Raw genomic sequence first — 56,942 nt, 5'->3', positions numbered from 1 at the left:
CGCGACGTGTCCGGCGTCGCCGTCGAGGATGAGGGTGCGGGCCCGGTCGACGGAGCCGGAGTCCTCGGCGACGAACGCGGGGACCTGGACGGCGGCGCGGCGCTCCAGCGGCCCGGCCGCGCCGGTGATCATCCAGCCGGCCGCCGCGTACAGCGGGGCGATCAGCGCGGACAGTGCGATCAGCACGGCGACCGGCTGCTTCCAGCCGAAGCCGAGGGTCTCCATACGGGCGCGGACGCCCTCGGCGCCGACGGCGGCGGCGCACAGCAGCGCCAGCCCGTAGACGAGGACGCCGGGTCCGGCCCACGCGGAGCGGTTGGCGAGGACGGCCAGGAGCAGGCCGGTCACGGCGACGGCCCAGGCCGTACGGACCGCGAACTGCCGGTCGGCGCGCAGGGTGGCGGCCAGCGCGGCCAGCACGATGCCCAGGAGCAGCACCCCGCCGGCGGCCTTCGGCCCGCCGGGGCTGATGCCGACCAGGTCCAGGACGGAGGCCGGTCCGGCGCCCAGGTCCAGTCCGGCTTCGCGGAAGAAGCCGGCGGGGTGGGTGAGCAGGGACAGCGACCAGGGCGCGAGGACGATCAGCGGGGTGACGGCGACGGCGAGGAAGCGCAGCGCGTACGGCAGGAGCAGGCCGCGGTTGCCGTCGAAGGCGCGCAGCACCAGCAGGCCGAGGCCCAGGGCCACGGCGGCGGGCCAGACGACCGGGGTGAAGGCAGTGGTGAAGGTGAGCAGCAGCGCGTACGCCCAGGCGGCGCGCCAGCTCGGCCGGGTGCCGGGGGTCAGCCGCAGGCCGCCTGCGGCGACGGCGGCGCGGGCCATCGGCGGCAGCAGGACCGCCAGGACGGCGGTGCCGATGCGGCCGCCGGCGAGGGCGCCGGTGACGGCGGGCAGGAAGGCGTAGACGACGCTGCCCCAGGCGCGCAGCAGGCGGGAGGTGACCAGCGGCCGGGAGGCGAAGTAGGCGCTCAGTCCGGCGAGCGGTACGGAGCACACCAGCAGCACGGTCATGGCCAGGCCGGTGTTGCCGAGGAAGAAGGTGGCCGCCAGGGCGAGGATGGCGAGATAGGGGGGTGCGGCGGCGGTGCTGCCGGTGCCGGTGGCGTGCCAGCCGTCGAGGTAGCTCGACCAGAGTTCGCCGAGGCTGTCCGGGACCGGCAGCAGGGCGCCGCCGGTGAGGGCGCCGGAGCCGAGCAGGGAGCGGCAGGCGACGAGGGAGACGACGAGCAGGACGAGGAAGAGCACCGGGGCGGGCTGGCGGGCGATCCGCTTGAGCCGGGCGAACTGCTCGATCTCCAGGTAGTCGGCGTCGTCGCCGCCCGGCCCGGATTCGACGGCGCCGTGCCGTCCCGCGGAGGCCGCTTCGGGCGCCGAGCGGCCGGCGAGGTTGCCGGCGACCTGTTCGACGGTGGCCCGTACGGTCGCGCCGGGCGGTGGGAAGAGGGGCCGCAGTTCGCTCGCTTCGACGGCGGGCCTGCCGCGTTTCCTGCGCGCGGCGAGGATCGTGCCGGGGCGCAGCAGGGTGCCGAAGAGTCCGGCGAGTTCGTCGAGGGCCTGGCCGGGGACCTTGCCGACGAGGTAGGCGAGGACGCGCAGCAGGGTGCCGAGGACGATGCGCAGGGCGACGTACGGCAGCAGGACGCCGCGGGTGTTGGCGAGGAGGGTGTAGACGGCGCCCGCCTTGTCGACCCGGTGGGGGCCGGCGACGGAGCGGCCGACGCAGTCGATGGGGCGGCGTTCGCGGGCGGCCGCCTCGGCGTGCCGCAGGACCGCGTCGGGGGCGACGAGGACCTGGTGTCCGGCGGCCTGGGCGCGCCAGCACAGGTCGACGTCGTCACGCATCAGGGGCAGTCGGCGGTCGAAGCCGCCCAACTGCTCGTACACGTCGCGCCGGATGAGCATGCCCGCGGTGGAGACGGACAGCACCGGGCGGACCTGGTCGTGCTGGCCCTGGTCCTGTTCGCGGCGGTCCAGGCCGGTCCAACGGCGGCCGCTGCGGGCGATGCTGACGCCTGCTTCGAGGAGCTGGCGGCGGTCGTACCAGCTGCGCAGCTTGGGGCCGACGATCGCGGTGGAGGGGCTGGCGTCGGCGACCCGCAGCAGTTCGGTGAGGGCGCCTGGTTCGGGCGCGCAGTCGTCGTGCAGCAGCCACAGCCACTGGACGGGCTCGCCGTGCGGCAGTTCCGGCAGGTCGTAGGCGTCGTCGCGCCAGGTGCGGCCGACCGGGTCCCAGCCGCTGGGGCGTTGCAGGTACGGGAGGTCGTCGGGGCCGAGGACGGGGGCGGCGCGTACGGCCTCGTCGACGGCGGTGCCGAAGCCGGAGCGGCGGGCGAGGTGGAGCACCCGGTCGTCGCCGAGGGCTTCGCCGAGCAGCCGGGCGGAGCCGTCCGCGCTGCCGGTGTCGGCGCCGACGATCTGCTGTGGCGGGCGTTCCTGGCCGAGCAGCCCGGCCAGCGCGTCGGGCAGCCAGCGTTCGCCGTCGTGCGAGACGAGCACGGCGGTGACGACGTGCCGGGGGAACTCTGGGGTGCCGTCGTGGTACTGGGCGGCGGCTTGCGCGGCCTGGGCGGCCGGCTGACTGTGCAGGGACATCGAGGTAGGGGCCCTCCCCGGGGGTCTCGGGGTCCTCCCCCGGCATAGCGCTCGCTGTGGACTGCGACGGACGGCGACGCGGTGCGGGCGACGGCACGTCCCGTGGCCGGGTTGCCCGTCTGGGCGTCGGTGCGCCTCGGACGCGGCCCCACACTAATGGTTCCGGGCGGCGGGTCCGTCGGCCGCGTACACAGGCGTCCGCCTCCGGCGGGTGGGAGCCGGAGGCGGATCGTTGTCTATGGAGAGATTTGGGGGAGTTGGGGAGGTGCTGTGGCCCGTCGGCCGGGCCGTGCGGCCGGACGTCAGACCGCTGCCTTCTTGAGCCGGCGCCGCTCGCGCTCGGACAGTCCGCCCCAGATACCGAAGCGTTCGTCGTTGGCGAGGGCATATTCGAGGCATTCGGAGCGGACCTCACACGCGAGGCAGACCTTCTTGGCCTCGCGGGTGGAGCCACCCTTCTCCGGGAAGAAGGATTCGGGGTCGGTCTGGGCGCACAGCGCGCGCTCCTGCCAGCCGAGCTCCTCGTCCGCCTCTTCGACCAGCAATTCCTGGAACAGCTCGGTCATGTGCGCCCCTCGTCTGTCTTTGCGTCCCCGTGATGCAGCCGTTACCGATGACGGCTGAACGACACGAGTGAAATTACAAGTGTGCCGATCCGGGCCAGTCAAGCCGAGATCTGCTATTGGGCCCCTTATTCACTCTGCGGAACCAAGCCTATGCAGAAAGTGTTCAAATCGGCAAAAAACAGGACACTTCCTCAGCCGTATCACCCGTAACTTCCTTCTCACTCCCAAGGACGCGACGGGCGCCGCAGCCGTTGCACCTCGCGCACCGAAGCGGGCCGGATCACATTCAGGTCACGAGAGCGCAACGGCGCGCAGGGGCGCGCGGATGTCGGCCGTCTGCTCCGAACCTCGTTTGCACAAACCTTTCGCCGGGCGCAGCAACCGGATGAGGTGAAACATCTCGCCCAAACCCGGCATCCGGTTGACACGGCGCCGAGTACCCGGTCTCCTTACATGCATGCCAGCGATTCCTGCGCTCCGCCTGACCCGTGCCTACGGGTCCCGCTGCGCTGCCCAGGCCCGCTGTCGCTGTTCCAGCTGTTGACGCCACCGAGCTCCAGCTTTCTTCCCCGCAGCACCCCGCCGCACGGCTCCCGTGCCCGCCGCCCGCATCCCGCGCGGCCGAGCACCGCTTTCGCGACATCCGATCCGCGCCACCCGAGCACCTTGCCGAGGAATCCCCGTTCATGAACAGCGACGTCCAGATCGCCGGCGACCCGCTCGCCATTGCGCATCTGCTCCCGCCCGTCCCCGCCCACCCGGCCACCGTCGCCGGCTTCGCCGGGCTCGCCCGCGACATCGCCGCCGACCGCGCCGCCTGGGCCCCGCTGGTGCGCTACGACGCCACCACCCGCTGGTACCACCGGCTCCGCGTAGGGCCGGGCTACGAGGTCTGGCTGCTGTCCTGGCTGCCCGGCCAGGGCAGCGGGCGCCACGACCACGGCCCCTCCTCCGGCGTACTGACCGTGCTGGAGGGCGAATTGAGCGAGCACACCACGTCCGGGCACCGCACGCTGGCGGCGGGCGCGCAGCGCGTCTTCGCCCCCGGCTACGTCCACGAGGTCGTCAACGACACCCTGGCACCGGCGGTCAGCCTCCACGTCTACTTCCCCGGACTGACCGAGATGCCCATGCACAGCGCACGCTGCGCGGCGGGCGCCTCCCACGAGCAGGTCGCGCCCTGACATGCTGGCCCCATGCGCATTGTGGTTCTCGCCGGCGGCATCGGCGGCGCCCGCTTCCTGCGGGGTCTGAAAGCAGCGGCGCCGGACGCCGACATCACGGTCATCGGCAACACCGGTGACGACATCCACCTGTTCGGGCTGAAGGTCTGCCCGGACCTCGACACCGTGATGTACACGCTCGGCGGCGGCATCAACGAGGAACAGGGCTGGGGCCGGGCCGACGAGACGTTCCGGGTGAAGGAGGAGCTGGCGGCCTACGGGGTCGGGCCCGAGTGGTTCGGGCTCGGCGACCGGGACTTCGCCACCCACATCGTCCGTACGCAGATGCTCGGCGCCGGCTACCCGCTCAGCGCGGTGACCGAGGCGCTGTGCGCGCGCTGGAAGCCCGGGGTGCGGCTGCTGCCGATGTCGGACGACCGGATCGAGACCCATGTGGCCGTGGACATCGACGGCGAGCGCAAGGCCGTCCACTTCCAGGAGTACTGGGTACGGCTGCGCGCCTCGGTCGACGCGCAGGCGGTGGTACCGGTCGGCGCCGAGCAGGCCAAGCCCGCGCCGGGCGTGCTGGAGGCCATCGCCGAGGCGGACGTGGTGCTCTTCCCGCCGTCCAACCCGGTGGTGAGCGTCGGCACGATCCTGGCGGTGCCGGGTGTGCGCGAGGCGATCGCGGACGCCGGGGTGCCGGTGGTCGGCCTGTCGCCGATCGTCGGCGACGCGCCGGTGCGCGGCATGGCGGACAAGGTGCTGGCGGCGGTCGGCGTCGAGTCGACGGCCGCGGCGGTGGCCGAGCACTACGGCTCCGGGCTGCTGGACGGCTGGCTCGTGGACACGGTGGACGCCGCAGCGGTGCCCCGGGTCGAGGAGGCGGGCATCCGCTGCAAGGCCGTACCGCTGATGATGACGGACCTGGACGCGACGGCCGCGATGGCCCGCGAGGCGCTGGCGCTGGCCGAGGAGGTCCGCGGATGAGCGACCCCGGTGCCGCCGCCCCCGCGTACCGGGTGTGGGCGCTGCCCGGCATCCCCGAGGTGCGGCCCGGCGACGACCTGGCCAAGATCATCGCGGCCGCGGCGGCCGGTGCCGGGCTGCCCGGTCTGGCCGACGGCGACGTGCTGCTGGTGACCTCGAAGATCGTCAGCAAGGCGGAGGGCCGGATCATGGAGGCCGCCGACCGCGAGGCGGCCATCGACCAGGAGACGGTACGGGTCGTGGCGCGCCGCGGCACGCTGCGCATCGTGGAGAACCGGCAGGGCCTGGTCATGGCGGCGGCGGGCGTGGACGCCTCCAACACCGCGGCCGGAACCGTGCTGTTGCTGCCCGAGGACCCGGACGCCTCGGCCCGCGCGATCCGCGACGGGCTGCTGGCCGCGCTGGGCGTGCGCGTCGGCGTCGTCGTCACCGACACCTTCGGGCGGCCGTGGCGCAGCGGGCTGACGGATGTCGCGATCGGCGCTGCCGGGGTACGGGTGCTGGACGACCTGCGCGGCGGCGTGGACGCGTACGGCAATCCGCTCAGCGCGACGGTGGTCGCCACCGCCGACGAACTGGCCGCGGCGGGCGACCTGGTGAAGGGCAAGGCCGAGGGGCTGCCGGTCGCGGTGGTCCGCGGCCTGCCCCACGTGGTGCGCGACGGCGGTACGGACGAGGCCGGCGACGGGGACGACGCCGGGGCCCGGGACCTGGTGCGCACCGCCGAGAACGACATGTTCCGGCTGGGCACCTCCGAGGCCGTACGGGAAGCGGTGACCCTGCGGCGTACGGTCCGCGAGTTCACCGACGACCCGGTGGACCCGGGCGCGGTCCGGCGCGCGGTCGCCGCCGCGGTCACCGCGCCCGCACCGCACCACACCACGCCCTGGCGCTTCGTCCTCCTGGAGTCCGAGCGCTCGCGTACGGAACTGCTGGACGCGATGCGGGAGGCGTGGATCGCCGACCTGCGCGGAGACGGCTTCAGCGAGGAGTCGATCGCCAAGCGGGTGCGCCGCGGGGATGTGCTGCGCAATGCGCCGTACCTGGTCGTGCCGTGCCTGGTGATGGACGGCTCCCACACGTATCCGGACGCGCGGCGCAACGCCGCCGAGCGGGAGATGTTCGTCGTCGCCAACGGCGCGGGCATCCAGAACTTCCTGGTCGCGCTGGCCGGGGAGCGGCTGGGCTCGGCGTGGGTGTCCTCGACGATGTTCTGCCGCGATGTCGTACGGGACGTGCTGGGCCTGCCGGCCGGCTGGGACCCGATGGGCGCGGTGGCCGTGGGCCGCCCCGCGGCACCGCCCCGGCCGCGCCCGGCGCGCGCGGGCGACGACTTCGTCGTGGTGCGCTGAGCGTTCGTACGCCCGCTACAGCGGCGCGATGTTCCCGACGGGAAAGCGCGGCGCGCGGCGCGGCAGGGTGCGGCCCGACAGCAGGATGAAGCGGGTGGCGCGGTGGCGCTGGCCCTCGTAGGGGGCGAGCAGTTCGAGCATCTGCTCGTCGGTGCCGTCGCGCCGCCCGGTCAGCGCGTAGCCGACGATGCGCGGCAGGTGCAGGTCGCCGACGGTGATCGCGTCGGGCGCGCCGTTGGAGCGCTGGAGCGCCTCGGCGGCCGTCCACGGGCCGATGCCCTGGACCAGCTGGAGCCGGTGCAGGGCGTCCGGCAGGTCCATGGCCGCGGCCTCTTCCAGGCGGCGGGCGACGCGTACGGCCCGCAGGATCGTGGCCGACCGTTTGTCGTCGACGCCCGCGCGGTGCCATTCCCAGGACGGGATCAGCGCCCAGCCGCGCGGATCGGGCATCACGCGCAGCCGGTCCCAGGGGCCGGGCGCGGGCTCGCCGTGCCGCTGGAGGAGGAGGCGCCAGGCGCGGTACGCCTCGTCGGAGGTGACCTTCTGCTCCAGGATCGAGGGGATCAGCGACTCCAGGACCAGGCCGGTACGGGCCAGTCGTACGCCGGGGTGGCGGCGGCGCGCCTCATGGACGAGGCGGTGCCGCGGGGTGAAGGCCGCCGGATCGTCCCCCTCGCCCAGCAGGGCGGGCAGTCCGTCCAGCATCCATGCGGCGCCCGGCCCCCATGCCTCGGCCTCGATCTCCCCTGCGCCGGGCCGCGCCCGTACGCACAGGGTGGCCGGGCCCAGCGGTGTACGGCTGGCCCGCCGGACGGCGCCGTCCGCCACCCGGAACGCCGGGTCGCCGGGCCCGCGCCCGAGCACACCGAGGGTCCGGTGCAGGTCGTACGGGCCGGGCGGGACCCAGGTGCGGCGGAGGGGGGCGGGCATCCGGCCAGGGTAAGTGATGCGGGTGCGCGGTGACGGGGCGCGAGGTCCCGGAGTGGCAGGGGTCTCCCCCGTCCTGCCTGCCCGAAGAGGAGCGGCCTACTGGTCCGAGGAGAACCGCACCGACGCCTCCGGTATCTGCGCGCCGCACCACACCCGTATGCCGTCGAGCAGCTCGTTGTCGGCGCCGATCACCGCGCCGTCGCCGATGACCGCGCCTTCCAGGACCGTACGGGCGCCGATGCGGGCCCCGACGCCGATCAGCGAGTCGTGGACGCGGGCGCCGGGCTCGACGACGGCGCCCTCCAGGACCGTGCTGCCGTCGATACGCGCGCCCGCGCCGACCCGGGCCCGGGGGCCGATGGCCGTGCCGCCGGTGAGCTTGGCGTCCGGGGCGACGTCGGCGGTGTCCAGCACCAGCCGGTCGCCGCAGCGGCCGGGGACGGCCGGGGACGGGGCGCGGCCCAGCACCAGGTCGGCGGAGCCGCGGACGAAGGCGTGCGGGGTGCCCAGGTCGAGCCAGTAGGTGGAGTCGACCATGCCCTGGAGGTGGGCGCCGTCCGCCAGCAGGCCAGGGAAGGTCTCGCGCTCGACGGAGACCGGGCGGCCGGTGGGGATGGTGTCGATGACCGAGCGGTTGAAGACGTAGGCGCCCGCGTTGATCTGGTCGGTGACGATCTCCTCGGGCGTCTGCGGCTTCTCCAGGAAGGCGGTGACCCGGCCGGTTTCGTCGGTGGGCACCAGGCCGAAGGCGCGCGGGTCGGCGACCTTGGTCAGGTGCAGCGAGACATCGGCGCCCGCGGTGCGGTGGGTGTCGACCAGGGCTTCGATGTCCAGCCCGGTGAGGATGTCCCCGTTGAAGATCAGGACCGGGTCGTCGGGTGCCGAGTGGAGGCGGGAGGCGACGTTGCGGATGGCGCCGCCGGTGCCCAGCGGCTCCTCCTCGGTGACGTACTCCAGGTGCAGACCGAGCGCGGACCCGTCGCCGAAGTACGGCTCGAAGACCTCGGCGAGGTAGGAGGTGGCCAGCACGATGTGCTCCACGCCCGCCGCGCGGGCGCGCGCCAGCTGGTGGGTGAGGAAGGGGACACCGGCGGCCGGGACCATGGGCTTGGGCGTGTGCACCGTCAGCGGGCGCAGTCGGGTGCCCTTGCCGCCGACCAGGAGGATCGCTTCTGTCACCTTGTCTTCTCTGCTTCCTGCTGGGGTCGGCCGGTCGGCGGACCAGTGTAGGCAGATGCTTTCGAACGGACTTTCAGCGCCCCTGAAGGCGCGCCGCGGAACTGCGTACGCTGCCGAGTTTCCCGTAGAGGCGGTCACCGGGGCACTCGGTGGAGAAGCCGTCCCGGTGGCCCGAGATGACGTGCAGCCTAGCCCGGGTGCCCTTCTTGTACCGGTTGCCTCCGCCGGAAACTAGGGATGTTGTGGTGCGCGGGTCCATTCCGTACAGCCCGAGTTTCCACGCCGCCAGCCGCGCCACCGCGGAAACGGCGGAGGTTGGCGGGTTTGCATTCTCGAACGTCCCGAGAACGGCGATGCCCATGGTGTTCTCGTTGAAGCCGCGGGTGTGCGCGCCCTTGACCGGCTTGGTGACGCCGCCCGCGCGGCCTTCGTAGACGGTGCCGCACTTGTCGATGAGGAAGTTGTAGCCCATGTCCCGCCAGCCGCTGCTCTTGACGTGGTAGCGGTAGATGCTGCGCAGGACGGAAGGGGCCTGCCCGCACGTGTAGTTGTTGCCGGTGGCGCTGTGGTGGAGGAAGGCCGCCTTGACGGTCCTGGTGTAGGCGAAGTCCCGCTCGCGCAGCCTCTCGTCGGCGCCCCAGCCGGCCCGGGTGACGATGGCCGGGCGCGGGCCGACGTGCGAGCGGGACTCGGCGGGCGGCCGGGAGGTGCCGGGCCGGGGGGTGCTGGGGCGGCTCGTGGACGGGTCGTCGCCGTCGTCGCGGGGGCGGGTGGGTGCGTTGACCGCCGGGATGCGGAAGACGCCGAGCAGGGAGCCGAGGGCGGAGCCGACGCTTCCGAGGGTCCCGGTGCCGTCCGGCGGCTTCGGGCGGCTCTCGCCGGTCCGCGCCGCGCGCACCTGGGTGGAGTCCTCGCCGGGGTCGACGAGTTCCAGGTGCATTCCGGCGGGCAGTGCCCGGCGTTCCGGTGCGCGGCCGGTGCCGTCGTGCTCCGGGACGACGCGCAGTTCCACGGCGTCGGAGGGGCCGACCCACAGGGGTGCGGTGCTGCCCCGTACGGAATCGCCGTGCCCCTCGGAGGAGCGCGGGTCGGGCGCGTCGTCGTCGTGTGCCTGGATGTCCTGCCAGCCGGACCAGCCGGTGCCGCCGGCGGGCCGGGTACGGACCTGGGCGCGGCCGTCGAGCACGGCGGCCGGGTCGTCCCAGACGACGCCGACCAGCGAGAACGGGGCGACGCCGTAGGCGGCCAGGCCCTGGCCGCCGGTTGCCGCGCCGCGGTCGGACGGCCGCAGGGGGCGCAGCGGGAGGGAGCGGGTGCTGCCGGGGATGCCGTCGGGGGCGGCCTGTGCGGAGGGCGCGCGGGCCGCGCGGGTGGTGGAGGTGGCGGTGTGTTCCGGGCCGGTCGCTCCGGCGGGCAGGGCGAGCGGGAGGGTGAGGGCGGCGGTGCACGTCACGGCGATCGAGGTAGCAAGAATGGCACGCATGGAGAAATCGTGAACGAATAGGGCATAACATGCCATTCGTAATCTGACGGCGCGTCGGCCCGCACGCCCCGTGCCCGCCCGCCGTCCGGCTGACCCCCGGTCACTGCCGCGCGTACCCTGGCGCCGATGAACACCACCGATCGCACCCCCGCCGACCTGCTGCGTTCCGCGCTCGCCGCGGACCCGTCCCGGCCGCTGGTGACCTTCTACGACGATGCCACCGGCGAGCGCGTGGAACTGTCCGTGGCCACCTTCGCCAATTGGGTGGCGAAGACCGCCAACTACCTCCAGGACGACCTGGCCGCCGAACCCGGCGACCGGCTGGCGCTGCTGCTGCCCGCCCACTGGCAGACCGCCGTATGGCTGCTGGCCTGCTCCTCGGTCGGCGTGGTCGCCGACATCGGCGGCGACCCGGCGGCGGCCGATCTCGTCGTGAGCGGCCCGGACACGCTGGAGGAGGCGCGTGCCTGCTCCGGCGAGCGGGTGGCGCTGGCCCTGCGCCCGCTGGGCGGCCGTTTCCCGCAGCCGCCGGAAGGCTTCGCGGACTACGCGGCCGAGGTGCCCGGCCAGGGCGACCGGTTCGCGCCGTACGCGCCGGTGGCCCCCGGGGACCCGGCGCTCGCGGTGGACGGCCGGGAGCTGACCGGCACCGAGGCCGTGGCGGCGGCGCTGGCCGACGCCGCCGAGCGCGGCCTGTCCGCGGGCTCCCGGCTGCTGTCCGGCTTGCCGTACGACACCTGGGCGGGCCTGTCCGCCGGGCTGCTGGCCCCGCTCGCCGCGGGCGGCTCGGTCGTACTGTGCCGCAACCTGGACCGGCTGGACGCGGACGGCCTGGCCAAGCGCGAGGAGAGCGAGCGGGTCACCCACCGGGCGCTCTGAGCTTCCTCTCCCCCGTCCGGCGGACGCCCGGCGCTCCGTGAGGGGCCGGGCGGCGCCGCGCGGGCCATGATCTTGGGGTACGGGCGCCGTCGCGCGGGTCCGCACGTCCGGTCTCCGGAGTCGGCCCGCGCGGGCGCGACGCCGACTCCGGAGGGATGGGGACGCACTCGTGACCGACAGCCCGGAGAACCCGTCCGGCCGGCCCGGCCCGCAGGGCCCCGCCGGCGAGACCGGTGCGCAGGACGCCCCGCTCGCCGCGCCGCCGCTGGACCTCACGGCGGAGAGCGGCGCGACGTCCACGGGGCCGGGGCCGAGGCGGCGGTGGCTGCGCTGGACCGCCGTCGGGCTCTCCGCACTGGTGCTGGCCCTGGCCGGCCTCGGCTGGCTGGTCTACACCAAACTGGACGGCAATATCCGTACCGACTCCGACACCCGCAACGAGCTGGAGAAGTACGAGGCGGAGCGGCCGAAATCGGAGCCGGGCGGCGCGGAGAACGTTCTGCTGATCGGCACCGACCGGCGCTCCGGGGAGAACAGCGGCAAGTACGGCCCGGACAACGGCACCCAGCGCTCGGACACCACGATCCTGCTGCACGCGTCGGCGGACCGGCGGAGCGCGACGGCGGTGAGCATCCCACGGGATCTGATGGTGCAGATTCCCGAATGCAAGCGTTCCGACGGAAAGCAATCGGCGCCGCAATTCAACCAGTTCAACTGGGCGTTCGAGTTCGCGGGCGCGGCCTGCTCGATCCGTACCGTCGAGAAGATGACGGGCATTCGCATCGATCACCACATGATCGTGGACTTCACCGGGTTCAAGAAAATGGTGGACGCGGTGGACGGGGTGGACGTGTGCCTGGAACGGCCCGTCAAGGACGACGAGGCGCATCTGCGGCTGCCGGCGGGATGGCAGACACTGCGCGGCGAGGACGCGCTCGGTTACGTACGGGCCCGCAAGAGCCTGGGCGACGGCAGCGACACCCAGCGCATGGAACGTCAGCAGCAGTTCCTCGCGGCGCTGGTGAACAAGGTCCAGAGCAATGGCGTGCTGCTCAATCCCCGCCGGCTCTATCCGCTGCTGGACGCCGCGACGAGTTCTCTGATCACCGATGAGGACCTGGCGTCGCTGCGTGGTCTGTACGAATGGGTACGCGGCCTGCGCAGCATTCCGACCGAGAAGGTGCAGTTCCTGACCGTTCCGCGCCAGGAGTACCGCTACAACGCTGATCGCGACGAACTCGCCCAGCCGGCCGCGGAACGCCTCTTCCGGCAGCTGGGCAAGGACCACCCGGTGTCCGTCCGGCCCACCTCCACACCGCCCTCACCCGCTCCCCCGGGGCCGGGCCCGGCGTCAGGGCCGCGTGAAGATTCCGCGAATGGCTCCGCGGGCTCTTCACCTTCGCCGTCCGAGCCGACGTTCCAGGGAACCACCGCAGAGCGCGGGATCTGCCGATAAAAGCTCTGCAAAGGTACAGTCGGCTGATCGAAAGCTGTCGAAAGGTTGGGGTGAATTGCCCAGTTGTAGGGAAGTGGAATGTGTCACGGGCGTCGCTCGACGCTGAACTGGGCGGATAGTGTGAGCGATCCGGTCCGCACGATCAGGCTGACCGCGCATTGCACAACCGACCGACCGAGCGCCTTGAGGGGGAGGCGCCGCGTGGCACCGACGGAGGACACAAGGCACCGTGGACGCGCAAGGCCGTGGGCGAGCGGACGACTTCGATCCCGCTGATCAGTGGGTGTTCGATCCCAACACCGGCAACTACGAGTTGCGGCTGGACCCTGCCGACGCTCCGGCACCGCAGCCGGCCGACCGCGGGACTCCGGCGCCCAGACGCGGCAGCCGAGCGGCCGGACCCGAAGAGGGCCGCGGCCCCCGGGGGCCGGGCAGCGGCACGGGGCAAAACGGTTCTGGACGCGGCGGGCCACGGCAGAACGGCGACACGCGCGAGCTGCCGGCCCAGCGCGACCGGAGGGCCGGGAGCCGCTCGGCGAGCGGCGGCGGTGGCACCAGCGGTGGCGGCACCCCGCCCAGCCGCCGTAAGCCCAAGCCGAAGAAGTCCGCCAAGAAGAAGGCGCTCTACTGGACGTCCGGCGCGCTCGGCTTCGTCCTCGTCGCGGGCTGCGGCGGCGCGTTCTACCTCTACCAGCAGCTGAACGGGAACATCTCCAAGGTCGACGTCGGCAAGGAGAACCCGGCGGTCAAGGACGGCCCGGTCAACATTCTGATCATCGGGACGGACGCCCGCTCCGGCAAGGGCAACCAGGGCTACGGCGACGCGGGCAGCGTGGGCCACGCGGACACCACGATCCTGATGCACATCTCCAAGGACCGGTCCAACGCGACGGCCCTGAGCATCCCCCGCGACATGATCACCGACATTCCGGACTGCCCGACCAAGAAGAACGGCACCACGAAGACCATCCCCGGCCAGCGCAACGTCCGCTTCAACACCAGCCTGGGCCAGGAGGACCGCGACCCCGGCTGCACCTGGCGCACCGTGGAGAAGATGACCGGCCTGTCCATAGATCACTTCATGATGGCCGACTTCAACGCGGTCAAGGAGCTCTCCGAGGCGGTGGACGGCGTGGAGGTGTGCGCCGCGAAGCCGATAAACGACCCCAAGTCCCATCTGCACCTGCCGGCGGGCAAGAGCGTCGTCAAGGGCGAGCAGGCGCTGGCGTTCGTCCGTACCCGGCACTCCGTCGGCACCGGCAGCGACCTGAGCCGCATCAAGCTCCAGCAGCAGTTCATCGGCTCGATGATCCGCAAGATGAAGTCCGGCGACACCCTGACCAGCGTGCCCAAGCTCTACGACCTGGCCCAGGCCGCCACCAAGGCGCTGACCGTGGACACCGGCATCGGCAGCGCGGGCAAGCTCGTGGACCTGGCCAAGGACCTCAGCCGGGTCGACATCAAGAACATCACTTTCGCCACAGTGCCCGTCCTGGACAACCCCAGGGACCGTGCGACCGTCGTACTGGACGAGGCGAAGGCCGTGCCGCTGTTCCAGATGATCCGCGCCGACCATTCGCTGTCCAAGACCGACGAGAAGAAGGGCAAGGGCACCTCGGACGACAAGCAGGTTCCCAAGGCGCCGGCCGACAAGGTCCGGGTCGATGTCAGCAACGGCGGCGGGCCGATCGGCGCCGCGCAGGAGACGGTGGACTGGCTGCAGAACAGCAAGGCCGCGAAGCTCTCGACGAACGCCGGCAACGCGCCGACGAAGCTGGCCGCGACCCGCCTGGAGTACGCGCCCAACCAGGCCGACCAGGCCGCCACCCTGGCCGCCTGGATGGGCCTGCCCAAGAGCGCGCTGAAGAAGACCACCGCGGACGCGGGGCCGAAGGTCCCGATGAAGCTGATCCTCGGCAAGGACTTCCAGGGAGCGGGCAAGTCGATCGAGGCGCCGACGAAGACGCCGGACGGCGTGCAGAACGTGAACGCCGACGACAAGAACGTCTGCGCCAAGTAGCAGGACACCGGCCGGGCTCCCCGGCCGGGCCACGGCTGCACGGGGCAGCCGAACCACCAAGCGAGCCCCGGCCGCCGTGACCGGCGCCGATTGACGGGGGAGAACCCAATGCGGCAGAGCAGTGTGCGCGGAAACGGACCGCGCCGGCGCCGGCCGGACGCCAAGGATCTGGGCTGGGACGACAGCCTGTACGAGGAGGACGAGGAGAACGGGGCGGCGGACCGTACGGGGAACGCGCGGAACCCGCAGGGCGCGCCGAACCCGCGGAACGCCGCCGCTCCCGCCGCCCCGGGTATCACCGGCACACCGGTGGCCGGTGGCGGCCGGGCAGCGACGCCTCCGGTGATCACCGGGGGTGTCCAAGGTCCGGCCGCCGCCGCGCAGGACACCAAGGTCACGAAGGAAGCGGCGGCGGAACCCGCCGCGTCCCCGGCGGACGGCTCCACTCCCCCGGCCGGTGCCGCCGCGCCCGGGCCCGTCACCGGTGCCGGACCCGTCACCGGTGCCGCCGCTTCCGGTGCCGCCGCCCCCGACGCCCCCGCTCCCGAGGACTCCGCGGACACCGATCCCGCCGCCAAGGGCACCCGCCACGCCGGCAAGCCGCGCAGCAAGGCCAAACGCGTGCTGCGCTGGAGCGCGATATCCCTGGCCGTGCTGCTGGTCGGCACGGCCGGAGCCGGTTACTGGTACTACGAGCACCTCAACAGCAACCTCCGCAAGGACGCCCTGGACCTGGGCTCCGGCGGCCTGGAGAAGCCCCAGCCGAACGCCTTCGGGCAGACTCCGCTGAACATCCTGCTGCTCGGCTCGGACGGCCGGAACAGCGAGAAGAACATCGAGCTCGGCGGCGCCCGCCAGGACGCGGACCGCAAGCCGCTGGCCGATGTGCAGATGCTGCTGCACGTCTCCGCCGACCGCAGCAGCATGTCGGTCATCTCGATCCCGCGCGACACCCGCGTGACGATCCCGAAGTGCACCGACCCGGACGACGGCAAGGTCTATCCGCAGACCACCGCGGCCATCAACACCTCGCTCCAGCACGGCGGCCCCGGCTGCACGGTCGCCACCTGGAAGGAGCTGACCGGCATCTACATCGACCACTTCATGATGGTCGACTTCGCCGGCGTGGTGGACATGGCGGACGCGATCGGCGGGGTCCCCGTGTGTGTGGACAAAAACGTTTACTCACATGACAAGAAGGGCCACGGCAGCGGTCTGAAGCTGACCGCGGGCACCCACTCGGTCAAGGGCGTACAGGCCCTCCAGTGGCTGCGCACCCGCTACGGCTTCGAGGACAACACCGACATCGGCCGGGCCAAGGCCCAGCACATGTACATGAACTCGATGGTCCGCGAGCTCAAGGCGGGCACCAAGCTCACCGACCCGATGAAGCTGCGCGACCTGGCCGAGGCCGCCACCAAGGCGCTGACGGTGGACGAGGGCCTGGGCAGCGTCAAGAAGCTGTACGACCTGGGCGGCGACCTCCAGCGGGTGCCGACCGAGCGGATCACGATGGTCACCATGCCGTGGCAGTACGCGGCGGGCGGCGAGTACGTCGTCCCCAAGCCCGGGGACGCCGAACAGACCTTCTCCCTCCTGCGCAACGACACCGCGCTGGACGGCAAGGACACGAAGAAAAAGAAGCCGGCGCCCGAGCCGAAACCGACGACCGCCAAGGACAAGCTGGACGTCATCGTGCAGAACGGCACCAACAGCACGGTCCGCGGCCCTGTTTCCGGCCGCGCGAACGTGATCTACAGCCGTCTGGTGTCCCTCGGCTACTCGGGCGCCTCCACGGACTCCCGCCTCACCACCCAGGCCGACACCACGATCACCTACCCGGCCAAGGGGGGCAGCGGCGACGCCCTGGCCCTGGCCAGGGCCCTCGGCCTGCCCAAGTCCGCCGTCAAGGAATCCAGTACGGCCACCCAGCTGCGGCTGGTGATCGGCAACGACTGGCGCAAGGGCACCTCGTTCCCGAAGCCGCCGGAGGACAAGAAGGAGGCCGACAAGGCCCCGGAGAGCGCCGACGCCCTCAACGGCGAGGACAAGAAGGCGTGCATGAAGGTGAACCCGGCCTACACCTTCTGACCGGACCGGTCCCGGGCGCGGCCCGCCGGAACCGCCGGGCCCGGGGGCAGCGTGCAGTGCGTCCCGGGCGGCCCCGCCGGGGCGACGGCGTACGCGGTGGTCCGTACCTCGTCGTCCACGCGCCGGTGCAGACAGGCGGTGAACGGCGAGTCGGGGGCGAGGGTGTCCAGCAGGGCGTGGGCGCGCTGGTGGACGTCCGCGAGACAGCGCTGGTACGGGGCCAGCACGTCCGGCGCGAACATCATGGCGGCCAGTTCCCGGCGGTCGGCGGCCGACTCGGCGGCCCGGCCGAGGAGTTCCAGGGCGCGTTCCCGGTCCGTGTCGGTGGCCGCGTGCAGCAGCTGGACCAGCAGGTAGGTGGCGGTCCGGTTGCCGAGGTCCTCGTGGTGGCCGGAGCGCAGATCGTCCTCGTCGTTGCGGAACTGCGCGAGCAGGCCGACGGCCTGGCCGAACTCGCCCCAGGCCGCGACGCGCGGGTCGTCGGCGCGGTGCGCGCCGAGCGCGAGACGGGCCGCCAGGGTGGCGGCCATGCCGTAGACCGCGCCGCTCTTGTGCCGGTAGACGGTCAGCACCTCCTCGGGGCTGGTCCCGGCCGGCGATCCGAGGAGGTCGCCCACCTGCCCGTCGCAGGCGGCGGTCCAGCCGTCGAGGAAGTCCGCGGCCAGCCGCTCGCGCAGCGCCCCGGGCAGCGGCAGAGCGGTCAGGGCACGCAGCGGCAGGGCGTAACCGCACTCCAGGGCCGCGATCAGTACGGCGCCCGGGTCGCCCCCGTACAGCCGGGTGCCCGTACCGCCGTCCGACACGTCGTCGAAGGTGTTGGCGGCCCGCCACCACAGGACGTGCGCCCCGGCCAGCGGCACGGCCGGCTCCAGGCCACCGTCGAGGGCGCCGTGGACGAGGAGCGGCAGCGCGCATTCGAGCGGGGTGCGCCGGCCGTCGGCGACGAGCCGTTCAAGGGCGGGCCGCAGGTACGCGTACCGGGGCCGGTAGCCGTCGAGGAGCCCGGCCAGGTACTGCCGTACCCGCGGCACGGCCTCGGCGAGCCGGTCTTCGGCGCTCGGCCGCGCGGTGGCGGGCCGGGGGTGAGGGGACAAGCGGGTCTCCGTACGGTCGGGAGGGGCTGAGGACCTTCCGGGGGTCACATCGGGAGGTCGCGCGGCGCCGGGGAACCGGGGACGTCCTCGCGGAGGCCGGCGGGCGCGGCGGCCCGGGGCAGGTCGCGGGCGAGGACACCGGCGGCGGCCGACGTCGTGGTCAGGGCGGCGGTGGTGACCGCGAAGGCGCCGACGACATCGGCCGTGGCGCGGACCTGGGCGAAGAAGAGGAAGCCGAAGACGCACACGCCGAGCGCGGCGCCGAGCTGCTGGGCCGTGGAGACCACGCCGGACGCCGCGCCCGCGACGGCGTCCGGCACGGTCCGCAGGGTCACGGACAGGGCCGGGGTGACGCACAGGCCGAGCGCGGCGCCGACGGCGCAGACCGCGCCGATCAGCAGGCGCGGGTCGGTGCCGAGGGCGGTCGCGGCGCAGCCCGCGTAGCCCGCGGTGGCGGCGAGGGAGGCCAGGACCAGCAGCCGGGGCTCGGCGCCGCGGGCGAGCCGCGGCGCGAGCAGCGACCCGCCCGCGAAGGCGACCGCCGCCGGGGCCATGCCCAGGCCGGTGGCCAGCGGGCTCCAGTCGAGCCCGCGTTGCAGCAGCAGACCGAGCATCAGGACGAACGCGCTGAGCCCGCAGTTGATCAGGATGATCAGTGCGATGCCGCGGCGGAAGCCGTCGAGGCGCAGCAGCCGCGGCGGTACGAGCGGGGAGCCGCCCCGGGCCTCCAGCGCGCGTTCATGGCGCAGGAAGCAGGCGCCGACCGGGACCGAAGCGGCCAGACAGGCCGGTCCCCACCACACCATGCCGCCCGCGCCGCCCGCCACCAGCGGGACGACGAACAGCCCGAGCGCGCCCGCCGCGAGGCCGATGCCCGGCAGGTCGGCGCGGACCGGACCGTGCCGTACGGGGCGCGGGCAGCCCGCCGCCCACGGCAGCAGCGTGAGCGCCAGGACGCCCACCGGCACGTTGACGAGGAAGACGGCGCGCCACCCGAGCCCGAGGACATCGGCCGACAGCAGCCAGCCGCCGAGCAGTTGGCCGCCGATGGCGCCGAGCCCCATCACCGCGCCGATCGCGGCGTACGCCCGGCGCTGCGCCGCGCCGGTGAACAGGGTGCGCGCCGCGCGGTAGACCTGCGGCACCATCAGCGCCGTGCCGGCGCCCTGCACCATCCGCGCGACGACCAGCACGGCCGTGGTGGGCGCCACGCCGCAGACGACCGAGGCGCCGGTGAAGACGGCCATGCCGAGGCCGAAGACGCGCAGGGTGCCCAGCGCGTCCCCCAGCCGTCCGCCGGCGGCCAGGCCGAGGGCGTAGACCAACTGGTAACCGGCGAGGACCAGTTGCTGCTGGCCGCCGTCCGCCCCGAGGTCCCGCTCCAGCGCGGGCATCGCCACGACCACGATGAAGACGTCGAGGTTGGCCAGGAAGGTGCCGCACAGCAGGACAACCAGTGCCGCCCATGGACGCACGGGGGCACCTCCAGCCGGTCGGCGAGCACGATGCGTGACGCTCGGGACACGTATCGTAACCACGACCATGCGTCCGTGCCCAGCCCGTGTCCGCTTCGGTGACGGGAGGGTCGGGTGGTGCGCATGAGGCGGTACGGGAGGGAGCCGGGCCGGACGATACGCGTCGGCGCCCGTACGCGATCGCGTACGGGCGCCGGGTGCGCGTCAGGCGCCGGTGCGGGCCGCCGGGCTCACTCGGCCGCGGCCGGGCGGCGCGGGGCCGTCACCGCCGGGCGGCGGCTGGCGATGACCTTCTTGGCCAGCGACCGCGGGCTGGTCAAAAAGCCCCAGCCCCAGGACATGTGCATGGTCGCCAGCGCGACCGGGATCTGCGCGCGGGCCTTCAGCGGCAGCCCCTTGCCCGCCGGTACCGAGCCCGCCGCGATGGCGGCCACGTAACCGGCCGGTACGACGAAGCCCCAGGGCGTGACGAAGGCGCCGACCACGGCGCCCGCCGCGATGGCGCACACGGCGGTCGGCGGCGCCAGGTAGCGCAGGTTGATCGAGCCGGAGTGGTAGCGGGCCACGACGTGGCGCCAGCGCCCGTACTCCTTGTACTGCTTCGCGAGGGCGCGGACGCTGGGCCGCGGCCGGTACTGCACCTTCAGCTCCGGCGAGAACCAGATCTGCCCGCCCGCCTCGCGGATGCGGAAGTTCAGCTCCCAGTCCTGGGCGCGGATGAACTCCTCGTTGTAGCCGCCCTGCTGCTCCAGCGCCTCGCGCCGGAAGACGCCCAGGTAGACCGTGTCGGCCGGGCCGGCGTCGCCGCCCGTGTGGAACGCGGCGTTGCCCACGCCGATCTTGGAGGTCATCGCGGCGGCCACCGCGTCCTCCCAGGCGTTCTCGCCCTCGGCGTGCATGATGCCGCCGACGTTCTGCGCGCCGGTCTCCTCCAGGAGGCGCACCGCGGTCGCGATGTAGTTGGGCGAGAGCATGCCGTGGCCGTCGACGCGCACCACGATCGGGTGGCCGGACGCCTTGATCGCCGCGTTCAGGGCGGCCGGGGTGCGGCCGGTGGGGTTGGGCACGGTCAGCACCCGGGCGCGCTCGTTCCCGGCGTTCTCGGCGACCAGCTCGGCGGCGATCTCGTCGGTACGGTCCGTCGAGGGCCCGAGCGCGATCACCACCTCCATCTCACCGGCGTAGTCCTGCGCCAGGATGTGCTCGACCGAGCTGCGCAGATGACGTTCCTCATTGAGCACCGGCATGATCACGGAGACGGCCGGGGGCTGCTGCGGTGGCGTGGCGTTCATCGCGGTCACGTTACCGCGTATGGGGGACGGGAGCCGACGGCAGGCGGGTGGCCTTGGGCCCGGCGCCCGGCGTGTGGCGCTTTACAGCCGATCATATGGGCCTACGGTGACCCGGCCCGCTCCGTTCCCTTGCGGAGACGATTCGTCCTGATCCGGAGACGGTCCTCCGGTCCCCGGCCGGACCGCCCGGATCCGCAGCGTCCCGCCCGTACGCCCTCGTCCCGGTTCCCGCTCCCGTCCCCTTCGCCCTCCCCCGCTCCGTTCGCCCCCCGACCCCGCCGCGGAGGTGTCCCCATGACCGCACCGCACCGCCCGCCCCGTCCCTCCGCCCGTCACCGGCGCCCGGACGGGCGGCCGCGCTGGGGGCTGCGCATGGCCGCGAGCGTCTCGCTGCTGCTGCTGGCCGCGGGCGGCATCGGGCACGCCATGGTCACCGGCGTGCAGGACGGCATCGCCCGGGTGGACGCCTTCAAGGGCCTGGGCGACCGGCCGGACAACAGCGGCGGGGACGGCATGGACTTCCTGGTCGTCGGCACGGACGGCCGGGACAAGCTGTCCCGCGAAGAGAAGCGCCGCTACCACCTGGGCGGCGAGCCGTGCCACTGCACTGACACGATCATGCTGGTCCACCTGTCCGCCGACCGGAACCGCGCCAGTGTCGTCAGCCTGCCCCGCGACTCGTACGCCCTGACGCCGCCGCACACCGACACCACCACCGGGCAGAAGCACCACGGCCACCCGGTCAAGCTGAACGCGGCGTACGCGGAGGGTGGGCCGGGCCTGACCATCCGGACCGTCGAGCGCATGACCGGGGTGCACATCGACCACTACCTGGAGGTCGACTTCACCAGCTTCATGAAGACGGTGGACGCGGTCGGCGGCGTGGACATCTGCACCACGCGCCCCCTGAAGGACAGCTACACCGGCCTGGACCTGCCCCCCGGGCGCTCCCGGCTGGACGGCGGCCGGGCACTCCAGTACGTCCGCTCCCGGCACCTGGACAGCGCCTCCGACCTCGGGCGGATGCAGCGCCAGCAGCGCTTCTTCGCCGCGCTCATGCACAAGATCACCAGCTCCGGGGCGCTGCTGAACCCGGTCCAGTTCAAGCACATCACCGACGCGCTGCTGGAGTCCGTACGGGCCGACAAGGGCTTCGGCGCCGACGAGATGGTCGACCTCGGCCAGGCGCTGCGCGGCTTCAACCCGTCGTCCTCCGAATTCGCCTCGGTGCCGGTGAGCGACATCGACTTCCAGGTGCCCAACGTGGGCTCGACCGTGATGTGGAACGAGGCCAAGGCGAAGAAGCTCTTCCAGGCCCTGCGCGAGGACCGGCCACTGGCCGTACGGCGGCCCGGCCGGCAGCGCGCGACGGCGGTGGACGTACCGCCCGGCACGATCCGGGTGCAGGTCGACAACGGCGCCGGGCGGATGGGGCTGGGCCGCACGGTGGACAAGGCCCTGCGCGCCACCGGCTTCGACACCACCGGAACGCCCGGCAACGCCCCCACGCGCGTACGGCGGACGGTGATCTCCTACGACCCGCGCTGGAACCGCTCGGTGCGCTCCCTGTCCGCCGCCCTGCCCGGGGCGGCCCTGCGCCAGGTCCCCGGCCAGGGAGAGCTGCTGCGCGTCACGGTCGGCAAGGACTTCAAGGCGGTCCACAAGGTCCGCTCCGACGACCCGACCCAGCCGTCGGGCTCCGGCGACTTCGGGACGCTGACGGGGGACGAGGCGGCCTGCCCGTAATCCCCCTCTGAACCTGGTTCTCACCCCTGTGTACTGAGTACAGTGCCGCCATGGGCGAAAAGCGATCACCCCTCACCGACCGCTGGTTCATCGAGCAGATCACCGCCGTGGCGCAGCAGTTCCTGCGCTCCCAGCCGGACCCCCGCGCACCGGACACCTCGCCCGCCCCGCAGCGCCCCGGGCCCGAGGACCTGACCGCCCGCGCCGCGCGCCTGTCCGCGCAGCGGGCCCGGCTCGAACAGGAGGAAGCCGCCCTCCAGGCGGACGTCGAGCGCCTCAACCACGCAGCCCGGCGGGCACCCGGCGCCGTACCGCGGCCGGCGCGCACGACGGCCGTCCCGGAACTCGACATCAGCGCCGAGGACCTCACCCTCACCGAGGCGGGCCGCATCCGCCGCGCCTACAAGATCACCGAGGCCGCCCTGCCGCGCCTGGTCCTGGAGGCCGCGGCCGACGGCCTCGACGCGCCCGCCATCGCCCGCGACCTGGCCGTCACACCGTCGTACGTGTACCGCATCCTGCGCGAACGCGTCCGCTACACGTGGCGCGCCGACGTACGCGACGGCGGCGCGTGGACCGTACGCGGCAGCGGCCAGGACGTGGTGGAACGCGCCCTCGGGAGCGAAACCCGGCTCGCCGAGCGGCTCCTCACCGAAACCGGCGCCGACCGGGTGCTCCTGTGGGAGGGCGCACGCACGACGGAAGACCGGGCGGTCATCGAAATGATCGGCCCGGGAGCGGCGTGACTCGTCAGGGAGCGCCGCAACCCGCCCGGGAGGGAGCGCTCCGCCGTCTCCCTAGTCCTCGGCCCCGCCCACCGCGCCCTGCTCGCGCAGCTCCTTGATCGCGCGCCGCCGTGCCAGACGATGCGTACGGCGGATCTGCGCCTCCTGATAGCGGCGCTTGTCGCGCTCGGTCTCCGGGATGACCGGCGGTACGGGACGGGGCTTGCCGTTCTCGTCCACCGCCGCGAAGACCAGGTAGGCGGAGCCGACCTGGGTCGCGGGCGTGGACTCGTTCCAGCGCTCGGCCAGGACCCGTACGCCGATCTCCATCGAGGACCGGCCGGTCCAGTTGACCTGGGCCTTCACATGAACAAGATCGCCGACGCGGACCGGCTCCAGAAAGGCCATCTCGTCCATGGAAGCGGTCACGGCGGGGCCGCCGGAGTGCCGGCCGGCCACCGCGCCCGCCGCGTCGTCGACGAGTTTCATGATCACGCCACCGTGCACCGTGCCGAGCAGGTTGGTGTCGCCTGCCGTCATGATGTGCGACAGCGTCGTACGGGAGACGGAGGTGGGCTTGCCCGGAAGGTCGCCCTCCGGGCCGGTGGTGACGAGATCGGTCATGCGCCCAGCTTATGCGCGGCGTGCGCCCCCTCCCCCGGCGCCCGTCCCGCACCTCACACCTCCCGCGCCCCAGTTACGCGCCCCAGCGCCCCGCTTTTCCTTTTCCCCTCCCTTCTGACCAGGCACAACCCACCGGAATGAGCACCTCCGCCCTGGTTTGCGCAAGCGACGCCCCGCGTCACTTTGCATCAGCTCTGCAACAGCGACGGCCCGATCTCGTACCTGGGCTGTATGGGGGAGCAGTAGGACAGGCAGACTTCCCCCATGAACGAGTGGCCTGGGTCCGACAACAGAGACCGGTACGGACGTGGCAGCGGCGCCGAGCCGGAGGGCGCGCGCGCCATGCCGCACGTGCGGCGCGGCGGTCCGTACGGCTCCGGCGGGCCCGGCGGCCCCGGCCCCGGGCCGGGTCAGCAGCCGTCCGAGCCGCCGCTGCCGCCCCACCTCTCGCCGCGCCGCGGCCCCGGCGTCCCCCACCAGAACCAGGGCTACGACCAGTACGGCGCCCCGCAGGGCCCCGGCCACGACGACGGCTACAACACCGGCCAGGTCTACGGCGGCGGGGGCCGCGGCGGCGGGCAGGGCGGCGGCCGCGGTCAGCGCCCGGCCCCCAACTGGGGACGCCGCATCAAGTGGACCGTCCTGACGCTCGTCGCCGTGCTCCTCGTCACCTCGGTCGCCACCTACTTCTGGGCCGACGGCAAGCTGCGCCGCGAGGTGGACCTGAGCAAGGTCATCGACCGGCCGGAGGCGGGCGACGGCACCAACTACCTGATCGTCGGCTCGGACAGCCGCGAGGGCATGTCCGACGAGGACAAGAAGAAGCTGCACACCGGGTCCGCCGAGGGCAAGCGCACCGACTCGATGATGATCCTGCACGACGGCAGCAACGGCCCGACGCTGATCTCGCTGCCGCGCGACTCGGACGTGGAGATCCCCTCGTTCGTCGGCTCCAAGTCCGGCAAGAAGTACCCGGGCCGCGGCCGGCACACCAAGCTCAACGCGGCATACGCCGAGGACGGCCCCGAGCTGCTGGTACGCACCGTCGAACACAACACCGGCCTGCGCATCGACCACTACGTCGAGATCGGCTTCGCCGGCTTCGCGGGCATCGTGGACGCGATCGGCGGCGTGGAGATGGACATCCCCAAGGCGTTCAAGGACAAGAAGTCCGGCGCCGACTTCCAGGCCGGCAAGCAGACCCTCAACGGCGAACAGGCCCTGGCCTTCGTCCGCACCCGCTACGCCTTCGCGGGCAGCGACCTCGACCGCACGAAGAACCAGCAGAAGTTCCTCGCCGCCCTCGCCAACCAGACAGCCACCCCCGCCACCATCCTCAACCCCTTCAAGCTCTACCCGACCCTCGGCGCGGGCCTGGACACCCTGGTCGTCGACAAGGACATGGGCCTGTTCGACCTCGGCTCCATGTTCTTCGCCATGAAGGGCGTTACCGGCGGCGACGGCAAGTCCATGAACATGCCCATCGCCGGCACCGTCGGCGGCAACCTCCGCTGGGACAAGGCCAAGGTCGCCAAACTCGTCGACCAGCTGAAGAAGGATGAGCCGGTTACGGTGAGCGGGAACTAGGCCGGACGGCACCCGTCACGAATGCAGGGAAGCCTCCGGCCGGGCCGGGGGCTTCCCTACGTTTCGACGGGAGCGCTTCCCCCCTGTCCGCCAAGATCGTCTACCCGACAACGCGAATATCGGTGCTCTTCCGTGGACGGCCTGGGCCGGACTCCGTACCGTCATGGTCGGCAGCCAACCGGGCTGCCGGACCAGGGGGTTCAGCATGGTGCGCGAGGAACTGACCCGCTTGACCGGTAACGGGAACGGCGAGTGCAGCCAGAACGACTGCCCCAACCTGTATCTGACCGTCGGCGGCTCCATTGTCGTCCAGGGCGACGTGTCCCACGCCTTCACTCCCCCGGAGGGTGAGGCACTGGTGGAAATCCCCGAGCATGTTCTCAGGGAGGCTTTCCGTGCTCTTGGATGGTGAGGCATGGCGGGCCAAGTTCCGTGACTTCCAGTCGGAGGCATGGCGGCTCGAGACACTGCCCGCATACAACGTCCCGCATGAAGCGGAAGGGGTACGGGCCTTCCAGGCAGGCGACCGCATCGACCCGCGCACACACTCGAACGACTACACCGAGGATCTGAAGCGAGTCCGCAGAGAGGGAAAGACGAAGGGGCGCGTGCACATCGTCACCCGCCCGCTCTCGGAATATCTCCGGTACGAGTTCATGTACTACCGACCGCATGTGTGGGCCGGTGAAGACATCCGCATCATGGACGTCACCGATCGCGCCAACCCCCTGAACGGAGTCCAGGACTTCTGGATGTTCGACAAGGCGGAAGTCGTGCTCATGCATTACGAGCCGGACGGAACGCAGATCAGCCGGGAGGTGTACGAGGGCGACGTGAGCCCGTACATCGAGTATCAGCGCATCGCCCTGGCCGAGTCGGTGCCCTTCGAGGAATATGTGAAGGGCCTTGACGTTTGAACCAGGAGAGCTGGACCGGTCGAAGGCCGATCTGGCGGAGACATTGCGGACACTGCGCAAGCGAGCCGGCCGTACACAGGTCCGGCTCGCTCAGCGCGTCAACATGTCTCAGACCAAAATCAGCAACATCGAGGGCGAGAAGATCACGCCGAGCCTTGTCGATGTCGAGCTGATCCTCAGAGCGCTGGACGCGCCCTCCTCGCTCGCGGCCCGCGTGGCCTCCCTCGCCCGAACGGCCAACACGGAATGGCAAGACGTGTGGTCGCAGCGTCGGACGGGCCTGGAGAAGAAACAGAACGAACTGGCCGGGTTCGAGCGGTCGTCAACCGTTTTCCGGTACTTCCTGCTGTCCATGGTGACGGGCCTACTGGCTACCCCGGAATATGTGAGAGCGAGCCTGGCCCACATCCCCGGAGACCACAGCAAGGCCATCGCGAAGAAGCTTGAGCGCCAGGCAGTTCTTCACGATACGGCCAAGCGGTTCACCTTCATTCTGACAGAGCAGGCCACCAGGTGGCCCTACCTCCAAGGCTCAGCCATGGCCATACAGCTCGATCATTTGGCCTCGGTCAGCCGCCTGCCGAACGTACGTCTTGGCGTGATTCCGCTCAGCGGCCACATGCCCCTCGCTCCCCTCAATACGTTCACGGTGTACGACACACGAGTAGCAACGGTGGAGACATCGACCGGAGCGATGGTTTTCCGGGATCATCGCGACATCTCCGCGTACCTGAATGACTTCGCCGTATACGAGGGGTATGCCTCCTTCGGAGAAGAAGCCAGAGACCTCCTCTCCTCCTGGAGCACCCAATACCGCTCATGATCTTCTACCTGACAACGCGAATAACGCTGGAGATCTCAGGCTGAACGGTCGACGATGTACCCATGCCGACCGCACCGAGGAATCGCAGCCGGAAAACCCCGCCGGATTGGCGGATCGACCCCATTCCGAGCCGTCATTCGTACCGGGACGAGGACGGGAACATTCGTGTCCCGATGTGGCTGACGAAGAACGGCCGGCATATGGCAGACACGGACATGATTCTGCTGCCGTCCGAGGCGGCTTTGCTGATCGACGGGCTGGTCAGGGCTTTGCGTGACAATCCCAGGTCGATGCTGCACGAATTGCTGCGGGAATCCGCGACCGTTCTTGCCCCTGGAGTTCTGTATGTTCCGAAGCCGGACCAGCGCCGATTCTGAGCCTGCCGGTCGACGGCGCCGAGTTCTTCAAGGCGTGCGGAGGCGACACGCATCCGGACGGCGGGTCCTGCGCCCTCCGCCGGCTCCGGCCTGTGCCGATGACACCGCAGGGAAGCGGCTCGCCGAGCGCTGGTATTCCACGGCTTCCACCTCGAACGCCCCGGCCCAACAGGGCCAGGGCGTTCCTCCAGTCCGGCGGAACCGCGTTACGGCAGATTCCGAGCCATAACAATCCGCTGCACCTGATTCGTCCCTTCGTAAATCTGGGTGATCTTCGCGTCCCGCATCATCCGCTCCAGCGGGTAGTCGCGGGTGTAGCCGTAGCCGCCGAGGAGCTGGACGGCGTCGGTGGTGATTTCCATGGCGGCGTCGGAGGCGTAGCACTTGGCGGCGGCGCCGAAGAAGGTGAGGTCTTCGGGCTTGCCGCCGGCGGAGATGCGTTCGGAGCGGGCGGCGGCCGCGTAGGTGAGCTGGCGGGCGGCCTCCAGCTTCATGGCCATGTCGGCGAGCATGAACTGGACGCCCTGGAAGTCGCCGATCGGCTTGCCGAACTGCTTGCGCTCCTGGACGTAGCCCTTGGCGTAGTCGAGAGCGCCCTGGGCGATGCCGAGGGCCTGGGCCGCGATGGTGATGCGGGTGTGGTCCAGGGTCTTCATGGCGGTGGCGAAGCCGGTGCCCTCGGCGCCGATCATGCGGTCGGCGGGGATGCGGACGTTGTCGAGGTAGACCTCGCGGGTCGGGGAGCCCTTGATGCCGAGCTTCTTCTCCGGGGCGCCGAAGGAGACGCCCGGGTCGGACTTCTCCACGACGAAGGCGCTGATGCCCTTGGAACGCTTCTCGGGGTCGGTCACGGCCATGACCGTGTAGTACTCGCTGACGCCGGCGTTGGTGATCCAGCGCTTGACGCCGTTAAGGACGTAGTGGTCGCCGTCGCGTACGGCCTTGGTCTTCATGCCGGCGGCGTCGGAGCCCGCGTCCGGCTCGCTCAGGCAGTACGAGAACATCGCGTCGCCCTTGGCGAGCGGACCCAGGTACTTCTTCTTCAGCTCCTCGGAGCCGGAGAGGATGACCGGGAGGGAGCCGAGCTTGTTGACGGCGGGGATCAGCGAGGAGGAGGCGCAGACCCGGGCGACCTCCTCGATGACGATGACGGTGGCCAGCGCGTCCGCCCCGGCGCCGCCGTACGCCTCGGGTACGTGCACGGCGTGCAGGTCGTTGAGGGTCAGCGCGTCCCGGGCCTCCTGCGGGAAGCGGGCCTGCTCGTCCACCTCGGCGGCGAACGGCGCGATCTTCGCCTCGGCGAGCGAGCGCACCGACTCGCGGAGCATGTCGTGCTCCTCGGACGTCCGGTACAGATCGAAATCAGCGGTTCCCGCCAACGTTTCTCACTCCCCTGAGAGCTGCCTGAGTGCTAACTACCGTTAAGTAACTCGATGAGTCACCCGAATTCTAGGGGCGCCAGGACACGCGGGATACGTGAGGTTGCCGACAGCCGACCGTCTGGTCCCGGCCACCGGGCCGGCTGCCCCATACACGGGCCGGACTATGCTCGGGCTGCTCAGACCTCCCCGTATGCACCTGGAGCACCCATGGCCCTGAAGATCACCGTGATCGGCACCGGCTACCTCGGCGCGACGCATGCCGCGGCCATGGCGGAGCTCGGATTCGAGGTGATGGGCCTGGACATCGATCCGGCGAAGATCGAGATGCTGGAGCGGGGCGAGACCCCGATGTTCGAGCCGGGCCTGGAGGAACTGCTGCGGGCGCACGTCGCCGGCATCGAGGGCGCCAGCGGCCGGCTGCGCTTCACCACTTCCTGGGAAGAGCTGGCGGACTTCGGTGACGTGCACTTCCTGTGCGTCAACACGCCGCAGAAGCACGGCGAGTACGCCTGTGACATGTCGTACGTCGAGTCGGCCGTCGATTCGCTGGCCCCGCTGCTGCGGCGCCCCGCGCTGGTGGTCGGCAAGTCGACCGTCCCGGTGGGCAGCGCGGCGCGGCTGGCCGAGCGGATCGCCGAGCTGGCGCCGGCCGGCGAGGACGTGGAGCTGGCCTGGAACCCGGAGTTCCTGCGCGAGGGCTTCGCCGTGCAGGACACCCTGCACCCGGACCGGATCGTGATCGGTGTCGACGGCGGGCGGGCCGAGGAGGTGCTGCGGGAGGTGTACGCGAAGCCGATGGCCGAGGGTTCACCGTTCGTCGTGGCCGACTTCCCCACCGCCGAGCTGGTCAAGACCTCCGCCAACTCCTTCCTGGCCACCAAGATCTCGTTCATTAACGCGATGGCGGAGGTGTGCGAGGCGGCCGGCGGCGACGTGGTGAAGCTGGCCGAGGCGATCGGCCACGACGAGCGGATCGGCAAGAAGTTCCTGCGGGCCGGCATCGGCTTCGGCGGCGGCTGCCTGCCCAAGGACATCCGGGCGTTCATGGCGCGCGCCGGCGAGCTGGGCGCCGACCAGGCGCTGACGTTCCTGCGCGAGGTCGACTCGATCAACATGCGGCGCCGCGGTCACATGGTCGAGCTGACCCGGGAGGCGGTCGGCGGCTCCTTCCTCGGTACCCGGGTCGCCGTCCTCGGCGCCACTTTCAAGCCGGATTCGGACGACGTACGGGACTCCCCCGCGCTCAACGTCGCCGGGCAGATCCACCTCCAGGGCGCCCAGGTGACCGTGTACGACCCCAAGGGCATGGCGAACGCCGCACGCGTGTTCCCGACGCTCGGGTACGCGGACACCGCGCTGGAGGCGGTGCGCGGCGCCGATGTGGTGCTGCACCTGACCGAGTGGCGGGAGTTCCGTGAGCTGGACCCGGCCGCGCTGGCCGAGGTGGTGGCCAGCCCCCGCATCCTGGACGGGCGCAACGCGCTCGACCCGGAGCTGTGGCGCAAGGCGGGCTGGACGTACCGGGCGCTGGGACGTCCGCAGGCGTAGCGGACACGCGTACACGAGGGGCCGGACTCCGCGGAGACGCTGTTGGTTTATTCGGTCCCTCGCGTGACGTCGGTCTCCACGATCCGGTTGTGGTCGTGGAGACCGACGTTGTTGTGTGGGGTGGGTGTCGATGTCGATGCGTCCGAGTGGGCCGGGGGAGATTCCGGCGGAGACGGTGCGGGTGGCCCGGGCGGCGTTTGCGAAGGGAAGCCTGGCGATCCGGGTCCGGGACGAGCTGGGGCCGATGTTCCGGGACGAGGACTTCGCGGATCTGTTCGCCTCACGAGGCCGGCCTGCCTGGTCTCCGGCCGGTCTGGCGCTGGTGTCGGTGCTCCAGTTCGTGGACGGGCTGACCGACCGCCAGGCCGCGGAAGCGGTGCGGGCGCGGATCGACTTCAAGTACGCCCTCGGGCTGGAACTGGGCGATCCCGGCTTCGACTTCTCGGTGCTGTCGGAGTTCAGGGACCGGCTGGCCGGGGCCGATGGAGGGCGCCGGGTCATGGACGGTGTGCTGGTGGCAGCCCGCGAGAAGGGGCTGCTCAAGAGCGCGGGCCGGGCCCGCACCGACTCCACGCACATCTTGTCCTCGGCACGGCAGCTGAACTGGCTGGAGCTGGTCGCGGAGACGCTGCGATCGGCTCTGAACGCACTGGCCCAGGCTGCCCCCGGCTGGCTGGCCGAAGCCGCCGAGCCGGACTGGTTCCGGCACTACGCGACCCGGGCCGAGGAGTCCCGGTTCCCCAAGGGCCGTGCCAGGCCGGGACGAGGTGGGCCTGCGGATCGGCAGGGACGGGATGCGGCTGCTGGAGGAGGTCTTCGCCACCGTTGCACCGCACCGGCTTCGCGCACTCGATGAGGTGGAGATCCTGCGGCAGGTCTGGGTCCAGCACTTCCACATGGTGGAGGGCGAGGTGGCCAGGCGGGACCCAAAAGACCGTCCGCCGGGCATGATGCGCCTGGTCACCCCGTATGACCGCGAGGCCCGTGGCAGCGTGAAGCGGGACATCATGTGGGACGGCTACAAGGTCCATCTCACCGAGATCTGCGAGGCGGACGCCCCGAACCTGATCACGAACGTGGCCACCACCGTCGCCACCGTCTCGGACAGCGTGATGAGCCAGTCGATCCACGCGGGCCTCGCCGACCGCGACTGCCTGCCCGGCGAACACTGGGTCGATGCCGGTTATCCCACCGCCACTCAAGTCCTGGCCGCCCGCACCGAGCATGGCGTCGCGCTGCACGGGCCCATGGCTGCCAACACGTCCGCCCAGTCCGCGGGCCCCTACGGCCTGGACGCATTCACCGTCGACTGGGACCAGCAGCAGGTGGCCTGCCCCGGCGGCGTCACCACGACCCAGTGGTATCCGCGCACGGACTCCAAGGGCCTCGCGGTCATCCGCGTGCGGTTCCGCCACAGCGAGTGTCGCCCCTGTCCCCACCGGCACGAGTGCGTGGGCTCGGCTACCGGCCAGCGCCGGGAGATCATGCTGCGTCACCGGGAGGAACACGAGATCATCCGACACAGCCGCGCCGAGCAGCAAACCGATGCCTGGAAGGACCGTTACAAGATCCGTGCCGGGGTCGAGGGCAGCATCTCCCAAGCAGTCGGGCGCTGCGGCCTGCGCAGATCCCGCTACCGGGGCCTGACAAAGACCAGCCTCCAGCACCAGCTCACCGGAGCCGCGATCAACCTTGCCCGCATCGACGCCCACCTCACCGGCACACCCCGAGCCCGCACCCGCACCAGCCACTTCGCAGCACTGTGCCCCGCCGAGATGACGCTCGACGGGGCACAAGCAGGGACCGAATAAACCAACAGCGTCTCCGCGGAGTCCGGCCCCTCGTGGCGTTCTGCGCGTCGCTCAGCCGTCGAGGCCGTCGAGCTGCTCGATCGTCGCGATGGACGGTCCGCGCCCGGCCCGCAGCCCCCGCGCGACATCCTCGGCCCCGCGCAGCGTGCGGACCGCGTTCTGCCAGGTCAGCTTGGCCAGGTCGGCCGTGGACCACTTGCGGTCGAGGAGTTCGGCGATCAGGTTCGGATAGCCGGAGACATCGGCGAGGTCGGCGGGCGTGAAGGCCGTGCCGTCGAAGTCGCCGCCGATGCCGATGTGGTCGATGCCGGCGACCTCGCGCATGTGGTCGAGGTGGTCGGCGACGGTGGCGGCGGTGGCGAGCGGGCGCGGGTGCGCCGCCTCGAAGTCGCGGTGCACGGCCATCGCCTCGGCGGTGGTGTCCAGGTGGTGGAAGCCGTGCGCGCGCATGTTCTCGTCCGCGCGCAGCGTCCAGGCGACGGCCGCGGGCAGGATGAACTTCGGCACGAAGGTGGCCATCGCGACGCCGCCGTTGGCGGGCAGCCGCTCCAGCACGTCGTCCGGGATGTTGCGCGGGTGGTCGCAGACCGCGCGGGCGGAGGAGTGCGAGAAGACGACCGGCGCGGTGCTGGTGTCCAGCGCGTCGCGCATGGTGTCGGCGGAGACGTGCGAGAGGTCGACCAGCATGCCGAGGCGGTTCATCTCACGGACGACCTCGCGGCCGAAGGCGGTGAGGCCGTGCGCGCGCGGCTCGTCGGTGGCCGAGTCCGCCCAGTCGATGTTGTCGTTGTGGGTGAGCGTCATGTAGCGCACGCCCAGTGCGTACAGCGCGCGCAGGGTGGCCAGCGAGTTGGCGATCGAGTGGCCGCCCTCGGCGCCCATCAGGGAGGCGATCCGGCCGTCCGCGCGCGCCGCTTCCATGTCGTCGGCGGTGTACGCCAGGCGCAGGTCGTCGGGGTAGCGCGCGGCCAGCTGCCGCACCACGTCGATCTGTTCGAGGGTGGCGGTGACCGCCCGGTCGCCCGCGTAGTCGGACCGTACGTACACCGACCAGAACTGCGCGCCGACGCCGCCGGCCCGCAGCCGGGGGATGTCGGTGTGCAGGTGGGCGGTCTGGTCGGCGGCGATATCGCGCCGGTCCAGGTCGTAGCGGACCTGCTCGCGCAGGGCCCAGGGCAGGTCGTTGTGGCCGTCGACCACGGGGTGCTCGGCGAGCAGCGCGCGGGCCGCCTCCAGGGACGCGCTCACTTGCCGCTCCCGAAGCCGAAGGCCGGGGAGGCGACCTTGTTGCGCAGCCGCTTGCCCTTCTCGGTGGCCTGCTCGTTCAGATGCTGCTGGAACTCGCGCATCCGGGCCTGCAGCTCCGGGTCGTGCGCGGCGAGCATCCGGGCGGCGAGCAGTCCGGCGTTGCGGGCGCCGCCGACGGAGACGGTGGCGACCGGCACACCGGCCGGCATCTGCACGATGGACAGCAGCGAGTCCATGCCGTCCAGGTACTTCAGGGGTACGGGCACGCCGATGACCGGCAGCGGCGTGACCGACGCGAGCATCCCCGGCAGGTGGGCCGCTCCCCCCGCGCCCGCGATGATCGCCTTCAGGCCCCGCCCGGCGGCCTGCTCGCCGTACGCGATCATCTCGTGCGGCATGCGGTGGGCGGAGACGACGTCGACCTCGTAGGGGACCTCGAACTCGTCCAGGGCCTTGGCCGCTGCCTCCATGACGGGCCAGTCGGAGTCGGAGCCCATGACGATGCCGACCGTGGGGGAAGTGCTCGCTGTCATTCGGTGATGGTTCCTCGCAAGTAGCCGGCGGCGTGCGCGGCGCGCTCGCGCACGTCGGCCAGGTCGTCGCCGTAGGTGTTGACGTGGCCGACCTTGCGGCCGGGCTTCACGTCCTTTCCGTACATATGGATCTTCAGCTGCGGGTCCCGTGCCATGCAATGGAGGTACGCGGAATACATGTCGGGATAGTCGCCGCCGAGGACGTTGGCCATCACCGTCCACCTGGCGCGCGGGCGCGGGTCGCCGAGCGGGAGGTCGAGGACGGCGCGGACGTGGTTGGCGAACTGCGAGGTGATCGCGCCGTCCTGGGTCCAGTGGCCGGAGTTGTGCGGGCGCATCGCCAGCTCGTTGACCAGGACGCGGCCGTCGGCGGTCTCGAACAGCTCGACCGCGAGGTGGCCCACCACGCCCAGCTCCCGCGCGATGCGCAGCGCCAGCTCCTGCGCCTGGCCGGACAGTTCCTCGGACAGCCCGGGGGCGGGCGCGATCACCGTGTCGCAGACGCCGTCGACCTGGACGGACTCCACGACCGGGTACGCGACGGCCTGGCCGTGCGGCGAGCGGACGATGTTGGCGGCCAGTTCCCGGACGAAGGAGACCTTCTCCTCGGCCAGAACCGGCACTCCGGCACGGAACGGCTCGGCGGCCTCGTTGGAGGATCGTACGACCCATACGCCCTTGCCGTCGTAGCCTCCCCGGACCGTCTTCAGGACGACCGGGAAGCCGCCCACCTCCTCCGCGAACCGCTCCACATCCGCCGGATCGGCGACGATGCGGTGCCGGGGGCAGGGCGCCCCGATCTCGGTCAGCTTCGCGCGCATCACCCCCTTGTCCTGGGCGTGCACCAGCGCGTCGGGACCGGGGCGGACGGGGATGCCGTCGGCCTCCAGGGCCCGCAAATGCTCGGTGGGAACGTGCTCGTGATCGAAAGTGATCACATCACAGCCACGGGCGAAGGCGCGCAGCGTGTCCAGGTCGCGGTAATCGCCGATGACGACGTCACCGACCACCTGGGCCGCCGAGTCCTGCGGGGTGTCGCTGAGGAGCTTGAATCTGATGCCGAGGGGGATGCCCGCCTCGTGGGTCATACGGGCGAGCTGGCCGCCGCCGACCATGCCGACTACCGGGAACGTCACGCCCCCAGGGTATCCGTACGGCCGTGGCGCACCGCCGCCCCCTTGGATGAACGTACGAACACAAGTGCGCCACCCTCGCCGTTCCCCGTGTGCGGAGATCACCCGAGCGGTAGGCTCACCGCCGCCGTGGAGGGGGAGAGCGCATGGACGACGGTGACATACCCAGGCGCACCAGGACCGCGGGGATCGCCTTCGCCGTGGCGGCCCTGCTCGCCGCCGTCTACGCGGTGGTCACCCAGCTGACCGGGCCGGTCGTCTTCGAGGAGGGCGAGCGGGAGATCTCGGTCACCTCCGGCACCCGCTTCTCCATCCGCCTCAAGGACAACCCGGCCAGCGGCTTCCGGTGGGTCCTCGCCGCACCGCGGCCGGACCCGGCCGTACTGCAAGGAGCCGTCGGGCACTACGACGCCGACGAGCCGGCCCGCGCGGGCTCGGGCGGCTTCCGCTACGTCGATTTCACGGCCCGCGGGACCGGACATACCGAGGTGACGCTCAGGTACTGCTACCGCTGCGGCACCCCGCAGGCCGACGAGCAGGACGAGAACGCCCGGACACGACGGTTCCGCGTGACCGTGGACTGACATAATCCCGGAGCCCCTCCGGTCACGGATGGCAGGCAGCACACACCTCCCCTGGTTAGCATGAGCGGGCAGGGATGCAGGTTGACGACCGCACCGAGACGCCCACGAACGCCCACCACCAGGAGCTGAACGATCACTATGAGTGAACGGAGCGCACTGCGGGCCCGACTGGACGCACTGGCCCGCGAACTCATGAAGTTCGGCGCCGTCGGGGGCGCGGGGGTCCTCGTCAACTTCGTGGTGTTCAACCTCGTACGGCACCTGACCGAGCTGCCCGTCGTCCGGGCCAGCATCGTCGCCACCGTGGTGGCCACCGGCACCAACTACCTCGGCTACCGCTACTTCACCTACCGGGACCGGGACAAGAACGGCCGCACCAAGGAGCTGACGCTCTTCCTGCTGTTCAGCGTCGTCGGCCTGGTGATCGAGAACGGCGTCCTGTACGTGGCGACGTACGGGTTCGGCTGGGACTCCTCGCTGCAGAGCAACGTCTTCAAGTTCCTCGGCATCGGCCTGGCCACGCTGTTCCGCTTCTGGTCGTACCGCACCTGGGTGTTCCGGGCGCTGCCCGCGCGCAAGGCCGTGGCGACGGCGGAGTCCTTCCTCGCCGAGGCCGAGGCCGAGAGCGCGCAGGAACGGCGGGCGGCGAGCGCTGCCGCCGCGGAGCGTCCGCGCGAATAGCCCCCGCCGCTACGGAGACGCCCGCCCGGCGCTCACTCCCCTGACGACGGCTCCGCCTCGCGGGCCAGGAACAGCGCGAACACCGGCGGATGCTGCTGGAGCAGTTCCAGCCGCCCGCCGTCCGCCTCCGCGAGGTCCCGGGCCACGGCCAGGCCCAGCCCCGTCGAATTCCGGCCACTGACCGTACGCTCGAAGACCCGCGAGCCGAGATCCGGCGGTACGCCCCGGCCGGCGTCGGTGACCTCCACGACGGCCTGGTTGCCGGTGACGCGGGTGCGCAGCGCCACCGTGCCGTCCCCGTGCATCAGCGAGTTCTCGATCAAGGTGGCGAGCACCTGTGCCACCGCGCCGGGCGTGCCGACCGCGCGCAGCCCCTTCTTGCCGGAGCGCACGATGGCCCGGCCCGCGCTGCGGTAGGCCGGGCGCCACTCCTCGACCTGCTGCTTGACGACCTCGTCGAGGTCGAAGGCGACGGCGGAGCCGGAGCGCGGGTCGCGGGAGTTGGTCAGCAGCCGCTGGACGACGTCGGTCAGCCGCTCGACCTGGCCCAGCGCGATGGTGGCCTCCTCCTTCACCGTGTCCGGGTCGTCGGTGACGGTGATCTCCTCCAGCCGCATGGACAGCGCGGTCAGCGGCGTCCGCAGCTGGTGGGAGGCGTCGGCGGCGAGCCGGCGCTCGGCGGTGAGCATCCGCGCGATCCGCTCGGCGCTGGCGTCCAGCACGTCCGCGACCCGGTCCAGCTCCTGTACGCCGTAGCGGCGGTGGCGCGGGCGCGGGTCGCCGGAGCCGAGGCGCTCGGCGGTCTCCGCGAGGTCGGTCAGCGGCGCGGTCAGCCGGCGGGCCTGGCGTACGGCGAGCACCACCGCGGCCAGGATCGCCAGGATCGCGACGGCCAGGATGACCAGCAGCGTACGGCCGATCTCGGCGCTGACCGTGGAGCGCGGCTCCTGGACGGTGACCCGTTCGCCGCGGTCGCCGTGCTGCGTGGACTCGATGACGTCACCGGCCGGCCGGGAGCCGACCTGGATGCGCGGCCGGCCGGGCACCTCGATCTCCGCGTACCGCTTCGCGGTGATCTGCTCCGAGAGGATCCCGGGCGTCAGCTTCTCGCCGCTGCCCAGCCGGCTCTCCACGATGCCGACGAGCCGTACGGCCTCGGAGGCCACGCTCTCCTGCGCCCCCGACTGGATGGTGCGGGTCTCCACGATGACCAGCGACACACCGAAGACGGCGATCACGACGAGCACCACGGCGAGGGTGGAGTTGATCAGACGGCGGCGCACGGTGTCCTCCGGGCGGGATGCGTTGGTTCTTCTACTTCTTCCCGCCCGGCGGCGGCCTCTCAGCTCTTTTCGAAGCGGAAGCCGACGCCGCGGACGGTCGCGATGTAGCGCGGGTTGGCCGCGTCGTCACCGAGCTTCTTGCGCAGCCACGAGATGTGCATGTCCAGCGTCTTCGTGGACGACCACCAGGTGGTGTCCCAGACCTCGCGCATCAGCTGGTCACGGGTGACGACCCGGCCCGCGTCCCGCACCAGCACCCGCAGCAGGTCGAACTCCTTCGCCGTGAGCTGCAGTTCCTCGTCGCCCATCCAGGCGCGGTGCGACTCGACGTCGATGCGCACGCCGTGGGTCGCGGGCGGCTGCTGCGGCTCGGCGGACGAACCGCGGCGCAGCAGGGCCCGGACACGGGCGAGCAGTTCGGCGAGCCGGAAGGGCTTGGTGACGTAGTCGTCGGCACCGGCGTCCAGGCCGACGACGGTGTCGACCTCGTCGGCGCGGGCGGTGAGCACGAGGATGGGGAAGGAGTGGCCTTCGTTACGGAGCCGGCGGGCCACCTCCAGGCCGTCCATGCCGGGCAGACCCAGGTCGAGGACGACCAGGTCGATGTTGCCCTGCAGACCGGCGTCGAGCGCCGTGGGGCCGTCCTCGCGCACCTCGACTTCGTAACCCTCGCGGCGCAGGGCGCGGGCGAGCGGCTCCGAGATGGACGCGTCATCCTCGGCGAGCAGTACACGGGTCATGGGCCGATGGTAGTCCGATGTCTTACCTCCTCGGGCGGGACCCGGTGCGCCCGCGGGTGGCCGGAAAACGTCCTCCGGGTGGCGCCACGGGGGCCGCTACGCGGCGGGGTCGCGACATGCCGGGGGCGTCGGGTGATCTTGGCCTGCCCGCACGCGGGCCGCATCCGCAACCCCCTTCGCGGTTCCCGGTTGCACATGTGACCGTTGTCTCACTCGCCCCACCGGTGCGGTTGCTGGACGTATGGTGTCCCAACGTCCGCAGCACAGCCTCGGGACCAGTGACTCTCAAGAGACGTCATCGGTCCCTGTTGTGTGCGGGGCCGGAACCGCCGGTCCTGCTACACAGTGAATGACCTGTCGACCGGGTCCACCGCGCAAGCAACACGGGGGGCGTGGATCCCGGTGTCACGACTGCTCCGCCGATTCCTCTTCCAGTGGCGTCGGCCCCCGGAGGACGTAGGGGGCGGGCAAGGTGACGCCGGTGCCGGTCAGCCCGACCCGGGCGCGCTGCGGGCTCCCCCACGCGTCCCGAGCACACCTAGGAAGAATCCATGGCGTCCAGCCTGACGAAGGACGCCGCCGCGCAGGGGAACCCTGCCAGCGACGGCAAAACCTTCTTCGGCCACCCCCGCGGACTGGCCACCCTCTTCATGACCGAGATGTGGGAGCGGTTCAGCTTCTACGGGATGCGGGCGCTTCTCGTCCTGTATCTGATCTCGGGCGGTCCTGATGCCAAGGACGGCTCCCAGGGCGGCGGTCTGGGCATTCCCCAGGGCAGCGCCCTGTCGATCTACGCCGTCTACATGGCGATGGTCTACCTGCTCGCCATGCCCGGCGGCTGGTTCGGCGACCGCGTCTGGGGCCCCCGTAAGACGGTGATCGTCGGTGCGTCCGTGGTCATCGCCGGTCACGTCGTGCTCGCGATCCCCGGCCAGACGTTCTTCGTCGGCCTGGCGATGGTCGCGCTCGGCTCGGGTCTGCTGAAGTCCAACATCTCCACGATGGTGGGCCACCTCTACAACGGCCCGTCGGACAAGCGCCGGGACGGTGGTTTCACCGTCTTCTACATGAGCATCAACATCGGGTCCACGGCCGCCCCGCTGGTCATCGGCGGCATCGGCCAGAGCGTGAACTGGCACCTGGGCTTCGGTATCGCGGCGGTCGGTATGGCGCTGGGCCTGGTCCAGTTCCTGTTCGGCACCAAGCACCTGGACCCGAAGAGCAGCCAGGTGCCGACCCCGCTGTCGACCGAGGAGCGCAACGGCTGGCTGCGCAAGGGCCTGTTCTGGGCCGGCCTCGCCGTGGTCTTCTACGCCGTCATCGGGTTCTCCGGCAACTTCAACGAGAAGTGGCTGCTGGTGCCGCTCGGCATCATCGGCATCCTGGTGCCCTTCGTGGTTCTGCTCCGCATCAAGCGGGACAAGGACCTGTCGGCCGACGAGCAGAGCAAGGTCAGCAGCTACGTCTGGTTCTTCGTCGCGGCCGCCGCGTTCTGGATGATCTTCGACCAGGCCGGTTCGACGCTGAACGTCTTCGCCGAGAAGAACACCGCGGACACCATCTTCGGGCTGAGCTTCCCCTCGTCGTGGCTGCAGTCGGTCAACCCGATCTGGGTGCTGGCGCTGGCCCCGGTCTTCGCCTCGGTGTGGGTGGCACTGGCCAACCGCAGCAAGGAGCCCAAGACCACCGCGAAGTTCACCATGGGCATGGTGATGATCGGTGCGTCCTACTTCATATTCCTGCTGCCGATCACCCTGTCCTCGGACGGTACGAAGGTCACCCCGCTGTGGCTGATCGGCATCTACTGCATGCAGACCATCGGTGAGCTGTGCATCTCCCCGGTCGGCCTGTCGGTGACCACGAAGCTGGCCCCGGCGAAGTACGCCAGCCAGATGATGGGTGTTTGGTTCCTCGCCAACACCGCCGGCGACAGTGTCGTCAACCTCCTGGGGCAGGCCGGTGCCGACCTCTCGGGCAAGGGAGTGCTGATAGGCGAAGCGGTGCTCGCCACCCTGGCCGGCGTGATCATCTTCCTGAACCGGAAGCGGATCAACGGTCAGATGAACGACGTGAACTAGGGCGGCACCCTGCTTCCTCTTCACTCCCCGAGGGCCCCGGCGCGGATTCCGCGCCGGGGCCCTCGGGCGTTCTCGGCCGTACGGACCGGTCACCGGCCCAGGCGCCGCCACGGGGTGAGGGTGAACACCGCGCCGCCCAGCAGAACCACCGTGCCCGCGACGAGGGCCAGGGCGCGGAGGGTGCCGTGGTCGTCCGCGCCGGTTTCGGCCAGGCCGCCGGAGGTGCCGCCCGCGCTCGCCGGGCCCGCCACGCTGCCCGCGGTGGTGCCTCCGGTGGTACCGGTGCCGCCCGCCGTGGTGCCGCCGGTGCCGCCCTGCTGGGCGGTGGTGTCCAGGGCGAGGGAGACGCCCGGGTCCTTCTCCGGGGTACAGGTCGTGGTCGTACCCAGGGCCCGTACGGTCAGTACGCCCGGCGTCAGCGTCGCCCTGCCGGTCGCGCCCGGGGTGTAGGTGCCCTTCAGATCGGGGATCGCGATCGGCTGCCCGGCCTTGACGGGCTCCTTGTTCGCCGGGCCCTCGGCCTTGACCGTGCCCCTGTCGGCGCCGCCGACCCGGACCTCCATGGACGGTTTCACGGCGCCCGCGGGGATGTCCGCCGGGCTGTCCATCACCGACTTGGCGAACTTCACCGTCAGGCCGTGGCCGCCGCCCTTCCTGACGGCGTTGATCTGCACCGGCGAGGTGGCTTTCCGGTCGCCGATGGGGGTCTTGCAGGCGTACGGGACCTGGACGACCTTGCCCTCGTGGGACGTGCCGTCGGAATCGCCGCCGCCGGATGAGCCGGTGGTGGTGCTGCCACCGGAGGAGCCGGTGGTAGAGCCGGTGGTGCTGCCGCCCGTATCGCCGCCTCCCGTGCCGCTGCCGGTGGTGCTGCCGCCGGTCGTACCTCCCGAGCTGCCCCCGCCGTCGGTCACCTTGATCGTGGCGGCGGGCCGCACCTCCTCCTTGGGGGCGCACTTGGTGTCCGTGGAGATCGGCTTGCTGACGTTGATGGTGTAGGCGCCGGGCGCCAGCGTGACCTCGCCGGGCTTCTCCAGCTTCAGGGTGCCCTTCATGTCCGGGAGCTTCATCGGGCTGTTCTTGGGGATGGGCGGGTTCTGCCGCGGTCCCTGGACCTTCAGCTCGCCGCTCTGCGCGCCACCGACCTTGATCGTGCCGGTGGGGCGCACGGTGTCCTTGTCCAGGTCGAGCACGTCGGGATTCCTGGACGCGGCCTCGACCGTGCGCCACACGATCTCCACCTCGTCGCCGACCTTCGCCGTCGTGGGGGCCGTCACCGCCGCCCTGGTGGTGCCCTGGACCGCGGGCAGGCCCGAGATCGGCGGCGGTATGCACTCGGTCCGGTACGCCGTCTCCGCGGCCCCGGCCGGCCCCGCGGCCGCCAGGATTCCCGCACCGGCGAGCAGCAGGGCGATCCCGCCCGCGCCCGCTCTCCTGTGTCGCCTCATCACGTGGGACCTTTCGCTCTCGGGGGGTCGGCCGGATCGGACGTGGTGGCGGACGGTGCGGTGTCCGGGGTGAACCACGGCAGGGTGGCGGCTGGGCCCGCCGGGGGCGGCGCGGCGTCGGGTGCGGGGGCGCGCCTTCGCATTCGTAACGGGTTACGGAGGGCGCTCCCCGGCTTACGGTGGGCTCTCTCCGGCGTACGGAGGGGACTCCCGGGCGTACGGGCGGCTCCCCCCGGCGTACGGGCCGCACCCTCGCGCGGGCGCACGCGGTCGACGACCACCATGCCGATACGGAAGACCGCGGCCGGTACGACGACGCACAGCAGGATCCAGAACAGCGTCACGCCCCACGGCCGCCCGACGCCCCAGGGCTGCTCGGCGAGCACCTTGCCGCCGTACTTGAGCGAGACGAGGTAGTCGCCGTGCGCCCCGGCGGGCAGTTCCACCGGCAGCTCGATGCGCTGTCTGCGCCCGGCGGGCACGGTGCCCTGCCACTGCCGCTCCTCCCACTGCGGCGCGTAGACCCCGTGCGAGGTGCCCACCTCGAAGACCGGGTCCTTGGCCGGGGTGGCCCCGAGGTTGCCCACGGTGATCACCAATCGGCGCTGCGGCGGCGCGCCGAACCAGGTCAGCAGCCCGCTGGAGCCCTCAAGGCGCGGCGGCGCCAGTACGCTCAGCCGCCCGCCGGCGTCCTCCTGCGGCAGCGGCGCTACGGGGTGCCCGGCCACCGTGAACGGGGCGTCGGCAGCGGCGGGCGCGCCGGTCACCGTGGCGGCGTGCACGACGCACGGGCAGGGTTTGGGCGGCTCGGCGACCGGGATCTCCTTGCGGAACGTCCCGTCCGGGCCGGTGGTCACGGCGCGGCCCGCACCGTTGGCGCAGGCGTTGGTGCCGCCGATCATGTTCTGTCCGCAGATCAGCAGGGTGAGCAGCGTCTTCGGGCGCCAGCCGCTGCCGGTGACGGTGAGGGTGCCGCCCTTGCCCGCTTGCTGGGCGGAGAGGCTGAGGGTGGGGGCGAGGGCGGCTGCGGGGGTCGCGGAGGCCGGGGGCGCGGTCTGTAGGGGCAGCAGGAGGGCAAGGGCGGCCAGAACGCTCGTGACGGCGGCGGCGCGGTGGCGGCGGCGGGCCCGTACCGTACGGCGCCCGCTCCCGGCCCTCATGCGTCCGCCCCCACCTGGGAGGTGCCCACCTGCGAGTCCGCCGCTTCGGAGGCCGCCCCCTGGGAGGCCACCGCCCGCTGGGTGTCTGCTCGGGGCTCCCCCGCCCGCCTCCGCCTCCGTACGCGCCACACGGACGCGCCCGCCAGCAGGACGGCGGGCGGCAGCGCCGCGGCTCCCCACGGCACCGCCGTGTACGACGCCCCGGCCGTCCCGCGCGCGCCGCCCGCCGCCGTGACCGTCAGCCGTACGTCCACCGGGTCCAGCGCGGGCGGATCAGGCCACGGCTCGGTCAGGGGCATCCGGCGGCCCGGCGGCAGCGTGACGGGGAGCGCGCGTGCGGCGCGGTGCAGGGCCGGGCCGAAGAGTCCGTCGGCGTGGACGGCGAGGCGCGGCGCGAGCGTGGTGTTGCCGCGGTTGACCAGCACGTACCGGATGACCGCCGCGCTTCCCCTGCGCTCCACCGCCACGTCCTCGACGCTCAGCGCGGCCAGCGCGGGTCCGGTCACCCGCAGGTGCACCTGGACCGCGGCTTTCCGGCCGTCCCCCTCGGCGACGAGTGCGGTCGGGTGGTCGCCCGGGGCCGCGTCCCCGGGGACGGTCACCGTGAAGGGCACGTCCGCCCTGGTCCGCGGCGGCACCCGTACCTCTTTCGACGCCGTCGCGAACCAGCGCCCCGGCCCGGTCGGCGCGCCGCCCACCCGGAACGTCATCGCGCTGCCGGTCGGATTGGTGAGCGCGAGGCGGTCCTTCAGGACCGTGCCGGGGGCGCCTTCCAGATAGAAGTACGGACGGTCCTGGGCGCTCGGCCGGGCGCCGCCGCCCGGCGCGGGTGCGGCGGTCCACCGCTCGCCGTCCGCGGCATATGCCCCGACCGGGCTGAGCAGCGCGACGGCGGCCGTCAGGGCGGCCCCCGTGACCATCGCGCGGGTACGGAACGGCATGGGCGGCTCCTGGTGCTGGTGCGGCTCGTGCGCGTACGGCCGACGGGGCGGCGGCGACGGGGCCGGGCGGCGGTCTCCCGTCGCCGTACCGGACGCCGGGCGGGCCTCTACGCGCCCCTGTGCCGGCGCCGCGTGACCCAGAGCACGCCCGCCGCGCCGGCGAGGAGCACCGTGCCGCCGAGGGTGCCGAGGGCGACGGCGGAGTCGGCCGGGCCGGTCTGCGGCAGCTGCTGCCCGCCGCCGGAGCCGCCCGTGGCCGACCCTGCGGTGCCGCTCCCGGAGCCGCCGGTCGTGCCGCCGGTGTCGCTGCCGCCCGTACTGCCGCTGCCCGTACCACCGGAACCGCCCGTTCCGCCCGAGCCCTTGACGTCCAGGGTGAGCGACGGCTTCGGGTTGTTGGCGGGAGTGCAGGTGGTGGTCGTGCCGAGGGCCTTGATGGTGAGCGTGGAGGCGGTGAAGGTGACCTTGCCGCTCTGCTTGGGCGTGTACGTCCCGCTCAGGTCACTGACCTTGATCGGCGTGTTGGCGGGGATCGCCTTGTCGTTGGGCGGCCCGGACACGGGCACCGTGCCGCTCTCCGCGCCGCCCAGCTTGATGAGCGCGCTCGGCTTCATGGCGCCCGCGCCCAGTTCGACCGGGCTGGAGGAGACGCCCTTCCGGAAGGACATCACGAGCTTGTACGCGCTGCCGCTGCGGGTGCTCGTGATGTCGATGGGCGAGACCGCGCTCTTGTTCCCGATCGGCGTCTTGCACTGGTAGTTGACGTCCACGACGTCGGCCCGCGCGTCCGGCGCGGCGAACAGGACCGCGGACCCCGCCGTCAGCGCCGCGGCCGCGGCCAGACCGGCCGCGCGGCGGGGGCGCGCGGCGTGCTCTTCGTAGAAGCGGGCCACCTTGAGTTCCCCTTCTCGCGGTTGAGCGCCGCCCGATGTTACTGACGGCACATCAGATCGGTGGCTCAAGGTACGCCGGGGACCTTGTCGAGGGAAGTCACAGAACAGGCCTGATCTGTACGGCGCGCGAAAATCAGCGGCCACAGGAGCGGCACCACGCAACGCGCCCGCCCCCTTACCCGGGGTTACGACCGCGCGCCATGGGTCATCGAAGGCCGTACACGGCCACGGAATCCCGCTGGATCCCCCTTGCCCGCCGGAACCCCCTGGGTCCCGCCGGAACCCCTTAGGGCGCGAACGGAGGCCCCCACCAGGGGCCCCTAAGAGGGAGCTGCGAGTTCCGCCCACACGGTCTTGCCCGTGCCGTCGGGGTTGCGGACGACCCCCCAGTCCAGACACAGGCGCTGCACGATGAACATGCCGTGCCCACCGGGCCGCCCGGCCCGGTGCGGGTTGCGCGGCGCGGGCGAGCCCGCGCCCAGGTCGGTCACTTCGAGGCGCAGCACCTTGGCGTTGCTGCGCAGCCGCAGTTCCTCCGGCCCCTCAGCGTGCAGGCAGGCGTTGGTGACCAGCTCGGATACCACGAGGAGGACGTCCTCGGCGGCGGCCCGCTGGTCAGCGCCGGCAGCCGGGAGCCAGCCCCAGTCATGGAGGGCCTGCCGGGCGAAGTCACGGGCCCGCGCAACGGATCCCTGCACACCCGCCAGGCGCAGCCTGCGGATCTGGCCGGCCGGGACGGCCGGGGAGGCGGAGGGAGCGCCGGCGTTGCCCGGCTCCGGGCCGAGGTCGCCCGGCGGGTACGGCCGGGTGGTGCTCATCAGCGCTTCACCTCACCGATTCGCCATTTCACGGATAGCGGTTACCTGACAGATTCAACAGATTCAGATGTCTCCTGCCCGACGGGACCGTGAGAACACCCACTTCTTGGGTACGGAAGTTGTGACGCGGGCAACGCGCACGAGGGGAACCCCCGCGACCGCACCGCCCCCGTCGCTTCCGTCAGTCGGCGAGAGCCTTGTCGAGGGAGTCGTGCACGGTGAACACCGCGTCCGCGCCTGTGATCTCGAAGACCCGCGCCACCACCGGCTGCATTCCGGCCAGATGCACCCCGCCGCCCTCGGCCTCCGCCTTCAGGCGGGCGCCGAGCAGGACGTTCAGGCCGGTGGAGTCCATGAACTCCAGCTGTGAGCAGTCGACGACGAGTCGCGTGAAGCCGTCGGCGACGCACCCCTCGAGTGATTCACGCAACAGCTCCGCGGTGTGGTGGTCCAGCTCACCCGCGACGGTCACGATCGCGCTGGCACCTTGATGCCGGATAGCGACATTGAGCCGTCCCCGACTGGCACTGCCGACCGTCCCGCGGTCCATGCGCGTGCACCCCTCTTGCTGTCTCGGCGTCCGATTGCTTACGACTGCGCTGACCGAACACTACGCCTTCGATACGGGCAGCTGGTAGCCGAACAATACGCAATCACCAGCAAACCGGGACAACACGCACTTGCCATCTTCCGGCAAAGCCAGGTAGGCGTAGTAAGGACACGTTCGAAACGGCCGGCTTTGGAGGCGCCGCACACCGCAGCTTCACGTAGAGGCATCGGCAGCCATATGCCGAGAACGATGGAGGACAACATGTCACCCCGGCTCGACGAATTGCGCACCGAAGACACCACGGAGACCGCGTCGTCGACTCCCTTGTCAGAGACCACCCTCGCCAAGGCCGCTCTCACCGAAGCCGTCCTGGCCGACGCCGCCCTGCCCGACCGGTCCCACGGTTCTGGTTCCCCGCACCTCACATCTGAATCGTCCGAATCGGACGCGACGGGAATTCCCGGGATCGACGGACTGCCCGAGATCCCCCCGTACGACGAGGTGGGGCCGCTGGACGCGCGGGCCCTGTCCAAGACCCTCTTCGAGCGACTGGAATCGCTGGAGGAAGGCACCCACGAATTCGCGTACGTCCGCAACACCCTGGTCGAACTCAACCTCGCGCTCGTGAAGTTCGCGGCCTCCCGGTTCCGCTCCCGCAGCGAGCCCATGGAGGACATCGTCCAGGTCGGCACCATCGGCCTGATCAAGGCGATAGACCGCTTCGAGCTCAGCCGGGGCGTGGAATTCCCGACGTTCGCCATGCCGACCATCGTCGGCGAGATCAAGCGCTTCTTCCGCGACACCAGCTGGTCCGTGCGGGTGCCCCGGCGCCTTCAGGAACTGCGTCTGGACCTGGCCAAGGCCGGCGACGAGCTGGCGCAGCAGCTGGACCGCTCCCCCACCGTGAGCGAGCTGGCCGAACGCCTCGGCATCACCAATGACGAGGTCGTCGAGGGCATGGCGGCGAGCAACGCGTACACCGCCAGCTCGCTGGACGCCCAGCCGGAGGAGGACGACAACGAGGGAGCCCTGGCCGACCGCATCGGCTACGAGGACCACGGCCTCGAAGGCATCGAGTACGTCGAGTCCCTCAAGCCGCTGATCGCCGAGCTGCCGCCGCGCGACCGCAAGATCCTCTCCCTCCGCTTCGTCGCCAACATGACGCAGTCGGAGATCGGCGAGGAACTGAACATCTCCCAGATGCACGTCTCGCGCCTGCTGTCCCGCACGCTGGTACGGCTCCGCAAGGGGCTGATGGTCGAGGAGTGATCCCCGCGACCACCTCGCGGTCGCAGCCGGCCCGACGGCCCGGCTGACGCCCGCGCAGAGGAGGGCCTGCCCCGGAATCTCGGGACGGGCCCTCCTCTGCTGTGCGGGTGCACTCGCCTCCGCCGTGGGGGCACTCGCTTTCGCTGTGTGGCGCGCTCGGTTTACGGGGCGCACAGGTGGTGTACGTACGCCGGTGGCAGATTGCGCCACACCGTGCTGCGCCCCTGCCCGTACCGCTTCCCGTACTCGGCCAGCACCCCGGCCACGGCGCGGTGCCGGGCCGCCTCGGACCGGCCGGCCACCAGCGCGCGGGCGGGCGCGGTGCCCAGATAGGCGAAGTACGTGAGGTGTCCGCCCGGCCGGAGCACGGACAGATAGCGGTCCAGGATCGTACGGACCTCGTCCGGCTTGAAGTTGGTGAACGGCAGGCCGGAGACGACCGCGTCGTACCGGCGGTCCAGGAGGACGTCGGTGATCGATCCGGGGAGGATGCGTATCCGGTCGGCCGCCGCGGACAGGGCGGCGTCCGTGCGCAGGGCGCCGTTCAGGGCCGCCACGAAGCGGGGGTTGATCTCGACCACGTCCAGGCGGTCGGCGGGCCGCAGCAGGCCGGCCAGCGCGCGGGTGACCGGGCCGGTGCCCGCGCCCACTTCCAGCACGGCCGCCGGGCGGCCGGACCGCCGCGTCTCCCGGGCGAGCGGGGCGGCCAGACGGGCGGCCAGCCACGGGCTGCTGGCCGCCACGGCGCCGGTGGTGTGCGGGGTGCGGGCCGCCTCGCGCAGGAAGCGCACGGGGCCGGTGACGGTGGGGTTTGCGGGGGCGGCGGGGGCCGGTGTCACGTTCATGCTGGTGACGCTAGGAAGCGCCGGGGCCCGGCCCATCGGCCGTTGTGCGAGGGGCACCCCGTACGAAAGTAGGGGGCGGATGCGGCCGTAGGTCGAATGTGCGTGCGCTGTCGCAGCCCTATGCTCGACGCGTGCTGAAGGTGACGAAACGGGCAAGGCCGAGACCGGGGATGACAAACCCGGGCAGGCCGGGCCTGGCGCGGACGGAGCGCGGCTGGCCCTGGTGGGCCGAGGCGCTGCTGCTGGCCGCCGTCGCCCAGGAGGCCGGACAGGAGGCGTACATCAGCGCGGGCGGGACCGTGCTGAGCCCGGAGGTCGCCCTGGCCGTCGCCGGAGCCCTGTCGGTGGCACTGCGCTACCGTCACCCGGCGGTCGCCCTGGTCTGTACGGTCGCGCTGGCCGCCGGATTGGGCATGGTGCTGCCACTCCTGGTGGCGCTCTTCCATCTGGTCGCCCACGGCCGCCTGGTCGTCCCCTTCGTGGCCGCGGCCGCCGCGCTGGCCGGGAACGCCCTCGTACAGCCACCGCAAAGCCTGTGGATGAGCCGTTCGTACGGCCCGCTGATGCCGCTGGGCATCGTGCTCGCGCTGGGGCTCTGGGCGAGCAGCCGGCGCCGCCTGGAGGCCGCCCTCGCCGCGCGCGTCGAGCAGTTGCGGGTGGAGCGCGAACTCCGCGCCGAACAGGCCCGGCTCACCGAACGCGCCCGTATCGCCGCCGAGATGCACGATGTCCTCGCCCACCGGCTGACGGTCCTCGCGCTGCACACCGGCGCCCTGCAAAGACGCGCCGACACCCTGCCCGCACCGGTCGCGGACCGGCTCGCGCTGCTGCGCACCACCTCGACCGAGGCGCTCAGCGACCTGCGGGACGTACTGGGCGCGCTGCGCGACACCGAAGGGCAGCCGGAGCAGGCCGCGGCGGGCTCCTCCCGCGTGCCGGGACTGCGGGAACTTTCCGCGCTGCTGGACGAGGCGCGCGCCGCCAGCCAGAAGATCGAGGCCGACATCGAGGGCGACGGCCACGGTTTGCCCGCCGGCCGGCGCCTGGCCGTCCACCGGCTCGTCCAGGAGGCCCTGACCAACGCCCGCAAGCACGCGCCGGGCGCACCGGTGCGGGTGACGGTGCGTTACGGACCGCACGAGACCGCCGTCGAGGTACGCAACGCCCCGGCCCCGACCGGAGCAGAACCCCCAGCAGCCCTTCCGGCCAGCGGCTACGGCCTGCTCGGTCTGACCGAACGGATGTCCGCGCTCGGCGGCACCCTGGAGTACGGCCCGACGCGGGACGGCGGCTGGCGCATCGCCGCCACCCTCCCGGCCCACTCCGAACCGGATGCACCGACGACGGGAGCGACATGATCCGCACGCTGGTCGCCGACGACGACAGCCTGGTCCGCCTCGCGCTGACGGACATCCTCGGCGAGGCGCCCGGCATCACCGTCGTGGCAGAGGCGGCGGACGGCGCCGAAGCCGTCGCACTGGCCCGTGCGCACCGGATCGACGTGGCGCTGATGGACATCCGCATGCCGCGCCTGGACGGCATCGCCGCCACCGAACGGCTGCGCGGCCTGCCACAGCCGCCCGAGGTCGTGGTGCTGACCACCTTCGACCTCGACCAGTACGTCTACGACGCGCTCACCGCGGGCGCCTCGGGCTTCCTCCTCAAGGACAGCGACCCGGCGGAGATCATCCGCGCCGTACGGGTCGTCGCCGAGGGCCAGGCCATGCTCCACCCCACGGCCGCCCGCCGCCTGATCGACCGCTACCACCACGCCACCCGCGCCACCCCGCAGGCCCACTCCCGCATCGAACGCCTCACCCCCCGCGAGACCGAGGTGCTGGCCCTCCTCGCCGACGGCGCCTCCAACGCGGAGATCGCGGGCGCGCTGTCGATGCGCGAGAGCACGGTCAAGGCCCACGTCAGCCGGATTCTGGCGGCGCTGGAGGTGGGCAACCGGGTGCAGGCGGCGCTGTGTGCGCGGGATGCGGGGGTGGTGGGGTGAGGGGAGCGGAAAGGGCCGTGCCCCGGAACCGGGATGGTTCCGGGGCACGGCGCCGCACGTCTTGCGCGTGATTACAGCACCGTGGTGATCAGCGCGAGGTGGCCGTTGTCATCCTGCTCACCCGGCGCCACGTAGTTGGCGGTGACCTGCACCTCGTCGCCCTTCACGAAGTGCGAGCCGAGGGTCGGCTTGAGCTTCAGCTTGAGGACGCGGTCCTGGTAGTCACAGATGATCTTGTCGGCCGGGATGGTGGCGGTCGCCAGCGACGTGGCGTCCTCCTCCTGGTCCACCTTGGTCATCTTGCCGACCAGCTGCCACTTCAGACCGGTGTCGCAGGAGTACTTGACGGTCATGGACAGCGCGTCGCCGCGCAGCTGCGCGCGCTCGATCGAGATCAGGTTCGCCTTCGCCGCGGCGCCCGGCGCCATGGCCAGGGACGCGCCGCCGAGGACGGCGACGGCGGCCGCGGTGCCGGCGATGCGGGTCTTCAGACGGGTCGACTTCATGTGGGTTCCTTCCCCCCGCGCGATCACCCCGGTCGTGCACAGGGGGGAAACCGAGGTTTCTCCAACTGTGCGGGTGACTGCGACAGTTGTTCGTATTGAGGTCTGGACATTACGTGATCTACGCAATGTCCGGTACCTGAATATGAGGAAGTCGCTGTGTGATCAGACGCACACCCCGCGGTGCCAGACCCGGGAGACGAGCGGGACGCCCGGGCGGTAGGCGAGGTGGACGTGCGAGGGGGCGTCGAGGAGGGTGAGGTCGGCGCGGGTGCCGGGGGTGAGGCGGCCGATGTCGGTGCGGCGCAGGGCCGCGGCGCCGCCCGCCGTGGCGGACCAGACGGCTTCGTCGGGGGTCATCCTCATGTCCCGTACGGCGAGCGCGATGCAGAACGGCATCGAGCTGGTGAAGGACGAGCCGGGGTTGCAGTCGGTGGACAGCGCGACGGTGGCGCCCGCGTCGAGCAGGGGGCGCGCGTCGGGCCACTGGGCGCGGGTGGAGAACTCGGCGCCGGGCAGCAGCGTGGCGACGGTCGAGCTGTTGGCGAGCGCGTCGATGTCGGCGGCGTCCAGGTGGGTGCAGTGGTCGGCGGAGGCGGCGTCGAGTTCGACGGCGATCTGGACGCCGGGGCCGTGGTGGAGCTGGTTGGCGTGCACGCGCGGGTGCAGGCCCCTGGCCTTGCCCGCGGTGAGGATCGCGCGGGCCTGGTCGCCGTCGAAGGCGCCCTGTTCGCAGAACACGTCGATCCAGCGGGCGTGCGGGACGCAGGCGTCCAGCATGGGGCCGGTGACGAGGTCGACGTAACCGGCGGGGTCGTCGGCGTAGTCGGGAGAGACGATGTGCGCGCCGAGGAAGGTGACTTCGTCGGTGTGGGCGGCGGCGATGCGCAGGGCGCGGGCCTCGTCCTCGACGTTCAGGCCGTAGCCGGACTTGGTCTCCAGGGTCGTGGTGCCCTGGCGCAGCGCCTCGGCCGTGTACTTGGCGACGTTGGCGTGCAGGTCCGCGTCGCTGGCGGCGCGGGTGGCGGCGACGGTGGTGCGGATGCCGCCGGCCGAGTACGGGCGGCCGGACATCCGGGCGTTGAACTCGGCGGTGCGGTCGCCGCCGAAGACCAGGTGGGAGTGGGAGTCGACGAAGCCGGGGAGCGCCGCGCGGCCCTCGGCGTCGACGCGGTTGTCAGTGGCGGGTGCTTTGCTTGTCGGACCGACCCAGGCAACGCGGTCGCCGTCGAAGACGACCGCCGCGTCCTGGAGCAGACCGAGGGGGCCTTCACCGAGGGAGGGGTCGTTGGTGACGAGACTGGCGATGTTGGTGATGACGGTGGTGCTGCCGCTCGCGGCGCGCTCCGCGGCGGGGGTGTCGGAGTGGGTCATCGTGGGGGTGCTCTCCTTCGGCCGCGGGTTCAGCCGCGTACGGCTTCGATGGCCTCGGCCAGTGCGGTGGGGACGTCGGGCACGAGCGTGTGGACTCCGTCGCGTACGACCTGACGGCCGCCGACGACCGTATGGCGCACATCCGCCCCGGAGGCGGCGAATACGGCCGTCTCGGCGCCCAGCCTGGGCCGTGGGCCCGCGGTGCGTACGGAGTCCAGTGCGATCGTGGTGAGGTCGGCGAGCGCGCCGCGCTCGATGGCGCCGGCCTCGTGCCAGCCCAGCGCGGCGTGGCCGTCGGCGGTGGCGGCGCGCAGCAGGGCGGCGGCCGTCCAGTGGCCGCGGGTGCGGGTGCGCAGCCGTTCGTCCAGCTCCATCGCGCGGGCCTCTTCGAAGAGGTCGATGACGGCGTGGCTGTCGCTGCCGAGCGACAGGGGGCTGCCGGCGGCCTGGAGCTGGACGGCGGGGCCGATGCCGTCGGCGAGGTCGCGCTCGGTGGTGGGGCACATGCACACCCCGGTGGTGGCGGCGCCCAGCAGCCGTACGTCCTCGCCGGTGAGGTGGGTGGCGTGCACGGCGGTGGTGCGACGGCCGAGGACGCCGTGCTCGGCGAGCAGTTGGGTGGGTGTGCGGCCGTGCGCCTCGCGGCAGGCGTCGTTCTCGGCGGTCTGCTCGGAGAGGTGGACGTGCAGTGGTGCCTGCCGCTGCCCGGCCCACTCCGCGACCGTGCCCAGCTGGTCGGCGGGCACGGCGCGTACGGAGTGCACGGCCGCGCCGATACGGGCGTGCGGCCTGCCCTCCTTCAGGGCGGACGCGCGCTCGGCCCAGGCGTCGGCGGTGCCGTCGGAGAAGCGCAGCTGGTGGTGGTTGGGCTCGGCGCCGAAGCCGGAGGAGAGGTAGGCGGTGTCGAGCAGGGTGATGCGGATGCCGGCCTCGTCGGCGGCGGCGATCAGGGCTTCGCCCATCGCGTTGGGGTCGGCGTAGCGGGTGCCGCCGGGACCGTGGTGGAGGTAGTGGAATTCGCCGACGCAGGTGATGCCGGTCAGCGCCATCTCCGCGTAGACGGCCCGCGCGAGGGCGTAGTAGGAGTCGGGGGTGAGCTGGGAGGCGACCTGGTACATCACCTCGCGCCAGGTCCAGAAGGTGCCCGAGCCGACCTGGACGGTGCCGCGCAGCGCCCGGTGGAAGGCGTGCGAGTGGGCGTTGGCCAGTCCGGGGAGCGTCAGGCCCCGCAGGGCGACGGCGCCGGGCGGCGGTGCCGGGACCTCGGTCCGTACGGCGGCGATGCGGCCTTCCGCCGGGTCCACGTCCACGGCCACGCCCGGCTCGACGTGGGTGCCGAGCCAGGCGTGTTCCAGCCAGTACGTCTTCGGGGCGGACGGCCGCGGCCCGTCGCCGGGTCGCGGGGTCGGTGCGGGTTCCTGCGGCGTCACCTGCACGCCAGGCCCTCCAGTACGTCGGCGAGTGCGGTCACCCCGGCGACGCAGTCGTCCTCGGCCGCGTGTTCGGCGGGCGAGTGCGAGACGCCGGTGGGGTTGCGTACGAACAGCATGGCGGTGGGGACGGTTGCGGACAAAATACCCGCGTCGTGTCCGGCGCCGGTGCCGAGTACGGGCACCTCGCGGGCGCCGCCCGGACGGCCGTCCGCCGCCCGGCCGAGGATCTTGGCCAGCTCGTCCCGCAGGGCGTGCCCGAATTCGACGACGGGAGTGAAGGATTCCCGGGTGACCCGCACGTCGACGCCGTCGCGCGCGGCGCGCTCGGTGGCCGCCCGCTCGATGGCGGCGACGACGGTGTCCAGCGTCTCCTGGTCGGCGGCGCGGGAGTCCAGCCAGCCGCGGACCAGCGACGGGATGGCGTTCACGCCGTTCGGCTCGACGCTGATCTTGCCGAAGGTCGCCAGCGCACCGGCCAGTTCGGCGTGCTCGCGGGCGGCGAGCACGGTCGCCGCGTAGGTGAGCATCGGGTCGCGCCGGTCCGCCAGCCGGGTGGTGCCGGCGTGGTTGGCCTCGCCGTGGAAGTCGAACCGCCAGCGGCCGTGCGGCCAGATGGCGGAGGCGATGCCGACGGGGTCGCCGGTCAGGTCGAGCGCCCTGCCCTGCTCGACGTGCAGCTCGACGAACGCGCCGATGCGGGAGAGCCGGTCGGGGTCCGGGCCGATGGCGTCCGGGTCGTAGCCGGCCTGCTCCATCGCCCGGGGCAGCGTCGTGCCGTCGGCGTCCCGCAGTTCGCGGGCCCGCTCCACGGTGAGCTGTCCGGCGCTGAGCCGGGAGCCGACGCAGGCCAGGCCGAAGCGGGCGCCCTCCTCGTCACCGAAGTTGACGACGGCCAGCGGCCTGGTGGGCGTGGCGCCCCGGCGGCGGAGTTCGTCGAGCGCGGCGAAGGAGGACACGACGCCGAGCGGCCCGTCGAAGGCGCCGCCGTCCGGGACGGAGTCCAGGTGGGAGCCGGTGACCACGGCGTCGCCGGCGGCCACGTCCGCGGCGGACGCCGCACCGAGCCAGGCCCACTGGTTGCCGTTGCGGTCCACCTCGTAGGCCAGTCCGCGGGCGCGGGCCTGGTCCGCGAACCAGGCCCGGCAGTCGGCGTCCGCGCCGGTCCAGGCGTAGCGGCGGTAGCCGCCGGTTCCGGAGTGGCGGCCGATGGCGGCAAGGTCACGCCACATGGCGTGAAAGGACGCCCCGCCCGCACCGGCCGCGCCCGCCGCCGGCGTGTCCGCATCCGCCGGCCTGTCCGCATCCGCCGGCCTTCCCGCCCTCGCCGAGCCGCCCACCCCCGCCGAGGCGTCCCGCCGCATCTCGCGAAAGGACGCACCGCCCGTACCAGCCGCGCCCGCCGCCGGCCTGTCCGCATCCGCCGAGCCGCCCGCCTCCGGACCACCCGCCCCCGAGCCGCCCGCCTCCGGACCACCCGCCCCCGAGCCGCCCATCTCCGGACCGCCCGCCCCCGAGCCGCCCATCTCCGGACCGCCCGCCCCCGAGCCGCCCATCTCCGACGAGCTCACTCGCCCTCCCGCATCGGGATGCGCACGCCGCGTTCGGCCGCGACCTCGTCGGCGCGCTCGTATCCGGCGTCGACGTGGCGGATGACGCCCATGCCGGGGTCGTTGGTCAGGACGCGGCGGATCTTCTCGCCCGCCAGCGGGGTGCCGTCGGCGACCGTGACCTGGCCGGCGTGGATGGAGCGGCCCATGCCGACGCCGCCGCCGTGGTGCAGGGACACCCACGAGGCGCCGGAGGCGACGTTGACCATGGCGTTCAGCAGTGGCCAGTCGGCGATGGCGTCGGAGCCGTCGAGCATCGCCTCGGTCTCCCGGTACGGGGAGGCCACCGAGCCGCAGTCCAGGTGGTCGCGGCCGATGGCCAGCGGGGCCTGGAGGGTGCCGTCGGCGACCATGTCGTTGAAGCGCTCGCCCGCCTTGTCGCGCTCGCCGTAGCCGAGCCAGCAGATCCGGGCGGGCAGGCCCTGGAAGTGCACCCGCTCGCCGGCCAGCTTGATCCACCGGGCGAGGGACTCGTTCTCCGGGAAGAGGTCGAGGATCGCCCGGTCGGTGGCGGCGATGTCCTTGGGGTCGCCGGACAGCGCTGCCCAGCGGAACGGGCCCTTGCCCTCGGCGAACAGCGGCCGGATGTAGGCGGGCACGAAGCCGGGGAAGGCGAACGCCCGCTTGTATCCGGCGAGTTCCGCCTCGCCGCGGATGGAGTTGCCGTAGTCGAAGACCTCGGCCCCGGCGTCCATGAAGCCGACCATGGCCTCGACGTGCCGGGCCATCGACTCGCGGGCGCGGCGGGTGAAGTCGGCGGGCTGCTCGGCCGCGTAGGTGGCCATGTCCGCGAAGTCGATGCCCAGTGGGAGGTACGACAGCGGGTCGTGGGCGGAGGTCTGGTCGGTGACGATGTCGATCGGCGCGCCGTCGGCGAGCATGCGCGGCAGCAGCTCGGCGGCGTTGCCGAGGAGGCCGATGGACAGCGGCTTGCGCTGGTCGCGGGCCTCTACGGCGAGCTGGAGCGCGTGCTGGAGACTGTCGGCCTTGACGTCCAGGTAGCGGTGCTCGATGCGCCGCTCGATGGCGCGCGGGTCGCAGTCGATACAGATCGCGACGCCGCCGTTCATCGTGACGGCGAGCGGCTGGGCGCCGCCCATGCCGCCGAGCCCGGCGGTGAGCGTGATCGTCCCGGCGAGCGAGCCGTTGAACCGCTTCGCGGCGACGGCGGCGAACGTCTCGTACGTGCCCTGGAGGATGCCCTGCGTGCCGATGTAGATCCACGAACCGGCCGTCATCTGGCCGTACATGGTCAGGCCCAGCGCCTCCAGGCGCCGGAACTCCTCCCAGTTGGCCCAGTCGCCCACCAGGTTGGAGTTGGCGATCAGCACCCGCGGCGCCCATTCGTGCGTCTGCATGACGCCGACCGGCCGGCCCGACTGGACGAGCATCGTCTCGTCCTGCTTGAGCGTGGTGAGCGTGCGCACCATCGCGTCGAAGGAGCGCCAGTCGCGGGCGGCCTTGCCGGTGCCGCCGTAGACGACGAGCTGGTCGGGGTGCTCGGCGACCTCCGGGTCGAGGTTGTTCTGCAGCATGCGCAGCGCGGCTTCCTGCTGCCATCCCCGGGCGCTCAGTTCCGTACCGCGCGGTGCCCGCACGGGTCGCGGTCCTGACATGGGCCGTGCCTCCCTGACGTCGATGCGAATGGATCGAGCTATTCACATCTTGGGGTGTTGAATATGCCTAGTCAACAGGTCGGGGCGGGGTGTTCGCCGCC

At 72.0% G+C, this 56,942-nt stretch carries 48 protein-coding genes and 1 pseudogene (1 of these 49 only partly in view); 22 read left to right on the top strand and 27 right to left on the bottom strand.

The window, feature by feature from the left end; genetic code table 11:
* Positions 1-2,592, bottom strand: partial view of a glycosyltransferase family 2 protein gene (locus CP984_RS24900; protein ID WP_030184357.1) — the 5' portion only. The gene continues 1,269 nt to the left of window position 1, outside the view; only the first 2,592 of its 3,861 coding nucleotides appear in the window; the start codon lies at positions 2,590-2,592; its stop codon lies beyond the left edge, outside the window.
* A gap of 302 nt (positions 2,593-2,894) precedes the next feature.
* Complete coding sequence (locus CP984_RS24895; protein WP_003983763.1) at positions 2,895-3,158, bottom strand: WhiB family transcriptional regulator; 264 nt, start codon at positions 3,156-3,158, stop codon at positions 2,895-2,897.
* 686 nt (positions 3,159-3,844) lie between these two features.
* Between CP984_RS24895 and CP984_RS24885 the strand changes: the two genes are divergently transcribed.
* From CP984_RS24885 to CP984_RS24875, 3 genes are read left to right on the top strand one after another with little or no spacing between them, the layout of a single operon-like run.
* Complete coding sequence (locus tag CP984_RS24885) at positions 3,845-4,342, top strand: cysteine dioxygenase (RefSeq protein WP_003983764.1); 498 nt, start codon at positions 3,845-3,847, stop codon at positions 4,340-4,342.
* 12 nt (positions 4,343-4,354) lie between these two features.
* The gene (gene cofD, locus CP984_RS24880; protein ID WP_003983765.1) at positions 4,355-5,311 is read left to right on the top strand and encodes a 2-phospho-L-lactate transferase; all 957 of its coding nucleotides are present in this window, start codon (positions 4,355-4,357) and stop codon (positions 5,309-5,311) included.
* Positions 5,308-6,663: a coenzyme F420-0:L-glutamate ligase gene (locus CP984_RS24875; protein WP_003983766.1), complete on the top strand. Its 1,356-nt coding sequence runs from the start codon at positions 5,308-5,310 to the stop codon at positions 6,661-6,663. The genes cofD and CP984_RS24875 overlap by 4 nt, the downstream gene beginning before the upstream one ends.
* A 15-nt stretch (positions 6,664-6,678) precedes the next feature.
* Here CP984_RS24875 and CP984_RS24870 read toward each other — a convergent pair whose 3' ends face one another.
* From CP984_RS24870 to CP984_RS24860, 3 genes are all read right to left on the bottom strand, one after another.
* Entirely contained in the window at positions 6,679-7,593 is a 915-nt protein-coding gene (locus CP984_RS24870; RefSeq protein ID WP_003983767.1) for a DNA-3-methyladenine glycosylase family protein, read from the bottom strand.
* 96 nt (positions 7,594-7,689) lie between these two features.
* Positions 7,690-8,772 carry a mannose-1-phosphate guanylyltransferase gene (manB, locus tag CP984_RS24865; protein WP_003983768.1) on the bottom strand — a complete coding sequence of 361 codons (1,083 nt, stop codon included), beginning with the start codon at positions 8,770-8,772 and terminating at the stop codon, positions 7,690-7,692.
* Positions 8,773-8,845: 73 nt separating this feature from the next.
* Entirely contained in the window at positions 8,846-10,255 is a 1,410-nt protein-coding gene (locus tag CP984_RS24860) for a peptidoglycan recognition protein family protein (RefSeq protein ID WP_003983769.1), read from the bottom strand.
* A 126-nt stretch (positions 10,256-10,381) separates the two neighbouring features.
* Between CP984_RS24860 and CP984_RS24855 the strand changes: the two genes are divergently transcribed.
* The 4 genes from CP984_RS24855 to CP984_RS24840 all read left to right on the top strand — a co-directional run bounded on the left by CP984_RS24855 (position 10,382) and on the right by CP984_RS24840 (position 16,701).
* The gene (locus CP984_RS24855) at positions 10,382-11,134 is read left to right on the top strand and encodes a TIGR03089 family protein (RefSeq protein WP_003983770.1); all 753 of its coding nucleotides are present in this window, start codon (positions 10,382-10,384) and stop codon (positions 11,132-11,134) included.
* 169 nt (positions 11,135-11,303) lie between these two features.
* Positions 11,304-12,590 carry an LCP family protein gene (locus CP984_RS24850; protein ID WP_003983771.1) on the top strand — a complete coding sequence of 429 codons (1,287 nt, stop codon included), beginning with the start codon at positions 11,304-11,306 and terminating at the stop codon, positions 12,588-12,590.
* Positions 12,591-12,819: 229 nt separating this feature from the next.
* The gene (locus CP984_RS24845) at positions 12,820-14,610 is read left to right on the top strand and encodes an LCP family protein (RefSeq protein ID WP_003983772.1); all 1,791 of its coding nucleotides are present in this window, start codon (positions 12,820-12,822) and stop codon (positions 14,608-14,610) included.
* 108 nt (positions 14,611-14,718) lie between these two features.
* On the top strand, positions 14,719-16,701 hold the full coding sequence (locus CP984_RS24840; protein ID WP_003983773.1) for an LCP family protein: 1,983 nt from the start codon (positions 14,719-14,721) through the stop codon (positions 16,699-16,701).
* Here the strand turns inward: CP984_RS24840 and CP984_RS24835 are convergent.
* The 3 genes from CP984_RS24835 to CP984_RS24825 all read right to left on the bottom strand — a co-directional run bounded on the left by CP984_RS24835 (position 16,689) and on the right by CP984_RS24825 (position 20,562).
* Entirely contained in the window at positions 16,689-17,795 is a 1,107-nt protein-coding gene (locus CP984_RS24835) for a polyprenyl synthetase family protein (protein ID WP_003983774.1), read from the bottom strand. The two genes, CP984_RS24840 and CP984_RS24835, sit on opposite strands and share 13 nt — an antisense overlap.
* 44 nt (positions 17,796-17,839) lie before the next feature.
* Positions 17,840-19,270: an MFS transporter gene (locus CP984_RS24830; RefSeq protein ID WP_003983775.1), complete on the bottom strand. Its 1,431-nt coding sequence runs from the start codon at positions 19,268-19,270 to the stop codon at positions 17,840-17,842.
* A gap of 230 nt (positions 19,271-19,500) precedes the next feature.
* On the bottom strand, positions 19,501-20,562 hold the full coding sequence (locus CP984_RS24825) for a glycosyltransferase family 2 protein (protein WP_003983776.1): 1,062 nt from the start codon (positions 20,560-20,562) through the stop codon (positions 19,501-19,503).
* A 294-nt stretch (positions 20,563-20,856) separates the two neighbouring features.
* On the opposite strand from CP984_RS24825, the gene CP984_RS24820 reads away from it, so the two are divergent.
* Together CP984_RS24820 and CP984_RS24815 are read left to right on the top strand one after the other, a co-directional pair.
* A complete protein-coding gene (locus tag CP984_RS24820) occupies positions 20,857-22,308 on the top strand; it encodes an LCP family protein (protein WP_003983777.1) in 1,452 nt (483 codons plus the stop codon).
* Between the two features lie 50 nt (positions 22,309-22,358).
* Positions 22,359-23,054, top strand: coding sequence for a hypothetical protein (locus CP984_RS24815; protein WP_003983778.1), 696 nt, complete (start codon positions 22,359-22,361; stop codon positions 23,052-23,054).
* A gap of 51 nt (positions 23,055-23,105) precedes the next feature.
* Here the strand turns inward: CP984_RS24815 and CP984_RS24810 are convergent, their stop codons facing one another.
* Entirely contained in the window at positions 23,106-23,657 is a 552-nt protein-coding gene (locus CP984_RS24810) for an acyl-CoA thioesterase (RefSeq protein ID WP_003983779.1), read from the bottom strand.
* Positions 23,658-23,921: 264 nt separating this feature from the next.
* Between CP984_RS24810 and CP984_RS24805 the strand changes: the two genes are divergently transcribed.
* The 5 genes from CP984_RS24805 to CP984_RS24785 all read left to right on the top strand — a co-directional run bounded on the left by CP984_RS24805 (position 23,922) and on the right by CP984_RS24785 (position 27,361).
* Entirely contained in the window at positions 23,922-25,244 is a 1,323-nt protein-coding gene (locus CP984_RS24805) for an LCP family protein (protein WP_003983780.1), read from the top strand.
* Between the two features lie 205 nt (positions 25,245-25,449).
* Complete coding sequence (locus CP984_RS24800) at positions 25,450-25,656, top strand: hypothetical protein (protein ID WP_003983781.1); 207 nt, start codon at positions 25,450-25,452, stop codon at positions 25,654-25,656.
* Positions 25,640-26,161 carry a DUF6879 family protein gene (locus CP984_RS24795; protein WP_003983782.1) on the top strand — a complete coding sequence of 174 codons (522 nt, stop codon included), beginning with the start codon at positions 25,640-25,642 and terminating at the stop codon, positions 26,159-26,161. Before CP984_RS24800 ends, CP984_RS24795 begins: the two co-directional genes overlap by 17 nt.
* Positions 26,151-26,984: a helix-turn-helix domain-containing protein gene (locus tag CP984_RS24790; protein ID WP_030184351.1), complete on the top strand. Its 834-nt coding sequence runs from the start codon at positions 26,151-26,153 to the stop codon at positions 26,982-26,984. Before CP984_RS24795 ends, CP984_RS24790 begins: the two co-directional genes overlap by 11 nt.
* A gap of 62 nt (positions 26,985-27,046) precedes the next feature.
* The gene (locus tag CP984_RS24785; protein ID WP_129820962.1) at positions 27,047-27,361 is read left to right on the top strand and encodes a hypothetical protein; all 315 of its coding nucleotides are present in this window, start codon (positions 27,047-27,049) and stop codon (positions 27,359-27,361) included.
* Positions 27,362-27,567: 206 nt separating this feature from the next.
* Here CP984_RS24785 and CP984_RS24780 read toward each other — a convergent pair whose 3' ends face one another.
* The gene (locus tag CP984_RS24780) at positions 27,568-28,740 is read right to left on the bottom strand and encodes an acyl-CoA dehydrogenase family protein (RefSeq protein WP_003983785.1); all 1,173 of its coding nucleotides are present in this window, start codon (positions 28,738-28,740) and stop codon (positions 27,568-27,570) included.
* Positions 28,741-28,950: 210 nt separating this feature from the next.
* Here CP984_RS24780 and CP984_RS24775 point away from each other — a divergent pair, with 210 nt between their 5' ends.
* Both CP984_RS24775 and CP984_RS24770 read left to right on the top strand, forming a co-directional pair.
* Entirely contained in the window at positions 28,951-30,291 is a 1,341-nt protein-coding gene (locus CP984_RS24775; RefSeq protein ID WP_003983786.1) for a UDP-glucose dehydrogenase family protein, read from the top strand.
* A 130-nt stretch (positions 30,292-30,421) separates the two neighbouring features.
* A pseudogene (locus CP984_RS24770) lies at positions 30,422-32,102 on the top strand (IS1182-like element ISSdi1 family transposase).
* A gap of 51 nt (positions 32,103-32,153) precedes the next feature.
* On the opposite strand, the gene CP984_RS24765 reads toward CP984_RS24770, so the two are convergent.
* Genes CP984_RS24765 through CP984_RS24755 form a run of 3 tightly spaced genes read right to left on the bottom strand, consistent with a single transcriptional unit; the run spans position 32,154 to position 35,067 of the window.
* Positions 32,154-33,350: a dipeptidase gene (locus CP984_RS24765; protein WP_003984826.1), complete on the bottom strand. Its 1,197-nt coding sequence runs from the start codon at positions 33,348-33,350 to the stop codon at positions 32,154-32,156.
* Complete coding sequence (purE, locus tag CP984_RS24760) at positions 33,347-33,883, bottom strand: 5-(carboxyamino)imidazole ribonucleotide mutase (protein ID WP_003984827.1); 537 nt, start codon at positions 33,881-33,883, stop codon at positions 33,347-33,349. Before purE ends, CP984_RS24765 begins: the two co-directional genes overlap by 4 nt.
* Positions 33,880-35,067, bottom strand: coding sequence for a 5-(carboxyamino)imidazole ribonucleotide synthase (locus CP984_RS24755; RefSeq protein ID WP_255304256.1), 1,188 nt, complete (start codon positions 35,065-35,067; stop codon positions 33,880-33,882). Before CP984_RS24755 ends, purE begins: the two co-directional genes overlap by 4 nt.
* Positions 35,068-35,162: 95 nt before the next feature.
* Between CP984_RS24755 and CP984_RS24750 the strand changes: the two genes are divergently transcribed.
* Together CP984_RS24750 and CP984_RS24745 are read left to right on the top strand one after the other, a co-directional pair.
* Entirely contained in the window at positions 35,163-35,600 is a 438-nt protein-coding gene (locus CP984_RS24750) for a protease inhibitor I42 family protein (RefSeq protein WP_003984829.1), read from the top strand.
* A 138-nt stretch (positions 35,601-35,738) separates the two neighbouring features.
* On the top strand, positions 35,739-36,281 hold the full coding sequence (locus tag CP984_RS24745) for a GtrA family protein (RefSeq protein ID WP_003984830.1): 543 nt from the start codon (positions 35,739-35,741) through the stop codon (positions 36,279-36,281).
* A 32-nt stretch (positions 36,282-36,313) separates the two neighbouring features.
* On the opposite strand, the gene CP984_RS24740 is transcribed toward CP984_RS24745, so the two are convergent.
* Both CP984_RS24740 and CP984_RS24735 read right to left on the bottom strand, forming a co-directional pair.
* Complete coding sequence (locus CP984_RS24740; RefSeq protein WP_003984831.1) at positions 36,314-37,564, bottom strand: ATP-binding protein; 1,251 nt, start codon at positions 37,562-37,564, stop codon at positions 36,314-36,316.
* Positions 37,565-37,623: 59 nt separating this feature from the next.
* A complete protein-coding gene (locus CP984_RS24735) occupies positions 37,624-38,304 on the bottom strand; it encodes a response regulator transcription factor (RefSeq protein WP_003984832.1) in 681 nt (226 codons plus the stop codon).
* 551 nt (positions 38,305-38,855) lie between these two features.
* On the opposite strand from CP984_RS24735, the gene CP984_RS24730 reads away from it, so the two are divergent.
* On the top strand, positions 38,856-40,382 hold the full coding sequence (locus CP984_RS24730; protein WP_003984833.1) for a peptide MFS transporter: 1,527 nt from the start codon (positions 38,856-38,858) through the stop codon (positions 40,380-40,382).
* An 89-nt stretch (positions 40,383-40,471) separates the two neighbouring features.
* Here CP984_RS24730 and CP984_RS24725 read toward each other — a convergent pair whose 3' ends face one another.
* From CP984_RS24725 to CP984_RS24700, 6 genes are all read right to left on the bottom strand, one after another.
* A complete protein-coding gene (locus CP984_RS24725; protein ID WP_003984834.1) occupies positions 40,472-41,830 on the bottom strand; it encodes a hypothetical protein in 1,359 nt (452 codons plus the stop codon).
* Positions 41,830-42,990 carry a hypothetical protein gene (locus tag CP984_RS24720; RefSeq protein ID WP_003984835.1) on the bottom strand — a complete coding sequence of 387 codons (1,161 nt, stop codon included), beginning with the start codon at positions 42,988-42,990 and terminating at the stop codon, positions 41,830-41,832. The genes CP984_RS24725 and CP984_RS24720 overlap by 1 nt, the downstream gene beginning before the upstream one ends.
* The gene (locus tag CP984_RS24715) at positions 42,987-43,931 is read right to left on the bottom strand and encodes a COG1470 family protein (protein ID WP_003984836.1); all 945 of its coding nucleotides are present in this window, start codon (positions 43,929-43,931) and stop codon (positions 42,987-42,989) included. Before CP984_RS24715 ends, CP984_RS24720 begins: the two co-directional genes overlap by 4 nt.
* Before the next feature lie 107 nt (positions 43,932-44,038).
* Positions 44,039-44,824: an LPXTG cell wall anchor domain-containing protein gene (locus CP984_RS24710; RefSeq protein ID WP_003984837.1), complete on the bottom strand. Its 786-nt coding sequence runs from the start codon at positions 44,822-44,824 to the stop codon at positions 44,039-44,041.
* 320 nt (positions 44,825-45,144) lie between these two features.
* Positions 45,145-45,642, bottom strand: coding sequence for an ATP-binding protein (locus CP984_RS24705; RefSeq protein WP_003984838.1), 498 nt, complete (start codon positions 45,640-45,642; stop codon positions 45,145-45,147).
* Positions 45,643-45,823: 181 nt separating this feature from the next.
* Entirely contained in the window at positions 45,824-46,192 is a 369-nt protein-coding gene (locus tag CP984_RS24700; RefSeq protein ID WP_003984839.1) for an STAS domain-containing protein, read from the bottom strand.
* A gap of 249 nt (positions 46,193-46,441) precedes the next feature.
* Here CP984_RS24700 and CP984_RS24695 point away from each other — a divergent pair, with 249 nt between their 5' ends.
* On the top strand, positions 46,442-47,461 hold the full coding sequence (locus CP984_RS24695; RefSeq protein ID WP_063604440.1) for an RNA polymerase sigma factor SigF: 1,020 nt from the start codon (positions 46,442-46,444) through the stop codon (positions 47,459-47,461).
* Between the two features lie 161 nt (positions 47,462-47,622).
* On the opposite strand, the gene CP984_RS24690 is transcribed toward CP984_RS24695, so the two are convergent.
* Positions 47,623-48,306, bottom strand: a complete 684-nt coding sequence (locus tag CP984_RS24690) for a class I SAM-dependent methyltransferase (RefSeq protein WP_043980275.1) — start codon at positions 48,304-48,306, stop codon at positions 47,623-47,625.
* Positions 48,307-48,476: 170 nt separating this feature from the next.
* Here CP984_RS24690 and CP984_RS24685 point away from each other — a divergent pair, with 170 nt between their 5' ends.
* Together CP984_RS24685 and CP984_RS24680 are read left to right on the top strand one after the other, a co-directional pair.
* Entirely contained in the window at positions 48,477-49,664 is a 1,188-nt protein-coding gene (locus CP984_RS24685; RefSeq protein WP_003984845.1) for a sensor histidine kinase, read from the top strand.
* Positions 49,661-50,308, top strand: coding sequence for a response regulator transcription factor (locus CP984_RS24680; RefSeq protein ID WP_003984846.1), 648 nt, complete (start codon positions 49,661-49,663; stop codon positions 50,306-50,308). Before CP984_RS24685 ends, CP984_RS24680 begins: the two co-directional genes overlap by 4 nt.
* A 71-nt stretch (positions 50,309-50,379) precedes the next feature.
* On the opposite strand, the gene CP984_RS24675 is transcribed toward CP984_RS24680, so the two are convergent.
* The 5 genes from CP984_RS24675 to hutU all read right to left on the bottom strand — a co-directional run bounded on the left by CP984_RS24675 (position 50,380) and on the right by hutU (position 56,841).
* On the bottom strand, positions 50,380-50,814 hold the full coding sequence (locus CP984_RS24675) for a hypothetical protein (protein WP_003984847.1): 435 nt from the start codon (positions 50,812-50,814) through the stop codon (positions 50,380-50,382).
* 162 nt (positions 50,815-50,976) lie between these two features.
* Positions 50,977-52,185 carry an imidazolonepropionase gene (gene hutI / locus CP984_RS24670; protein ID WP_003984848.1) on the bottom strand — a complete coding sequence of 403 codons (1,209 nt, stop codon included), beginning with the start codon at positions 52,183-52,185 and terminating at the stop codon, positions 50,977-50,979.
* 29 nt (positions 52,186-52,214) lie between these two features.
* On the bottom strand, positions 52,215-53,621 hold the full coding sequence (locus tag CP984_RS24665; protein ID WP_003984849.1) for a formimidoylglutamate deiminase: 1,407 nt from the start codon (positions 53,619-53,621) through the stop codon (positions 52,215-52,217).
* A complete protein-coding gene (locus tag CP984_RS24660; RefSeq protein ID WP_003984851.1) occupies positions 53,612-54,847 on the bottom strand; it encodes an allantoate amidohydrolase in 1,236 nt (411 codons plus the stop codon). Before CP984_RS24660 ends, CP984_RS24665 begins: the two co-directional genes overlap by 10 nt.
* Before the next feature lie 335 nt (positions 54,848-55,182).
* Entirely contained in the window at positions 55,183-56,841 is a 1,659-nt protein-coding gene (gene hutU, locus CP984_RS24655) for a urocanate hydratase (RefSeq protein WP_003987221.1), read from the bottom strand.
* Positions 56,842-56,942 lie beyond the last annotated feature (101 nt).

Source organism: Streptomyces rimosus (genome assembly GCF_008704655.1).
GTDB classification, from domain to species: Bacteria; Actinomycetota; Actinomycetes; order Streptomycetales; family Streptomycetaceae; genus Streptomyces; species Streptomyces rimosus.
The sequence above is the reverse complement of the archived record's forward strand: the minus strand, read 5'-3'. Positions and strand labels throughout refer to the sequence as shown.

Bases quoted from the DNA above. Each gene is read 5' to 3' on its own strand.
- CP984_RS24855 (WP_003983770.1), top strand. From the start codon at position 10,382: ATGAACACCACCGATCGCACCCCCGCCGACCTGCTGCGTTCCGCGCTC.
- hutI (WP_003984848.1), bottom strand. From the start codon at position 52,185: ATGACCCACTCCGACACCCCCGCCGCGGAGCGCGCCGCGAGCGGCAGC.
- CP984_RS24700 (WP_003984839.1), bottom strand. From the start codon at position 46,192: ATGGACCGCGGGACGGTCGGCAGTGCCAGTCGGGGACGGCTCAATGTC.
- CP984_RS24720 (WP_003984835.1), bottom strand. From the start codon at position 42,990: ATGAGGGCCGGGAGCGGGCGCCGTACGGTACGGGCCCGCCGCCGCCAC.
- CP984_RS24685 (WP_003984845.1), top strand. From the start codon at position 48,477: ATGACAAACCCGGGCAGGCCGGGCCTGGCGCGGACGGAGCGCGGCTGG.
- CP984_RS24800 (WP_003983781.1), top strand. From the start codon at position 25,450: ATGGTGCGCGAGGAACTGACCCGCTTGACCGGTAACGGGAACGGCGAG.
- CP984_RS24885 (WP_003983764.1), top strand. From the start codon at position 3,845: ATGAACAGCGACGTCCAGATCGCCGGCGACCCGCTCGCCATTGCGCAT.
- CP984_RS24695 (WP_063604440.1), top strand. From the start codon at position 46,442: ATGGAGGACAACATGTCACCCCGGCTCGACGAATTGCGCACCGAAGAC.
- CP984_RS24745 (WP_003984830.1), top strand. From the start codon at position 35,739: ATGAGTGAACGGAGCGCACTGCGGGCCCGACTGGACGCACTGGCCCGC.
- CP984_RS24860 (WP_003983769.1), bottom strand. From the start codon at position 10,255: ATGCGTGCCATTCTTGCTACCTCGATCGCCGTGACGTGCACCGCCGCC.
- purE (WP_003984827.1), bottom strand. From the start codon at position 33,883: ATGACAGCGAGCACTTCCCCCACGGTCGGCATCGTCATGGGCTCCGAC.
- CP984_RS24730 (WP_003984833.1), top strand. From the start codon at position 38,856: ATGGCGTCCAGCCTGACGAAGGACGCCGCCGCGCAGGGGAACCCTGCC.
- CP984_RS24715 (WP_003984836.1), bottom strand. From the start codon at position 43,931: ATGCCGTTCCGTACCCGCGCGATGGTCACGGGGGCCGCCCTGACGGCC.
- CP984_RS24840 (WP_003983773.1), top strand. From the start codon at position 14,719: ATGCGGCAGAGCAGTGTGCGCGGAAACGGACCGCGCCGGCGCCGGCCG.
- CP984_RS24725 (WP_003984834.1), bottom strand. From the start codon at position 41,830: ATGAGGCGACACAGGAGAGCGGGCGCGGGCGGGATCGCCCTGCTGCTC.
- CP984_RS24870 (WP_003983767.1), bottom strand. From the start codon at position 7,593: ATGCCCGCCCCCCTCCGCCGCACCTGGGTCCCGCCCGGCCCGTACGAC.
- CP984_RS24820 (WP_003983777.1), top strand. From the start codon at position 20,857: ATGACCGCACCGCACCGCCCGCCCCGTCCCTCCGCCCGTCACCGGCGC.
- CP984_RS24680 (WP_003984846.1), top strand. From the start codon at position 49,661: ATGATCCGCACGCTGGTCGCCGACGACGACAGCCTGGTCCGCCTCGCG.
- CP984_RS24675 (WP_003984847.1), bottom strand. From the start codon at position 50,814: ATGAAGTCGACCCGTCTGAAGACCCGCATCGCCGGCACCGCGGCCGCC.
- CP984_RS24735 (WP_003984832.1), bottom strand. From the start codon at position 38,304: ATGACCCGTGTACTGCTCGCCGAGGATGACGCGTCCATCTCGGAGCCG.
- CP984_RS24825 (WP_003983776.1), bottom strand. From the start codon at position 20,562: ATGAACGCCACGCCACCGCAGCAGCCCCCGGCCGTCTCCGTGATCATG.
- CP984_RS24895 (WP_003983763.1), bottom strand. From the start codon at position 3,158: ATGACCGAGCTGTTCCAGGAATTGCTGGTCGAAGAGGCGGACGAGGAG.
- CP984_RS24660 (WP_003984851.1), bottom strand. From the start codon at position 54,847: ATGTGGCGTGACCTTGCCGCCATCGGCCGCCACTCCGGAACCGGCGGC.
- CP984_RS24705 (WP_003984838.1), bottom strand. From the start codon at position 45,642: ATGAGCACCACCCGGCCGTACCCGCCGGGCGACCTCGGCCCGGAGCCG.
- CP984_RS24805 (WP_003983780.1), top strand. From the start codon at position 23,922: ATGAACGAGTGGCCTGGGTCCGACAACAGAGACCGGTACGGACGTGGC.
- CP984_RS24750 (WP_003984829.1), top strand. From the start codon at position 35,163: ATGGACGACGGTGACATACCCAGGCGCACCAGGACCGCGGGGATCGCC.
- hutU (WP_003987221.1), bottom strand. From the start codon at position 56,841: ATGTCAGGACCGCGACCCGTGCGGGCACCGCGCGGTACGGAACTGAGC.
- CP984_RS24875 (WP_003983766.1), top strand. From the start codon at position 5,308: ATGAGCGACCCCGGTGCCGCCGCCCCCGCGTACCGGGTGTGGGCGCTG.
- CP984_RS24775 (WP_003983786.1), top strand. From the start codon at position 28,951: ATGGCCCTGAAGATCACCGTGATCGGCACCGGCTACCTCGGCGCGACG.
- cofD (WP_003983765.1), top strand. From the start codon at position 4,355: ATGCGCATTGTGGTTCTCGCCGGCGGCATCGGCGGCGCCCGCTTCCTG.
- CP984_RS24690 (WP_043980275.1), bottom strand. From the start codon at position 48,306: ATGAACGTGACACCGGCCCCCGCCGCCCCCGCAAACCCCACCGTCACC.
- CP984_RS24815 (WP_003983778.1), top strand. From the start codon at position 22,359: ATGGGCGAAAAGCGATCACCCCTCACCGACCGCTGGTTCATCGAGCAG.
- CP984_RS24785 (WP_129820962.1), top strand. From the start codon at position 27,047: ATGCCGACCGCACCGAGGAATCGCAGCCGGAAAACCCCGCCGGATTGG.
- CP984_RS24810 (WP_003983779.1), bottom strand. From the start codon at position 23,657: ATGACCGATCTCGTCACCACCGGCCCGGAGGGCGACCTTCCGGGCAAG.